This is a genomic window from Anaerosolibacter carboniphilus, from assembly GCF_014205875.1.
Classification (GTDB): domain Bacteria; phylum Bacillota; class Clostridia; order Peptostreptococcales; family Thermotaleaceae; genus Anaerosolibacter; species Anaerosolibacter carboniphilus.
Window position 1 is genome coordinate 115,343 of the sequence record NZ_JACHEN010000005.1, and the last position, 57,671, is coordinate 173,013.

Below are 57,671 nucleotides of genomic sequence, written 5' to 3' on the forward strand. Positions count from 1 at the left end.
CTACTATAATGCCTGAATTCTCATTTTTAGAAGCAACTTCTTGTCTTATTCTATATATTACCTTTTCTGCTCCCTTAATATCACTATCAAAAAGTAGCAATAGGAACTCATCTCCACCGTAGTGAATTCCAATATCCCCTTCCCTAATACACTGTTTAATGGACATACCAACCGTCTTAATTGCTCTATCGCCTTCACCATGACCACAAGTGTCATTTAGTTCCTTCAGATTATCTATATCAATCATTACAACTGTATAATTAGAAACCCGGGGGAATTTAATAGTTCCACTTTGGATATGTTCCCAATAGTTGCGGTTGTATAATCCCGTGAAGTAATCTTGATATATTAACTCTAGATGGAACTGTTTTTCCATAGTCACAGCGAAGAGTACAGTGTTTTCAAGATCTATCTTTTCTATCTTTAAGTTAAAGTCCTCTTTCTCTTTCACAATGATATTTTCACCATTCATACTGGCTTCAATATCAATATCCCTGATAATTTCTTCTGCCATTTTTCTATCTTCTATGCTGCAGTATATCATTTTACACTGCTCATTTAACATCACAAATATTGACTGAAGCCCCCTAAAATCCATTATCATCCCATCCATCCTCTATAAGAACAACCATGTGCTTTATTAGAACATTACTTGTTAAATTTTCATTTACAATCAAAATAAATGTTCTAATAAAACACAAAGGTGGCTTCATCTATGAAATTAATAACCGAAGGTGATACAAAAAATATAATCGGTCCTCGCCTAAAAACGGCTAGACAAAAGAATAAATTAACCCAGCAACAGTTGTCCATTAAACTTGAAACCATGGCTATTTATATTGATCGAGCAAGCATCTCAAAAATTGAACTTCAGAAAAGGATTGTAACAGATTATGAACTATTTGCTTTTTCACAACTCTTAAATGTCAGTGTACACTGGCTATTGGGTATAGAGAACTAATTGTTCTTTATTAGAATAATTATAGCACTGCTGGAAATTTCTGCAAATAATATCGATTAGATAGAAAGAGTATGGTAGGGCTTTATTCAGTCCTGTTCTTACTCTTTCTTAATTTTAAGTCATTCACATATTATAAGCCGTTTGAGGGTCCTACATTAGTCTTCTTTGATATTCTACAATTAGCACATCCAATTGCTCACTTTTTTTTAAAATATTCTCATATGGTTCTTCATGCCTCGCATATTGCTCTGATAGTTCTTTCTGCAGTCTTTTTATTTCATTTTCCAACACTTGAATTTCTTTTTTATCTGCTGCTTTCTTAATTGCTTGAATCACCTCCAATAATGATAATATCATTCTATCTCGCATTACATATTTTGTCAGGACCTACAAAATAAAAAGACTCTAATTTTTCTGTTTAGTGCTAGAAAATTTAAAGTCTTTTTATATACTTTCACGTTTAGTTACTAATATCTTATCTTAAATTAAATATACTTTTATTCAATTATTGCAGCGGTGGGAACGAATCCAAATGTCTTATAGCCATTGATCCTTTATTTGTCTCTATACCAATCATGGTAACTTCAAGTGAATCATTAAAGACAAATGGTACAAAACCTTCCACAATGCTTTGTGGTTTTATAGACGTTGGCAATCCTTTATCTCCTAGTGCCTTTTGCATATCTTCTTTACTTAAAGTTTCTTCAACAGTAATACCCTTACCGCTAATAGAACGGATAACAACTTGGTTTATAGAGATTTCTTCGTTAGAGGTGTTAGCCAAGCGAACTTTTGCAAGAGCAAGCATTCCCTTTTCAGGTTTAGAAAGTTTACCTATAGTATCATTGCCAGTGTACTGTATTCCAAGAACTTGAAACTTAGTGTACCCATTACCTACAATTTCTAAAGAAGCGTAAGTTACAGGTACGGGACCTTCTTTACCTTCAGGTGTAATACCTCCATCAGTCATATTACTTCTGTCACTAACAAGAGGTGTAACATCTGATATAGGCTTATCTTGGAGGCTGGATCTAATCCTAATTTCAGTTATAGTATCTTTTATATTAAACCTTAAGTAAACAGTTCTAGGGTCAGTAAAAGATACTTGTAAATCTTTCGTTTGATTTGGTTCTATAGAAATAGGAGCACCTGTCAACTTTGTTCCAGATATGTTTTCTCCTCCATTTGAATACACGATGTACTTTATGCTCTCGTCTGTTAAAGTGATAGTTTCACTACCTATATTTGCAAACTTAATGGTTGTGACATTGTTTTGAAATCCTATAATTTGAAATCTAAATCCATCTCCGTAGAAAGTTCCAATACGGCTTGGCCCAGCATTTCTTATCTCATTACCCAATGGAGTAATAGTTCTATGAGGCTCCAAGTCAAAGGGCAATGGCGTGTTTACAAATTTTAGAGGTTCGAACGTTTCAATAGTCTTTTCCACCTCTTTCGAAGCCTCCTTCGATTCTTGTTTATTATTTGTATTACTAGTATTATCCACTGATTTTTCTGAGTTTTCACTTACAGTTGTATCGGTTTTTTTATTTTGATTATCTACCTTTTGGGCACAGCCTGCGACTAGCAACAGTATCAAAATCAACAAAAACCAAGTAATGATTGTTCTTCTGTTTATTTTATACAGCAAAGTATCTCCTCCCTTTCCCCTTTTTGGATAAATCTTTTTTAGTAATATGATGTTCTATATTAGCACATCACAACTTCAACATTATATCATTGCTTTCAAAATATTGTAAATATATGGAGTATTAATTTTCCGAATCACTTTGATTCATTATAATACTTAAAACTTTTAGCACCTTACATGCTTGTACAATTTTTTCTTGGTTCTATCCAAATCTTCTAATCTAAATTTAGAGCATTGATACCAAAAAATCGTGTATACTAGCAATTGGCATTCTGCAAAATACACGATTTTTATATTTATTTTACTCTAATTTATTTATACTGCCTTTTCATTTTGTGCAGTAAACTTTGATAATTGATTGTAAAGAAGTTCAATAGAAATATCATCTGCTCTCATTTCTTTATTGTAGTTCTCAATATAATGATTTAACCGATCTACCTTTTGCACCACAAGTGGCGTATTTTCTAAGCCCTCGATGGTTGTCTTTTTATTCGCTATTACTACGACCCCTTCTACTGGTATTTTTATGTCTGGAAACTCTTTTGCTATGTAATCTTTTAGCACTCTATCGTGTCTATTGACTTGCTGCAGGGGATTTTCTATACCATAGGTGTTCTCGACATGAGTCAGGCTCCAGTCTCCATCTTTACTGATAGTAATTTTCCCCCCAGATTCACCACCATGGCTTTTCGTTTCCAAATGAAAAATGGCATAAGGGCTTAGAACGATATGGTCAAACTCCTGCCGCTCAATATGATGTGGTATTCTTACATTGTGTAGGACTTTATATGTATCAGATGGAAGCCATTTTAGGCTGTACTGCACTTCCCGTTCTCCTTCTTCACCGCTTTCTCTGATTTTCTGCTCTTTATGATTTTTTCTTTCTTCTTCATTTTCTAAAATTCTTATATTCCCTAAATTAAGCCCTTTGCTCATAAGTACATTCATCAATTGCCTTTTTAAATCTGAACTAATATTAGGCGATTGATTTACCATTTGAAATCCTGCCCTTAGACGATTCCATTCGGTTGGATGATTGGTTATTGATGTCCTTTTAACCAACTTAATAAAGTTCTCTACTTTCTCATTTGTTAAATTCTCTCCTAGCGAGTTAATTGCTAACTTAAGCCTTATTGAACTGATAAATTTGTATCCTTTAAAGACTAATACAGTCCCAATAATTATAAATGGTAGCCATGCTATTGCATAACGCAAAATCATTTTTTTCCTCCTTCCAGTCTCTTCAAAACCAATCCACTTTCTTAAGTGTTTTTATTTTTTCTTTAAAGTCAGTGTTAGATATTGAATCTTTAAAGTTAATTCGTCTCCTGATAGATTGGCTTCGTAAATGAGAGTATTACCTCCATTTGATGGCGTAATTTCAAGATGTGTTTCATCAACCCATTGGTATTTCATCCCTATTCCATTAATATTTGCCGTACTATCTTTTAAAAACTCTACTTCTGCACCTTGGTTAAAGAGCATTTGTACTACTTTAACAATCATAATGTTTCCAACATTAACTTGGTCTTTTTTGGCTTGTTCAATATCTTCATTGACTGTATCTACTGTCCACTTCCCAACAATTGGATTACTATCTGAACCACAACCGGTAAAAATAGCAGTAAAAAGAGTTAGAACAACTAATAATAGGACTATCTTTTTTGACATTTCTTCACCCCCTGATAATAAAATAATGTTCTAATAAAGCACATGTGCTTTATTAGAACATTATATCATTGCCGTATTTTACTGTAAATATGGCAAACGTACTGGTTTCTAACTGTATTACGAACCCATTACTTATACTTTCACTACCTTTCCTTCAAGACAAAATATCTTCTAATCTGAATGTTAGTTAGAACATCTTTTTTGTTCAATTCATCAAGATATGCAATAAATATATCTATCTACTTCTAATATCATTTATTAATCCAATTACCTCTTTTTCTATTTCCTGTTGATATTCCATTCGAATCCCAGCCCTTCTAAAAATCTTCCATAATAGAATCTCTTCTCCTTCACTCTCTAATATTTGTATGGCCCATTTAATACGCCTTGTTTGAAAATCCCTAATACTTTCCAAATACTGCTCCATATATTTTTTTGTTCTTGGAAGTTTATCAAGATGTTTTTCAAGTAGTGGTCGTAGGCCTACTTTACTACCTATAGAACTTATGGTAATTCTTGATGGTTTCTTATCTATGGATAACATCTCTTGTACCAATTTTTCTACTTGCTGAAGAATTTCTGAATCTCTCTGCTCCCAATCCACTCGTAGATTTACATTTCTATTTGACCTCAATTGAGGAGAATGTTGTTTTAACCATTCTCTATCATTCTTATACAACCAAGCACTTACTGCCTTATTATCTCGACATAATTCAGTTTTACTTTTTTCTGGATAAACTTTCTGTAGAGCCAACCATTTCATCCTATATAGTTCTTGCTTATTATGTAAAGTTGCCAAATCAACCACATTCTTATTGCTAACAATAATCGGCTCTTCCGCAACCTTCTTCCAATAAGTCTTTAAACCAAGTTTCTCTGCATACTTCTTAACTGTATTTGGATCTACTTGTAGATGTTTTGCTGTTTCACGTAAACTTAACCTTTCAGTAACTATGTCTTTAAGTCTTGCTTCCCATTCCTGACCAAAAGTAATCATTCTTGTTATCTTAAATTTGTCATCTTCCTCTCTATCAGGACCTGTCCTCATATAGGAAAATCCACAAGAACAAGAAAATATTCCAAGTGGACTTTTACTATCATTTCCATATTTTATTTTTATCTCCCCTATCGTCAATTCTCTATAATGTTCACTGGCAGAGTTTAAACAAGGCCACGGTCCATTCCCAAAGGGCTTATATTCTATCTTGTCGTTAAATAACTGTTCTGCAGAAATGCCTAAAAATCTCATCAAAAGGAGATGTCTTATAGGATGGGTAGATTTGTTTTTTCTCCTAAATATTTCAGTCAGCCAATTGTATTCACTGTTAATTACTATATATGATTGAAGGATTATCAACAGATTATCCCCATAATAATCCACAAAATCTGTTAATAATTCTTTTTGTTTCACATTTCCATTGCTATTAGCATAGCCCAATACCTTTAACTTGTTTATATATTGTTCTCTAAACCACTCTAAAGGTTTATTATGAAAATTATTACATAACAGAGAGAGAGCGTCTGCTGCCATATTAGTTAAGTGGTTAAAAGTACCATCCGAGCAAGTTAATGCTTCATTATTTAACTTACAGACATCAAATGAGGCAGGTTTATATTCGTGTTTATTAAATCCCCTTACATCAACTTCACTATCATGCAGCATTACTTTATGTTGTGGACACACGAATATACCGGGAATCTGGTGTACCCTATGCCAATACAATTCTCCATACTTTTTCATATCCTCTTTGTTACATTGAGGGCAAAACTTAAAATACTGATTAAAAGATATTGAACTCGCCATTAAGCCTATCTTGTTATAAATTCTACCTCCTTCCTCTTCTTTCATATAGTTTTTTATCTTTGCTGCTTCCGCCAGAGGTAAAAAGGCCGTATAGAATGGGTAAAGAGTGTATTTTTCAATTATTTCGTCTGAAGTATATTCAGTATTTATGGGCATATTCTTTATAATTCTATTAATATGTGACGGCAAATCCATTACAGATGTTATACTTGACTTTGAAAATATGTCTTCAAGGGTTGATTTTAAACTTATATTTCCACTTCTAATGTGATACCTTGCCAAAATACTATAAAGAACTTCATCATCATAAGGTACAGGGAAAAATGTCATCATATCATACCACACAAACTTAAGAAGTCATCGTTATAACTTTTAATAAGTCCAATATTTTTTAACGATTCATATGCAGAAACTCTATTGATACGGCCTTCCTCTACAATGTTTCTTATATCATTCTTATTTTCTTTATTATTTTTATTTGTTTTCTTGTTTTTCTTTTCGGAATCCGGAATCAGTTGTATCGCTCTAACTACAATTTCATTTAACTCCACTTCATTTTCATCTTTAAGTATCTTTTCTACTAATTTCTGTGCGTTATTGGGACTGATATTTAAATCAATAAGTTTTAGAATTGCCTCTTCTGCTTTATTGGTTTTAAATTCTTGTTCTTTCTTCCTTTGTGTTCTTTTAAGTGCTTCAATTTTCATTTCTAAATTAATAGTATGTCTTTCTCTTTCGATAAATCCTAAAAAGTCAGTATCAATTGTAGAAACATCTTCATATTGAGCAATTTTTTTGATATCTCCTGATTTTAACGCATCTAGCATAGGTTTAACTAACTTCAGATTTTCATGTGCCACCGCTTTAATCAAGTCAGAGGTTATTTCTTCCTTGCCAGTCATAATCGCACGCGTTTGACTCATAGCATATAATTTTACTGCTATATCCGTAATCCCCTGACTTTCCTCATAGAAAATATCAATAATCTCTTTATTTAAAGATGTCGTTTTTCTGGTCCACTGATAATCCCATATAGCGTTTAAAAGCAACTCCCAACTTTGATCTTTTTTTAATCTATCCCAGACCATGTCTCCTTGCCCACTTCCCCTTCGAGCCTGCCTAAATTCAGACTGCAACACTGATAGAGCCTTTGGTGTTCCAACAAGAATAGTAGATACCCCAAAAGTATTCACCAATTTAACGAAGAAATTTAACATATTATCTCCCCCTCCACTCCTTGCTCCGTTCAGGTGCTGAATCTCATCGATTATAAGTACACCTAAGCCGCAATTTTTCGCGATTTGTGCCATTACGGGTAGCATTGTATTTACAGATAATCTACTTTGCCCAAACTTCTTATAATAGTCCGTACCAAGTAAGGAATCTATTTTTAGGAAAAAGTCCACACATAGTCCTTTTAAAGACCCATCGTGAGGACAGTCTATTTTAAGCCAAGTTAATTGATACATACTAAACTTTGTTTCTTTATATTTGGAGTGGACAATAATTTGAGGATACATTGTTATAATCCTGTTAATCGCTGTTGTTTTTCCGATTCCGCTTATCCCAACAATACTTAAGCCTAATCCTGTGCTTCTGAAAAATTCATTATTATTTAAATCATAATTCATATTTTGTATAGCATCATAACCCTCTTGAAAAGTGCTTATATATTTTGGATCAAATGGATTTCTTGCTAAATATCCTTGTCGTATAATCCTAGAAATCCTGCTTTCTAAATCTAAATGAATCATTAGAGGCTGGAAGACCTGAAATAACCTTTGAACTATGTGAACTTTATATTGCTTATCTAACTCTCGTTCCTTATCATTGTATGGAGGATATATAGCAATTTTTTCTACTACCTCGTCCTGTGAAAAAATCGGAGGCAATGCTTCTATAAACGGGTTTCCAGAATACTCCGATATAACTTGCTCCGTATATTCTGCTTTTACTGCTTCTCCTCCATTTGCAAGCATTACCTTATTCATATATTTTCTTTAGAGCCTCCTTTTGTTTTTTTAACAATAGTGAAAGTCCATTATCATTATCATTTTCCTCTTCGACAGTCTGATTTATAGATACCACTCTAGAATCTTCCTTTACCTCACCTTTATCTAGTTCAAATGCTTCCTGTTCTCGCTGTAATACTTTTTCTAATCTACGATTTTCTCTTATGTTTTTTAACCTTTTTTTCTTACTACCTACATGATTTTCTTCTATTGATTGTTGTTGTGCTTCCTCAACAATATGTTCAATTTCAGAAATCAAATCTATCTTAGTCTGAATTTTTTGTTCTAGATATTTCTTGTTCTGCAGTTTTTCATACTCTAAAAGATAATTTACCTCATCAATTGTCTTATTCTTATATCGCTGCTGATTTTCTAATAAGAAACATTTTTCATAAGTTAGACCGTTATCATCTCTTATGTAAATGTAGTCCATTTGTCTTGGATCGAAACTAATAGATGATATTTTCCAAGTACCCTTATTGCGGGCCGTTTCAAACCACTTCTCCTTTAAGGCTTGTTTACAAGCATATAACATGCCGTTGAATCTTATACCCTGTGCAGTAATAGTAGCACTCCCTGTCGGCATTAAGTTTAATTTAACAATGTCTTCTGGGACATAGCGTAACTTTCCTGACCGATTAGCAATGCCCCAATTCCATAGTTTGATAGGAATTGGTTCTATATCATCCTCAATCATCATTTCTTCTCTATTGTAATTCTTTAAAAAATGGTGATTATTGTGGTGCAGTATACACTTAATAATAACTTGTGTAAACTGATAAATATCTAACTTTGCATCTAGCCTATAGTCTTTATCTCCACGCTCTCTTGTGTTAAAGTCTACTGTGCCGGGTAATATAGGTTTTGTTCTGGTATTTATCACCATAAAATGAGATTCAATAATACCTTTCCAATCCGGCCTATATGGGGGAGTATTTTGAACTCTAATATGAAAAGTATTTATTAAAGTTTCTATATTGCTTCCCTCTAACTCACCCCTATCAGCCAAAATTGTTTCAGGTAAATAATTGACAGGCCATTCTTCTTCATCTATCTCTATTCCATATTCCCTGCAAAACTCCACCTTACTAGTAGCAGCATTATTAAGAGCCATCATTGCTCCAGCCCAAGAAGGTCCCTCTAGGCCAATATAGATTCCTACAACCATTCTACTAAATGTATCAATAATACTATAAATTACTGGTCTCCCAATAATCCATTGACGATTTAAGCGACTTACAAGGTAAATATCGCCAACAGTTGCATCGATTTGATATAGTGATCCCGGTCCTAAAGCCTCTATTGTAGAATTCCCTAAAATTGCTCTATGTTTTTGCTCATAATGTTTTGCACTCTTTCGCATAGATATCTCTTTCTTTAAATTTCTTTCCTTTTCAAACCAGTATTTGAATTGAGTAAAAGTCGGGATATCTGAAATTGCATTAATTACGGGTATTTCCTTGTTATCTTCTATTTTAATTTCCTTACTAAAATACTCTTTCAGCATTAATTCATATGTTAAAGTTAAAGTCTTCTGAGAAGATGTGTAATAGTACCTATTAATTGCTGTTTTAAATATCTTTTTTATACCATCATCTATGTTTATTCCTTGACCAAACAGCAATGCATTTTTTCTAGGCCTTCCTCGTTTTGCCTCACCTACTTCTTTTTCTTTCCCCTTTCCTCCACACATATAATAGTCAGGCAATAGTGCCTGCTTCGTCTTACCTCTCTGCCAATACTTTTTTAAATACCTTAACACTGTGCTTTCGTGAACTTTCTTAGATTCACAAATCTGATATATCATTTTTCTTCTCTCAGAAGGATTAAAAATAGTAGGTTCTAACTTTACTATGTCTTCAATAATCTCCCAAGCCTTATTCCTTATAGTTACATGATTCTCTGGAATACTATACTCGCTGAGTGTCTTTATAAATGGGTCAGAGGTTTCTATAGATACTGTACCGTTCTTCATATTTTCCTCTATCTCGTTAAGTCTTTTAGGGTAAGGAAGGCCATTTGAGTAAATATCGATAAAATATCCAATGTCATTGTTCTTATCTAACCACAAGACTCTTTCAATAACACGCTTATTGTTATCTATTTCAAAACTAATAAGATTATTTACTACAATCATATGCACTTTCCTCCCTCTTTAATTTCTGATTATTTGCTCCAATAATAGGCTTTGGAGTATTAATATCTATAGAATTATTCATATCTATCTGAATCTGCTTTGAGGCAATTAGATATTTAAAAACAAACAAACCTGTACCTGCCTCATAGTTAAATTCATTATCAAAATTGGCTGTGATACTCCTTATCGAATGTGAACTATCTAGTAATCGCTCTTTTAGTATATTACTTAGGTCTGCAATATTTTCTTTAGTTAATCCCCTCTCATTGTATGAATATAAGGAAGAATGAACCCATTCAACATTCTTAGCAAACACAGCCGGAATTTCTTTTTGAGTAACGATTCCCCAATCAATTCCTTTATATTCCCAATATCTTTTCTCTATCTCCATTCTCTCCAATGTTTTTTTCTTTTCTAGTTCAGTATAGGACTTTACAGTTCTGGCTATATATTGTGGTTTACTATCATTATTATTTTTAATGGTGACTAAAAATGTAGTTGTAATAACATAAGGAGTTCCAGTTTCTTTGTCTTTAAACATATCAAAGTTTAAATCCTCTTTTTGTTTTATTGTTTCATCAATATCAATAAGCGGAAAATGCTCTCTAATATCTAATACGATATCCTGCCAGTCCAGTAAGTAAAAATACTTAGTTTGAATATCTGAAAAGAAATGGTGAATCCTATTACTTTTCCACGAAAAAACCCTCGTTGCCCTTCCTAAACTTGGATAGTCATTTATTTTCCACCATGGATTGTAGTCTACACCAGTTCCTTGTCCTCTACCCTCCTTTAAAAAACGCTTAAATTTTTCTTCATTCCAATTCAAATTATATTTCGCCATTTGCCACCTCTTCTTTTCTAGTTGGTGTGACTCGAGTCTAACGGGCCAATAGAAAAGATTCAAGAGTCTATTCAAACTTTTTTATGTTTTTAAGTAATGTTTTTTATCATTAGCAGGGTTTATTATTTGCAAGCAAACATTTTTATTCATTTTCAAACTTTATTATTTTTTATAATATTTTAATTTTATTTGACTCATTTATTTTTGTAACTATGGCAAAACATAAAAAAGTCTGCTTAAGGGACAGCAAGGCTCAAATCCGCAGAATGTCTATTGCCACACCGATTTTACATGTACTCCCAAAATAATAAAGTCTGCTCATGGAACCGCAAATTATGCTCACACAATCCCCAATTAAAGACAAAAATAAGAGTCAAAAAAGATAAAAAAGTCTGCTCAAACCGCATGGTTTTTGCAGGTCCATCTTAGATAAATTTCACCATTGCACATTCCATAATGCCTTGTCGGAGTTTATTGGCAGCCGACAGGCTAACGCCTTAAGAATGCCCCTTTATTTGAAAAAACATCTGTGCTATCATGTAGTAAACTAATTGGAAAGGTGTGATAATGCTATGTTTGAAAATCGTGAGGAGAAGGGCGATAGCCCTGCAATGACTTCCCTTGAATATGCTACTGATTCCTGCGGCTGGAATATAACTAAAGAAACTTCTTCTAATCTCTTTGAAGAAATGATTAAAAAAGTAAATATTGATGCTTCAACTCGCCCTGCTTCTTCCACTGAGGAAGGTTAAATTACAGCCGAAATGCAAACCTTATGTTCTAACCGTACATCTACCATTAACCCGCTTATCTACTGCATTACCACCGAAAATACCGTATATTAACACAACCTCTCCTATGACTAAAAATCACACACAAACTATTAAATTTTATAGAACTTGCCTCATTTTTAGTCATTGGTATCTTCATTAACGGAGGTTATTTCAGGACTTGGTTGAATCTATCTGCCCCCTACCATTGCCATGCGTAGGGTTATTGCAAGCCGATAGGCTATCGCCTTGGGAAAGAAAAAAGCGAGGCTATATCACCCCGCATTGCTGCAAACCCCCCCGGTTTATCTATTTACCTATTTATTCTTCTACTTTTTCTCTCCTCCCTCTGCCATTAACATGCCGTAGGCTTCGCCAACCCGCTTTGGATGGAGTGTCTGCATAAAAAAGCCGTGAATGTTCAGCAGCATTAACCTGCAAAACACCCACGACTTCCAATCAAACTTTTTTATTCTTAACCAATGTTTTTTATTTGTGAGCAGACTTTTTTATCTACATACAATAACCATCTCTGTAAGTAAATCAATCTCCATACCCATCATCAGTTTTTGTATTTTGGCGATGGCCAAATTCTCTGGTCTTGTTTCAGTGTTGTTCTTGAATTGGTATTTTTCCAATATAAATTCTATTTTATTTACTTTTATCTTTTTAATCTCTTCCTTGAGATCAATAAAATCCTCGCTATTTATTTGGTGATACACCATAAGTGCATTTTTTCTTTTCAAATCATATTTTTTTATCTTTCCTTCTTCTCTTGAGCAAACGCCTGTAGCCAGTTGTCCAGCAATAATAGGCATAAATTTTCCGTCAGCTGTTTCCATTTCTGCTATTTTATAAGTATACCTAGATCCATCTAAAAAGAATTTAAATAGAGAAGTGCTTGTATTCATATTGTTTATTTTAATAAATTTTCCAGATTTGTTATCTGTTTCAAATATCTTGTTCTTATCAAACTCTTCTCCTTCATCTTGATAGGGTTCAAAATGAACATTATCGAGATTGTACCTATCTGTTGTATAACAAACAAATCCTTTATTTCTAAACAAATTGAGTATCTTTTTCATCGTCTCATACATACTCCTTACTTAGATTTCACTAATAAAAATTTAATCTTAAAGATTGGTATCATTCAAATTTGCAGTATACATTTTCATATGAATAGTATTCTTCGTCTTCATATAGGTTTCCTTCATAAGAAATGTATTTTGGCGATAATCAAGATGCTGTTTTGTGGGAATTTTACTTATCAAAAATCAAACCGTTGTTTTTATAATTATATTCTACCGACTCTCGAATAAAGATTTTGTCAAACTATGTCGGACTAAGTATTTTTTTGCTTTTTAAGCTTTACATTAATGAACACTCACATTCCAAAGGACAGTTCTTGCTCGTTCCCTATAAAGATTATTGTATAACTTCGCCATATTTCAAATCTTATGTGTATTTCTAGCACTCAGCTCTAAAGATTTCTCCGTTACTTATCCTAGTATTCAATTATCAATATTTAAAATCTCTTCTAAACCTACCCCACAAAACCATTTCCGTCAGTTAATAGGAAGTTTATATAGTAACCACTAAGCTTTCAAAGCCATCATACAGCCTTTTCAATCTCCAGTCAGGACATCATTTGTATATATTGATATTTAACGTTATCATTTTAACATAAAAGAGGCACTTGGAATCCACTTCCAAATGCCTCTTAATGATCTTATTCTACCGTTACTGATTTTGCCAAATTCTTCGGCTTATCAACGTCGCAGCCTCTTGCTACGGCGATGTAATATGCCATCAATTGTAATGGAACCACACTTAGGATCGGTGTCAATTCATCCATGGTATCTGGGATATACAATACCACATCTGCTGTCTTTTCAATCTCCTTATTACCTTCCTTTGCAACACCTACTACATAAGCACCTCTTGCTCTTACCTCTTGGATGTTAGACAGCATCTTTTCATATAGATGATCTTGAGTAGCCAATGCTACAACCAATGTACCATCTTCAATCAATGCAATTGTACCATGTTTCAACTCTCCTGCAGCGATGGCGAAGGAGTTAATGTAGGAAATTTCCTTTAACTTTAGTGATCCTTCATGGGCTACGTTCACGTCAGCGCCTCTTCCCATGTAGAATACGCTCTCATTATTAAACTGGCCATCTGCCAAGTGTTGAATTGTATCCTTATTGTCTAATATCTTTTGAACCTTCTCTGGCATTTCCTTCAATGCAGCGATGATTTCTTCATATTTTGCTCTATCTAGGGTACCCTTTTCCATAGCCATGTGAAGTGCTACCAAGTACAATGCAACCAACTGTGTTGTATAGGCTTTTGTAGAAGCTACTGCAATCTCAGGTCCTGCCCATGTATAGAATACATCATCGGACTCTCTTGCCACCGAGCTTCCTACCACGTTTACAACGGATAATATTCTCGCACCTTTTCTCTTTGCTTCCCTCAATGCAGCCAATGTATCTAACGTTTCCCCTGATTGGGTAACTGCGATAAATAGTGTATTTTCATCGATAAATGGATCTCTGTATCTAAATTCAGATGCCACATCTACTTCCACTGGAATCTTTGCAAATTTCTCGATGGCATATCGGCCCACTAAGCCTGAATGATACGCTGTACCGCAAGCTACGATATAGACCTTGTTGATTTTCTCTAAATCTGCCTTTGTCAGCTTGATACCATCAAGGTTGATGTTGTTGTCTTTGTCTAATCTTCTTAGTAATGTTTCTGAGATGCCCTTTGGCTGCTCATTGATTTCCTTGATCATGAAATGTTCATAGCCTTCTTTTTCAGCAGCTTCCGCATCCCAAGTCACATGGAATACTTCTCTGTCCATCTGCTGGCCCAATTCATTGTAGATGGTCACACCCTCTTTTGTAAGCAATACGACTTCATCGTTTTCGATAAGGTGCATTTTTCTTGTATATTTTAATAAAGCTGGTATATCAGAAGCAATGAAATTTTCGCCTTCGCCAAGACCTACAATCAATGGACTGTCTTTTCTTACTGCCACGATTTTATCTGGCTCTTCCTTGCAAACTACGCCAAGTGCATAGGCTCCTTCCATCTTTTCGATGGTCTTAAATACCGCCTGAAGCAAATCACCTTCATAGAAATGATCAACCAGATGGGCGATTACCTCTGTATCTGTTTCAGATTTGAATACGATACCCTTTTCTTCGATTAACCATTCCTTGATCTTCATGTAATTTTCGATGATTCCATTGTGGATGACAGCGATGTTTCCAGCCACGTTTGTATGGGGGTGGGCGTTTCTATCGGATGGTTCTCCGTGGGTTGCCCATCTTGTATGGCCGATTCCTACCACACCGTTGATTGTTTCTTCCTGCAGATGATCTGCTAAAACACTCAATCTTCCTTTAAATTTTCTTACCTTGATTTCCCCGTCCGTATGAACAGCGATACCTGCTGAGTCATAACCTCTATATTCAAGTCTTGATAAACCTTCGATCAATACAGATGTTGCTTCTCTATCTCCAATATATCCAACGATACCACACATAATTATAGTCTCCTCTCGGTTTCTTATTATTTTTAATTTTTTTCGGAACGACGAGGGCGTCGTTCCCTACGATAATTTTCATGGAACGACAGAATTGTCGTTTGCTACCTCGGAACAGAAGTATCTATTCCCTGCATTCATTAATAAGTTTCTGTTTTAGAGCGCGAATTAATACAGATGTGTGAATAAGAATCATAATTTCTGCGGAACGACAGGGTCGTCGTTTCCTACAATGATTCACAGGGAATCGGTCCCCACAATCGTTATAGCAAACAGAAAAATATCTTCATCACATATCTGGTTTTCCTAAACTGTTCTAGATTTTAGGAATCACAAAAAGACCCACATCTTATGGGTTTTTTCGCCACCCGATCGTTGTTTGTGCCCGTAATCACTCACGGGTTTTGTCCGATCTTTCTCGGTGGTGGCTATACACCGCATGGCATCCGCCGAATTTTCGCTAAACCATGTCCTCGTCAACTTACATCCTATCTTCCGGTCTGGATCTAAGTTCTGGCGCTTCAGTACTATTTAATTTTCCATTCCATCTCTCACGATAGGCCTCACCCCTTTCAACATTCTGACGATTAAGTATAATACGAATTCTAGTTTTTGTCAACTTGGTAGAATATATCCTCTGATTTCCATTGTTTTAAGGATTTTATGAGCCCGGTTTCTCCGGGCTCATGTTCTATATTACACTTTATGCAAAAAACTCTATAGAATTGCCTATTACTGCAATCTTTCCTCTATTAATTTTGCCAATTCCAGTGCCAATTCCTTTAGCTGACTTTCATTCTTACCCTCAAGCATTACTCTCACCAGTGGCTCTGTTCCAGAAGGACGAATCAATACCCTGCCTTCACCGTCCATTAATTCCTCCAACTTAGTAATCTCCTTGGCAATCGCTACATCTTCCATGTATTTATTCTTCTTTGCATTGTTCACTTTGGCATTGATCAGTACCTGAGGATAGTTGGTCATCACACCTGCCAGCTTAGATAGGGATTGCTCCTTCTCCTTCATCACAGCCAACAGCTGCAATGCTGACAATAATCCATCCCCTGTGGTGTTGTGTTGTAAGAAGATGATATGACCAGATTGCTCACCACCTAGCATATAGCCTTCTTCCTTCATCTTCTCAAGAACATATCGGTCTCCTACATTGGTTTTCTCCGCTCTACAGCCACATTTTTTCAATGCGATGTCCAAGCCAATATTACTCATTACGGTAGCCACGATAGTATTTTGAGGCAGCAAACCCTTTTCTTTTAAACTACAGCCACAGATGGTCAGAATCTTATCTCCATCCACCAACTGGCCTTTTTCATCCACTGCAATCAATCGATCGGCATCTCCATCAAAGGCCAAACCTACATCAGCGCCCCAGTCCTGAACAAGCTTCTGTACATCCTCTGGATGCGTCGAGCCACAATTTAGATTGATGTTCAACCCATCAGGCTTATGATGGATGATTTTTAACTCTGCACCGAGGGCAGATAATATAGATGGTGCTGCCACATAGGCTGCTCCATTGGCACAGTCTACGACAATTTTCAGTCCTCTAAGATCTACCCCAATGGTACCCTTTAAAAAGCTTGAGTACTGCTTGATCGCATCATCTATTTCTACTTTTTTGCCTAGGTTTCCGCCAGTAGGGTGAAGATCAATGTGCCCCCCATTGTGGATGATTTCCTCAATCTGTTCTTCTACTTCATCTGGTAGTTTAAATCCGTCTTTATTGAAGAATTTGATACCGTTGTATTCCACCGGATTGTGGGATGCAGAAATCACGACGCCTGCATCAGCACCGTAGTGTCTTGTCAAGTAAGCAACCGCCGGTGTTGGTACAATCCCTACACACAAAGCATCGGAGCCTGTAGAAAGTATTCCTGCTACAAGAGCTGCTTCCAGCATGTCTCCCGATATTCTCGTATCTCTTCCGATAACAATCTTTGCTTTTTTCTTGCCACCTGTTAATATGTAGGCTCCTACCCGTCCTAGCTGATATGCTAATTCTGCAGTTAATTCCGTGTTGGCAATACCCCGTACTCCATCCGTTCCAAACAATTTGCCCATGCGCCTAGACTCCCTCCCATTTTCTCTATCTTTTCTATCTATCTAAATGTCAGTTTCTCATTTTGAAAATTTAATCCTATTCTTACGGAACGACGAGGGCGTCGTTCCCTACATCAGTAAATAGCACCATGAAAATTTAATCCTGTTCTTGCGGAACGACAGGGGCGTCGTTCCCTACCGTGCTATTATTTGTTGTGGATCGTTCCCATAGTTATAGAATACGAAAATCTTTCTCATTTTAGGTGAATCCAATCTATTTTATCATACTTTTGTATTTCATTCAAATTCATTGATCTTTAAACCATTGTTTAACTTTTGTCAAGATAAAAAAAGTAAGACTTGGGTCCTATATTTATTTCTTCTTTTCTTCTCTGAATCCTTCTAGTACTTTTTACTTTTCTATCTACTTTTTTCCAACAAAAAAATAAAACCACCGACAAAAGTCGATGGTTTTCACGGTTTATTCCTTTAAAAATGTCTTTGCCACAGCTTTCGCAGCTGTACCTAACTCCACATGATAGCCCAGACGATATAGGGCCATTTCCACAGCACCCATGACTGCGTACACATCCAGTTGGTCCACGGCACCCAGGTGGCCGATACGGAAAATCTTTCCTTGGAGCTGCTGTAAACCTCCGCCGATGACGACGCCATAGTCTTTATTGAGCAAACCGGCAAGCTCTTTGTATTGAATACCATCGGGCATGCCAATAGAAGTCACTGTATCTGATGCATATTCCTCCTCAGCAAACAAAGTGAGTCCCATGGCATGAACGGCCTTCCGCACAGCTTTGCCCATCAACCCATGTCTTTCCCATATTTTCTCTATTCCTTCTTCCTCTAGAATATCTAATGCTTCTTTCAAGCCAAATAGCAAGGTTGTGGCTGGTGTATAAGGGAATTGTCCTCCCTTCATTTTTTCCTGTACGGCTTTGTAGTCCCAGTACCATTTTGGTGATGTTGACTGTTCTACCAGCTTCCATGCTCTATCATTCAAGGCTACGATACCTAGTCCTGGCGGCAGCATTAACCCCTTCTGGGATGCTGTTATCACCACATCGATCCCCCAGCCATCCATCTCCAGTGGGAGACACGCCAAAGAACTGATGGCATCTACTACCAGTAGCGCTGGATGCTGACTCTCCTTCATCATTTTGGCGACGCCTTCTATATCATTGGTAATGGCTGATGTGGTTTCATTCTGAGGCAAACACACGGCCCTAATCTTCTTCTCTGTATCTTGCATGAGTAGATTTTTGATTTCATCGATCTGTACTGCTTCCCCCCACTCCTTGTTAATGCGCACAACATGGATGCCAAACTTTTCCCCGATGGCAGCCATCCGCTCACTGAACAATCCCTGAGAAACAGCCACGATGGTATCTCCAGGGGAAAGCAAGTTGACGATAGTCGACTCCAAAGCACCGCTTCCTGAACTTGGGAAAATCAAAATATCATTCTGGGTGCGAAATACCTTTTTCAACCCAGCGATACATTGTTCAATCAAAAGCTCAAATTCTGGTCCTCGATGATTGATCAAAGGCTTTGAAAGACTTCTTAATATCCGATCGGGCACATTGGTAGGTCCTGGTATTTGTAAATATTGTCTTCTTTCCATGATTACACCCCTTTATAAGTTTGAAATAATCTGTTCCACACTCCTGATCGTTTCCTTGATATGTCTCTCTTCGATGCCCCAATGGGTTACCATACGAAAAGAGGTTTTCGAAATTCGCTTGGCTTTGATGCCAGCATCCATTAACTTAGACAAGAAATCCTCTATGCTAATCGGCAGCGCTTCCACAGAACCCGTGACGATGTTGGTATGGATTCTTGTGGTATCTACCTTTAATCCTTCTATGGCAGATAAACCTTTTCCCAATAATTGTGCATGATGGTGATCTATTTCGATCTGAGGCATCATCGTTTTCAAAGCTACGATACCAGGCGCAGCCAAGAAACCTGCTTGTCTAAAACCTCCGCCTAGTCTTTGCTTGATCCATCGTGCCTTCTGGATAAAATCCTTGTTTCCAGCCAATATGGCTCCAAATGGCGATCCTAGCCCCTTGGTGAGGGCAAACATGACTGTATCTACATGTCTTGTAATTTCTTTTACAGATACCTTGGATGCCACCTCCGCATTGAAGATTCTTGCGCCATCCAGATGGACAGGAATATTGTATTTCCTCCCCAAAGCGCATACTTCATTTATATTTTCTACAGGCACCACAAAGCCTGCATTTAGATTGTTTGTATTCTCAATACAGATCAGGGATGTTTTCGCCCGTTGAATCCCTTCCTCCTGGATCAACTCTTCCATTTTCTCAATAGAATAGGTCCCCGTAGGTACTTCGATAGGTCTTGTCTGCACCTGAGACAAGGCAGCCAGAGCCCCCACTTCTAGGTTAAATATATGGGATGTATCTCCCACGATCACTTCTTCACCACGATTGGTCAATGCCATCACAGCGATTTGGTTTCCCAAGGTTCCTGATGTTACAAAGAGTGCATCCTCTTTTCCTAAGATATCTGCTGACAGGGTTTCCAGTTCTCTGACCGTAGGGTCCTCCCCCATGATGTCATCTCCCACCACTGCCCGAAACATAGCCTCCCTCATTTCCTGGGTAGGCTGGGTTACCGTATCAGAGCGCAGATCAATGTATTCCTTCATTGTATCACCCTTTCTTCTGCATTTAAAAATTCCATCCTTAGTATGTCTCATTGTATTATAAATGTTACCTATGCCCTTGCTTTAATGAAGCAAAAGCCATGCCAAACTCATGTAGATATATCCCTATCCTTCTTCAGAGCGACGGGTATGTCACTCCCTACAACGTTTCTAGAAGATAAGTAAATTTGTTTAAACAGGATAATAACAAAACAATAGCCTATTGTTTTCAAGTCAAATAGGCTATTGTGTTTCAATATGTAACAATTATCGTTTCATCGAGAAACATTGATATTATATTTTTTCATCTTTCTCCACAGCGTCGTTCTCGACGTTCCCAAAACCTCCGCTGCCTTCGATACATTTCCTCCATACTGTTGCAGTACCTGTTCTATGGTATTCTTCTCCACATTTGGTAGATGGACTTCCTGAACCAGCTTTTGGGGCTTTTTCCCTCTCCCCAAGAACCGCTCCTTAAGATCTTTCTCTTGAATGATGGTTTTCTGGGTCATCACTACCAATCGTTCTGCAAAGTTTTTGAGTTCCCTTACATTTCCCTTCCATGGATATTGGCACAGAACCTCTAGTGCATCCTTCTCTATGTGAATTTTCTCCTTGTCCATCCGTTGCCCATATTGCTGAAGAAAATGATTTAGCAGGAGGGGAATATCCTCCTGACGTTCCCGTAATGATGGCAAGAGGAGCCGCAGGACATTGAGACGATAGTACAAATCTTCTCGAAAATACCCCTCTTCCACCAGCTGTTCCAGGTTTCTATTGGTGGCAGCGATAATCCGTACATCTATGGGAATGACACGATTATCACCAATCCGCATCACTTGTTTTTCCTGAATCACCCGCAGCAATCGACCTTGGAGCCGCGGATGAATTTCCGAAATCTCATCTAAAAAAATGGTACCGCCGTGAGCCAGTTCAAAAATTCCCTTCTTTCCTTTACGGTCAGCCCCTGTGAAAGCACCTGGCGCATATCCAAAGAGTTCAGACTCCAGCAGACTTTCTGGCAGAGCTGCACAGTTCACTGCAACAAAGGGGTCATGGACTCTTCCGCTGGCGTTGTGAATGCTCTGGGCCACAATCTCTTTTCCCGTGCCCGTTTCTCCTTCGATCAACACAGTGGAATTGGTCTTGGCATACTCTTTGGCAATCTGGATGGATTCTGCCATGACATCACTAACCCCCAGCATGTCCTCAAAGGTATATCTGGCAAAATGCCCAGTTTTTACAGACTCTCTTCTAATTTTTTCCTCCATCCGCTGAATCTTCCCTGTATCTTGGAAAATAGCGATGGCGCCAATGGCCTCCTTCTCAATATGAATAGGAATCTTGGAGAAAATAAAAGGACTGCCCTGGATGTTCTTGATCACTTCGGTCTCCTCCACCCCTCGGGTCAGCGTATCCAACAGTTCCATCTGGGGAAATACTTCTTGGATGTTCTTTCCTATCAGATTCTTATTTTTCCTTTTCAGCAGATTCTCTGCCGATGGGTTGAGAATATTGATTTTTCCTTCTCGATCTACGGAAATGATGCCATCATAGGCATATTCTACTACCGTCCTGAATTTCTCACCCTTTTCTTTTTCTTCCCACATGGCAGCTGCCAATCGTTTTGCCTCCAAGATCGATCGAGCGATCACATCCTTGCCCGTATTGATCATGATGGTATGGACGCCATATTTTTTACCAAAATCAGCAACAATACCACCACCTATGATGGTGTCAAATCCCTGGGAGATCAACATGACTATTTTCTCTTCTACTTCTTCCCTGCTTTCTACCACACATTTCTCAATCTCATACTCCATGACTTCTTCATAGTTCTCAACGGCTGACATCATGTTTTGAAATGCAATCAATGCCATTTTAGAACCTATTTTCTCCCCTGCCTTCATAGCTCGAAGAATATCCATGGAGGTAATGGGTATCGTTACAATGGGTATCTCAATGCCAGACTTTCTTAACAGTTCATCTGTTCCTCCTCTGGCGACCAGCACCTCAAAAGGGCTATTCATCAAGTCCTTTATCAATCTTACACCCTCATCCATGGAGCCCTCCAAAAGGGTAACTCCGCCCTGGTTTTCTTCTATGGCTGCCCTTGCATCTTCTATTAAATCCTTTGGTACAATCATCCCAATCTTATACATTGCTGATCCTCCGCTACTTTATTCTCTATTCCTATTGTACCTTAATTTGGATAAAAATAAAGGTGGAAACCATGCTCCACCTTTATTTGATCATTATTATGCCTTTACTTTAGGCGTATTTGGATTTTTGCCGCCCAGTACTTTATATGCCTCAAAGGCCAAGATTACTGCCAAGATCAATAGCAAGATTGGGAATACAACCAAGATATAGTTTTTCGCTATCATGTTGGCTTTGATTAAGAAACCTAATGCTACGATCGTCACGATAAACATGAATGTCATCGGAATGGTGAACATACTGTAGTTCTTCCCTGTATTCTTCAGCCAAACTGCGATGGCAATCAAGGCAAGGGCTGCTAGCAATTGGTTTGCTGAACCAAATACAGGCCAAATTTTCTCATATCCACCAACTGCCAAAGCACCACCGATGATTACTGTAATGGTTGTGGAAACATAACGATTTGTTAATACGTTTTGCTTTTCTTTTGTTGGATCCTCAAAGAACTCTTGGAATATAAATCTTCCTAGTCTTGTAGCTGTATCTAAGCTTGTTAATGCAAATGCTGAAACTGCTAGCGCTACGAAAGATTTACCCACTGCATAAGGGATGCCGAATTTAGACATGAATACCCCTATCCCATCGGAGAATACATTTACAGGCCCACCGGCAGCCAATAGCTCACCCAATTTGTCCTTTGTTACATAAGCCGCTGTGATGATGGCTACTACAGCCAATACGCACTCGATCAACATACCGCCATAACCGATGAATTTCGCATCAGCTTCATTGTCCATCTGCTTAGAGGATGTACCTGATCCAACCAAGGCATGGAATCCAGAGATGGCACCACATGCAACCGTAACAAACAGCATTGGGAACAGGAATTGTCCATTGATGCTAAAGCCTGTGAATGCCGCCAATTCAATAGATGGTCTATAAAGGACCAATCCGATAATAGCGCCTAGAATCATAGCATATAACAAGAATGAATTCAAATAATCCCTAGGCTGTAATAAAATCCAAACCGGTGTAACAGAAGCTAAGAAAATATAAACCATCAGGATCATGATCCAGGTTGTTTTGTCTAAAGCAAGCGGGAACATATTTCCTAATACGATACATCCAAATAAAAGAGCAACACCGATAACACTACCTACGCTTAATGGTAACCCCCTTCTATACACTGCAAAACCAAATACGATTGCGAGAATCATGAATAGTACAGAAGCAGAAGCTGCCTGTGGTACACTGACAAAGGTATTGGCAACAATGTTGGTAAAAGCTGCCACAACAAGAAGCAGTGTTAACCAAGCAAATACAGCAAACAATTTTTTCCCTCGTCTTCCCATGTTGGCTTCAATGATTTCACCAATAGATTTTCCTTCATGTCGCACAGAAGCAAACAATGAACCAAAGTCCTGTACTCCTCCGAAGAAAATCCCACCGATTATGATCCAAAGCATAACAGGCACCCAACCAAATATAGCTGCCTGAATCGGTCCTGCAATAGGTCCCGCCCCCGCGATGGAGGCAAAGTGATGGCCTAACAATACAGGCGCTTTTGCAGGTACATAGTCCACACCGTCATTCTTTGTATGGGCAGGTGTTTTTCTTGTAGGATCTACGCCCCATTGCTTTGCTAGCCATGCCCCATAGGTCACATAGGCCACGCTAAAAATAATAATACTTACAACGATTAACCATAATGAGTTCATAAAACAATCCCCCTTTTCTTTTTTTACTGCCTATAATGTCTATAAATACTATGAAACCTTGTAAAACTGCTGCACCTCCCTTCCCTTTTTGTTGGTAATCACTTCGCCTTTATCGAGTACCACAAGAATCAATCGAATGTCTACCCATCCTTTAAATCCAAAGGCAAAGGATTTATGATATTTAAAATTTTGAAACTGCTTTCTCATTTCCTCACCAGGCTCTTTTTCCAGGATCACAATCCCTGTGATCACACTGGACATATGCTCTTCGTGGGGTGTAACATAATCCGTCACAGCATCCTTCAAGAAGTCTGTGAACTGGGTAAAGGATTCTTTTGAAATTGTGTCGCTGCTTTTGATAAAACAATACTCATTGTTTTCATAGGCATATATGGTAAGCTTTTTACTAGCGATATATCTCTCATTCCGAATAAAGGATCTGGCAAAAAGATCTAACTTCGTATTTCTGCACATTATATTTTTCTCTATGTCAAAATATCTCTCAAGACGGGTTTCTAAAAGATTCAAATACGCTTCAGTCCTCATCTGCATCCCCTCGTTTCTATCATTTGGCTAAACTTTCACAAAGCCTTAATTGAATTTTATTAATTTTCAGATAAATGAAAAAGCTTTTATGTTCCACTGGTATAAATTTATGTGTAAATGGTAAGAAAATGATGTTTATTTGTCTGTCAAAATACACTTCAACTTTTCTCTGGTTTACGCTATGATAAAGATACGAATAATACTTTAAAAGGAAAAGGTGATGCAATGATCGTACTAACCATGCTCCTGTCCATGGGGCTTACCCTCTTTCTCGTCAGCAGGAAAATAAATATGGGTTTATCCTTAGCCATTGGCGCTGTACTTTTAGCACTTTTGAATGGTAAAGATTTTCACTATCTCGTCCAATTGATTTTTCGTACCTTCAGTGAGTATGCCACACTCACCCTTGCCCTTACCATCGCTTTCATTACCATATTGGGGCATCTGATGGAAAAATACTTACTGCTGGATAGAATGATTGAAATATTAGAGCGAATGCTTGGGAGTGCAAAAGCTACAATACTGTTAGCTCCAGCTATCATCGGCACATTGTTGGTTACAGGTGGTGCCCTGATGTCGTGTCCAGTGGTAGGAAGCCTTGGCAAACGCCTGGAGCTGCCTGGTGATAAGATGGCCTCTATCAACCTAATTTTCAGGCACGCTTTGTATTTTGTATTCCCGCTGTCCACCACCATCCTGTTGGCTACCCAATTGGGAGGCTTCAGTGTATGGGATTTTATAAAGCTTCAATTCCCCATGGCTGTGGTCATGTATGTGGCAGGATATCTTTTGTATTTGAAAGGTAGTCCTGAACCCAAGATTGAAGCCATGGCCTGGCGAGATTACTTCAAATCTGTTCTGCTATTTTTCTATTATAGTTCTCCGATTCTCGTCAGCCTTCTGGGTGTGGTTGCCTTTCAACTCTCTTTCCATGTTTCCCTAGTGTTTGGCATCCTACTGAGTATCGGTATCCATCTTCTTGATGAGAGGACAAATCCAAAATACCATGTAGAAGAAAGCCTGTGGTTGACCCTCTATAAAGGGATCAAGCCTTCTATGGTCGTTGTCATCCTGGGTATCATGATCTTTAAGAATGTCGTAAATGATTTGGATGGCATCTATACCTACTTGAACAGTCTATTGGCAAAAGGAATACCTGTGGAGCTGATTATCTTTATCGCCTGTGCTGCCATTTCATTTCCATTGGGTTCTACCCAGCCGGGAATCGCAATTTTGTTTCCCATGATCTTACCGCTGGCCCCTGACGCCCATACAAAATTGCTCTATGCCATGTTTGTTTATACCACATCCTTTATGTTCTACTACATATCGCCCATCCATCTTTGTCAGGTGTTAACCTTAGAGTTCTTTGAGGTAAAGATGAAGGATTTGTATAAAAATTACACCTATATCCTGCCTGCCACCTATGGTACGATGATTCTTGTATACTTCTTAGCAAGATAGGCTAACAGAAAATAAAAAATCCCTCATCTCCAGAGCACACTCTTTTGTACTCTAGGGACGAGGGATATCTTCGCGTTACCACCCTAATTTACAATCCATTCGCATGAATTGCCTCTTTAGGTTAGAAGCATCCTTCTAACCTTAGCCCTATAACGGTGGCCTTGCTGTCGGAGACAACATTCCGGCTTCGTCTACTCGGCATACCTTTCGACGCAGCAGTTCGGGAGTGAGTATTCTATACCCTTTCGACGCCAATTCTCAGCACCATTGACTCTCTGTAGTCTAAAGAATGGTATTTTTCTCTCCGTCATTACTTTAGTGTATCTATTTTTCGAATATTAAAATTTATTTTACTATTCATATTGATGCATGTCAACAGTATAAATAATATTTTTTGAAAATTTTAAACTATATACAAGATACAAAAAACTCAATAAAAAAATGACGCGTTAAACGCGTCATTTTTTTATTGAGCTTGGTTTGTATCCGGTGCTTCTGCTGTCTCTTCTAGATTTGCTTGTTCTGTAGGCTCTGTATTTTCTTGATCTGTAATTTCTTCAGTAGGTTCTACACCTTCTTGATCTGTAGTCTCTTCAGTAGGCTCTACACCCTCTTGCTCTGATGCTGCTATATTGATTGTAAAGTTCAACACTGTTGTATTTCCTGCCTTATCAACTACTGTCAATACATATTCTCCATTTGTATTGATTTCTGTACCTAGTGCATATCCTTCAACAGCTTCTCCATCTTTTGTCAATTCTACCTTATCGATATCTTGATCATCTGAGTTAGGCGTAACTGCTTCTTCGTACACTCCCTGATCCTCAACCCCTTCGATGACAGGAGCGACTTTATCTTCTTCAACGTCCTCTTCTTTCAACAGATTGTTCAATACCACTAGAGTTTCGGCACGGGTAATGGATTTTGTTGGCATAAAGCTGCCATCTGGATAACCATTCATGTATCCAGCTGCTGCTACTGCACCCACCGCGCCTTTACTCCATGCTGGAATACTTGCTTTATCTATAAATCTGTCAATACCGCTGTTGTTATTCTCTGTATCTAATTCTAGAATATTTGCTAGGATGATTGCTGCTTCTTGTCTACTGATTGGGTTGTTCGGTCTCATTGTTTGGTCTTCATATCCACTGATATATCCCGCAGCCTTTGCCTTCTTGATGTCATTAAAGAACCAATCTGTTTCTTTCACATCCTCAAAGTATACAGCTTCTGTAACTGTTGCATTTTCTGTATTTTCTGTCACAGTCGCTGATTCATCTCCATAAACCTCATCTGTAACTGTTGTCGCCAACGCATTGTTCACCAAAGTAACGAATTCTGCCCTTGTGATTTGGTTATCTGGCTTGATGCTGCCATCCTCGTAACCTCTGATCAATCCCTTTTCTTTCCAGCTATTAATTTTCTCTGCAGCCCAGTGATTTGCATAGTCATTGTTCTCAGCAAAAGCTGCACCTGTCGGGCTTAATGCCACTACAGCGATCAATAGTGCTGTTAGACCTTTATAAAATCTTTTCATCTATTCATCTCCTTTTCTATGGATTCTACAGTAACACCTTCCTCAAAGGAGATTATACCCTCTCTAGGTATCGAAGTAAATGATCAGATTATGTAAACCACTCCAGTTATAGTCAAAACACCATTTATTCGCTTTCAGCAAAAGTTCTATTGGCAGATTATTAATTTTCTGTAGGGACGGACGCCTCTGTCCGTCCGTTTTTATAGTCTAAAACGTTGACGGGTGGACAGGGGCGACCACCCCTACATTCACTAATATTTGTATTGAGTTTTGTAACTATCCACATAGGATTTCAACAATTCAACAATTCCTAGCGAAAAACAATGACGCGTATTGCTACGCGTCATCTGTAAAATCTATTGAATTATGCTCTAACCGCTGCTGCACCTTTTTCAAGGGCATCCTTATTCATCGGAATCAAATGCTCCTTGGATGGTCCGAAAACCTTCTTTAAAGCTGCAATGATAGAATCTACTTCTACAGTTTTTGTTAACTCAAGGAATGCACCTAGCATTACCATGTTGGCTACTTTGGCATTTCCTAAGTCGTTGGCGATTTCATTAGCCGGTACGAAGTATGCTTTCACATCATCTCTAGAAGGCTTCTTCTCAATCAATGAGCTGTTGATTAACAATATTCCGTCTTTCACAAGATCTTTTTCAAACTTGATCAAGGAAGGTAAATTCATTACGATGGCAGTGGTTGCATCTGTAATGATGGGAGATCCTACTGGCTTATCAGATACAACTACGCTACAGTTTGCGGTACCACCACGCATTTCTGGTCCGTAGGATGGAAGCCATGATACATTCTTACCTTCGATCATACCTGCGTACGTAAGAAGCTGTCCCATGGACATAACGCCCTGACCACCAAATCCAGCACAGATTACTTGTTGTGTTGCCATATTACTTCGCCTCCTCTGGTGTACGGAAATTTCCTAATGGATAGTATGGCATCATGTTCTCTTGTAACCAAGTTAGAGATTCCGTTGGCGTTAATCCCCAGTTTGTTGGACAAGTTGAAAGAACTTCAACGATTCCAAAACCTTTTCCTTCTAACTGTACTTCGAATGCCTTTTTAATCGCTTTCTTTGTTTTTCTGATATTTGCAGGCGTATCTACAGACACTCTCTCTACATACACAGCACCTGTGATGGTCGCCATCATTTCAGATACTCTTAGAGGCATTCCTGAATGAGCAGCATCTCTACCATATGGAGAAGTGGTGGCTTTTTGTCCAATCAATGTAGTCGGCGCCATTTGTCCTCCAGTCATACCATAAATGGCATTGTTCACGAAGATCGTTGTAATCTTTTCTCCTCTGTGGGCCACATGGATGATTTCAGCTGTACCGATGGAAGCTAAGTCTCCGTCACCTTGATATGTGAATACTACTTTATCTGGATGTACTCTTTTGATTCCCGTTGCTACAGCAGGTGCACGACCATGGGCTGCTTCGTGCATATCACAATTAAAGTAATCATATGCAAGTACAGAACATCCAACAGGAGCAACCCCGATGGCATCTCCCAATACGCCTAGTTCTTCTAATACCTCACCGACTAATCTATGGATTACACCATGGGTACATCCCGGACAATAGTGGAAAGGTTTTTCAGTCAAGCCATTTGTTCTTTGGAATACTACTGCCATTATCTTGCACCCCCTAAGATTTCTTTTACTTTATTTGCAATGGCATCTGGCGTTGGAATCATACCACCACTTCTGCCGTAGAAGTGAACAGGCAATCTACCATTGCTGGCAATTTTCACGTCATCGATCATTTGCCCCATGCTCATCTCAACGGAAAGGAATGCTTTTGCAGTTGCTGGAATTTCTTCAAATGCTTTCAACGGGAACGGCCATAATGTGATTGGTCTGATTAGCCCCACATTGATGCCCTCTTCCTTTAATGCTGCAATGGCATTCTTTACGATTCTTGAAGTCGTACCGTAAGCGACCATGATTACTTCAGCATTTTCCATATTATAAGCTTCATATCTTACTTCATTTTCTTCCATGGCATTATATTTTGCTTTTAGCTTAATATTGTGCTTTTCCAATTCAGCTGGATCTAAGGCTAAGGAGTTAATGATGTTAGGCTTTCTTGCACCCTTCGTTCCTGTCGTCGCCCAATCCTTTTCTGGAAGCTCTCTCTTTTTAGGCTCATTGAATTCGATTGGCTCCATCATCTGGCCGATCATACCATCTCCTATGACCATAACAGGATTTCTATAGTAGTCAGCAAGATCAAAAGCTTCCATCGTACAATCTACAGCTTCTTGAAGGGTAGCTGGAGCAAAAACCAATAGTCTGTAGTCTCCGTTACCGCCACCTCTTGTAGATTGGAAATAGTCAGCTTGAGATGGCTGAATTCCACCAAGTCCTGGACCCCCTCTAGAGATATTTACAATAACACAAGGAAGTTCAGCCCCTGCAATATAGGAGATCCCTTCTTGCTTTAATGCAATTCCTGGAGAAGATGAAGAGGTCATTACTCTTGCACCAGCACCTGCGGCACCATATACCATATTGATGGCAGAAACTTCACTTTCCGCCTGCACAAAACATCCACCCACTTTGTGTAGCTCTCTTGACATGAATTCTGGCAACTCATTTTGTGGTGTTATAGGATAACCGAAGAAATATTTACATCCAGCTTTGATTGCTGCTGCACCAATTGCTTCGTTACCTTTCATTAATATCTTCGCCATATCGTTTCCCTCCCTATTTCTCCATTTCTCTTTCTACAGAAATAACCACGTCTGGACAGATTGTGGCACAGTTTCCACATCCAATACATTTGTCCATTTCCTTCACTGTCGCTGGATGATATCCTTTGATGTTTATTCTTGTTCTATCCATTTCAATAATGTTTACGGGACAAACTGTTGTACACAATTCGCAACCTTTACATAGATCTTCATTAAATGCAACTTTACCTCTAGCTTTTGCCATAGTGTTCAACCCTCCTTGTAGATTTACTACACTTTTCTCTTTCACACTTTTACTATAATCCCCCAGGTTCGAGGGGCAGTCACCTGTTATAGGGCCTCATTTCTTTCCTACATCCAATCCTCACGCATAAACATCTTGATGGGGAAGATCTCTCCCTCAATCTCAGATGGAAGGTGTCGGGCAACCTCTTCCAGCGTACTCACGTATCGAATTGGTATATTCAGTTGTTCTGAAACCTTTCTTACAAGTTCCTGTCCCTTCAACACCTCTTCAACTGTTGTCTCTCTTAGCAAGTGGGTGTTGTTGATTAACCCTGTAACAGGGGCTCTTGCAACGCTTTCAATGGATCTTAAATGCTGTATAGCACCCTCCACGTCCTGGGTTTCTGGCCGATTGGCATTTAAAACACAGAACATGTCGTAGTTCCCTGGTTTAAAATAGCTATGGTACCTGCCTAGGGCTCTAGCCCCCATAGAATCTCCGCCTACATCCAATACTACCTGGTAGGATTCATCCTGCAGCGGTCCTAAAACGGAAGATGCGATGGCAGGTAAATCAGATCCCATGGATCTATCAATCGCACTTCCTATAAAGTGAATACCATATTTCTCTAACATACTCTGTCTTTCCCTACTTCGAAAGTAAGGATTTACAATATCTAAATCAGCCATGGCCACTTTCTTTCCTAGCTGAGCCAGCTTCACTGCATAGTTTACAGCAAATTCAGTCTTGCCACTGCCATAATGGCCAATGATGATTCGGATTCGTTTGTCATCTAACATCTATATCACCCTTTGGTATGGTTGTCAGTTGTCGGTTGCCAGTTATCGGTTAACTTCTAAAACCCTCATTTTCACCTTATACACCTACCCTAACAACGGTCAACTGTGAACCGTTAACCGTCAACTGCTTTACGCGTAGATCCGTGCTTCTTCTTCGCCTCTTAACACCCTTAATCCACCTTCTGCTAAGGCGATCATCTCATCTTCTCCTGGATATACAATGACTTGTGAGATGAATTCTACTCTGTCTTTGATCCATTTTACAAAGTCCTTATCATAAGCAATACCACCTGTAATCACAATGGCATCCACTTTACCGCTTAGTACAGCAGCGCAGCTGCCAATTTCCTTGGCCACTTGGTAAGCCATGGCTTGGTAAACCAACTCAGCTTCCTTATTGCCTTCTTCTATCATTTTTCCAACTTCTCTCGCATCGTTGGTTCCTAAGTAGGCAACCAATCCGCCATTACCTTTGATCTTTTTCTTGATATCATCTAATGTATACTTGCCAGAGAAACACATTTTTGCTAAATCACCTACTGGAAGTCCCCCTGTTCTCTCTGGTGAGAATGGACCTTCTCCATCCAATGCATTGTTTACATCGATTACCCTACCTTCTTGATGGGCACCTACGGAGATTCCACCACCTAAATGGGCTACGATAACATTTACTTCATGATAGCTTTTGCCCATTTCCTTGGCTGCTCTTCTTGCCACAGCCTTTTGGTTCAATGCATGGAAAATGCTTTTTCTTGCTAGTTCCGGCATTCCTGAAATTCTAGCCACATCATCCATCTCATCCACCACCACTGGGTCAACGATGAAGGCTGGAATATTTAATTGCTTTGCGATTTCATTGGCAATAATACCACCCAAGTTCGAAGCATGCTCTCCTAGCACGCCTACCTTTAAATCCTCTAACATGTTTTCTGTTACCTTATAAGTACCACCCTGAATTGGCTTCAAAAGCCCGCCTCTTCCAACTACAGCACTTAGTTTTGTCAAATTAATGCCATTTTCATTCAAAGTTTCAAGAATAACATTCTTTCTAAACTCATATTGATCAAATATTTTATCGAACTTGTTGATTTCTTCTGCTGGGTGTCTTAAGGTTGTTTCCAATACTGGCTTTTCATTATCAAAAATCGCTATTTTTGTAGATGTTGATCCTGGATTGATGGTAAGAATTCTATATACTTCTGACATTGGGTTATTCCTCACTTTCTTATTTTCCAGCCTTTGCTGCCATGAGTACAGCTAATGCGATTGAGTTTAATTTTGCGATGTCACTGTCTGCTCTGGATGTCAATACAATAGGAGCCTTTGCCCCAACGATAACACCAGCATTCTTTGTATTGGCGAAGAACACCATAGACTTGTACAGTACGTTTCCTGCTTCGATATTTGGTACCAACAGAATGTCTGCCTTTCCAGCTACTGGATGGCTAATTCCTTTATGGGCAGCGGCTTCTTCTGAAACTGCGTTGTCTAATCCGAAAGGTCCGCCAACAATACATCCTGAAATTTCGCCATTTTTATTCATCTCTTCCAGCTGTCCTGCATCTACCGTAGCAGGCATCTTTGGATCTACTTTTTCTTTGGCACAGACAACAGCCACCTTTGGCTCGTCGATATCTAAGGCATGGGCAACTTGTACGGCATTTTCAATGATCTGCTTTTTCGCTTTTAGATCTGGTGTGATATTCATGGCCGCATCGGTTACGAGGATCAATCGATCATAGCCTGGCACATCGAATACGGCTGTATGGCTAAGTACATTTCCTGTTCTCAAGCCGATTTCGGGATCTAGAACAGCCTTCAATATAACGGATGTATCCACCAATCCCTTCATGACCATGTGGGCCCTTCCCGTTGAAACCAACTCCACAGCTTTTCTGGAAGCCTCATTGGTATCCTTGATATCAATGATTTCATACTGTTCAATCTTGATAAAGTTCTTAGCTGCAATCTCTTCAATCTTTTCCTGATCTCCTACCAAAATGGCATCGGCAATTCCCATGGTCTTTGCTTCGTTCACTGCCAACAGCACCTCTAGATCTTGAGCTACTGCCACCGCCAAGGTCTTGGGACCTCTTTCCTTGGCATATTTTAATATATCATCAAAATGTTTAATCATTTATTTCACCTCTTGCTCATAGATTTTGGCTTTATCTTGCCCACTAAAGACTCTATTCACACCTTCATTTAGAGCGATCATCTCATCTTCTCCTGGCTGAATGATCACTGGCGCAATGAAGGATACTCTCTCTGTTATATAGGAAGTCAGCATTTTCGAGTAGGCGATTCCCCCCGTCAACACGACTGCATCTACCTTTCCTTCTAATACGGTAGCCATCGCACCAATTTCCTTGGCGATCTGATAGCCCATAGCATCATAGATCAGCTTTGCTTTTTCATTTCCATCGGCGATCATCTTTTCTACGTCCCTTGCATCATTGGTACCTAGATAAGCTACAAGACCACCTTTTCCACTGATCTTTTTCTTTATCTCTGCCAAAGTATATTTTCCTGAGAAGCATAGCTTTGCCAAATCACCAACAGGAAGGCTTCCTGTTCTCTCTGGAGAAAATGGTCCCATTTCATTGGCATTATTCGCATCTACCATCTTTCCTTTTCTTAAAGGTACAATAGAAATGCCTCCGCCCAAATGAGCCATTACCATATTTAAATCATTTACATCCTTGTTCATTTCTTTTGCTACCCTGTAGGCCACAGCCTTTATATTTAAAGCATGCACCAGTGAACGTCTTTTGATTTCAGGCATTCCAGAAATTCTTGCCACGTCATCAAATTCATCTACTGCTACTGGATCTACAATATACGCTTCAATACCTTCTAAGTATGCGATACTCTTGGCAATGATACCGCCCAAATTTGACGCGTGCTCTCCTTGAACACCAATCTTTAAATCTTCGATCAGGGCATCCGTCACCACATAAGTACCACTTGGCATTGGCTTTAAAAGTCCGCCTCTGCCCACCACAGCTTTTAATTGTGCTGTTTCATATCCTTCATCCTTCATCCATTGAAGGATAATATTTCTACGATATTCATATTGATCTGTAATCTTTTCGAACTTTTCCAGTTCCTCTGGGAAATGGCTTAAATTCTTCTGGATAACGTTTTCTTCCCCTTTGAAGATGGCAACTTTCGTGGATGTTGAACCTGGATTAATCACCAAAACATACTCTCTTAACATTTGTCTGATCACCCCGCATTAGATTTACCGAACTCTTAATATGCAACTTGCATGCCAAATTCCTTCAATTGTCGTTTTTCATTTCTTCATCATTTTTATCTATTGATTTTAACCAATTTCGTTTTCTTTCAACAAAAATTTTGCCCCTTTTTTCAAAATTCTATTTTATTTTCTAAAAGAACTATTGCAAGATTTTGCACGCAAAAAATTGCACACCTGTTTTGATGTGCAAGATTTTGCAATAATTTTCATCGACTATTCTTCGATGTCATACTTTTTTAATTTATAATATAGATTCCGGATGGATAGTCCCAATTGGGCAGCTGTTTTATTTTTATTGTTGTCATTCTGCTTTAACACTTCTCGAATATGCCGCTCTTCAGCCTCATCGATAACTTCCTGTAGTTTCCTATGCACCAGCATGGCTCCTCTTTCAGCTGTCTCAATCTTGGGCTGGTTTCTATACATCTTGATTTCAAAACTGGGCAAATGCTTGGATCTGATCATGATCTCATTGAACTTCATATTGATCATGGCGCGGCCAATAAAGTTTTCTAGCTCCCGTATATTCCCCGGCCAATCATAGTTCATCAAGATCTCTAGGGCCTTTGGGGAGATATCCTGTACAAATCTGCCATATTCTTGATTGTATTTTTTTATTAATCGCCCCACCAAAAGGCCAATATCCTGCTTTCGGAACCGCAGGGGTGGGATCAAAATAGGAATTACATTTAATCGATAATACAAATCTTCCCGGAACTTACCATCCCTTACTGCTTTTTCAAGGTCCAGATTGGTGGCAGCGATCACCCTTACATCGATGGTCACTGGCTTACTTCCGCCAACCCTTACCAGCTCCTTTTCCTGCAACACTCTCAAAAGCTTTGCTTGCGTATTCAGACTGATTTCCCCGATTTCGTCGAGGAAGATGGTGCCACCGTTGGCCTGTTCGAAGAGGCCTAACTTACCACCCTTTCTGGCACCGGTAAACGCACCCTCCTCATATCCAAAAAGCTCGCTTTCTAGAAGGCTCTCACTAATCGCTGCGCAATTTACCCTGACAAACTGGCCGTATTTCCGATTGCTGGCACTGTGGATGGCATGGGCAAACAATTCTTTCCCGGTACCACTCTCTCCTCTAAGAATGACCGTTGCCGGCGTGATGGCTGCCTTTTTTGCCTTTTCGATGGCTGACTTGATCTGCCCATCTTCTCCCAATATATCATCAAAGGTATACTTAGATTCCAGGTTTCTTATAATCTGCTTAGCCTGGTTCAGTTCGTTGGTCAGTCTTTTGATTTCTGTTATATCGTGGAGTACGGCTACGCTTCCCCGAAGTTCTCCGTCTACAATCATCGGTGCTGCATCGGCCACAACTTCCTTTCGCCAAGGTCCCACCTTCAAACGGGCATTCTTGATGGGTTCTCTGGTCTTGATCACCTGGAGATGGATGCTCTCCCCTTCTGCAATATCTACAGTACACAGCTTCCCTAAAATATCTTTCTCAGGCAGCCCAGTGAGTTTTGTATAGGCAGGATTGATCATCACGCCAATTCCCTGATCGTCCACTACGGATATGGCATCTTGAGTAGAGTGGAAAATTGCTTGGAGCATGCTTTGCATTTCCTTCAGATTCGTGATCTGCTCTGCCAACTCTAAAACCTCTGAAATATCTCTGAAAACTGCTACTGCTCCGATAATCTCTCCATTGTCATCCTTCACAGGCATTCGATTGGTAATGATGATGATATCTCCCAAAGCCTGCTTTTTATTCAGCTCCGATTCTCCTGTTTCTAATATATAGGGCAATCTTGTATTGGGAACAACATCGGTAATATGTTTACCCAGTATCTTTTCCCCTTCCAATTTGTTTAATCGCTTGGCAGCACGATTGAATAAGGTAATAATCCCTCTTTTGTCAACGGCGATCATGGCATCATGGGTTGAGTCCAATATGACTTCCAATTCTCTTTCCATTGGTTCCCTTCTCCCTCTCTAAAAAAGTCTGGATATCATCCAGACTTTTTAATTTCTTTTGTCATCTATTGATTTGTATCTTTATCCATTTTGATCATTATCTCGATTTTTTCAGGAATCACAGAAATACTTTTGAATGTTTTATCGGTTTTCGGTGTGACTCTTACGCTATGTCTTCCTTCACCAATATCCTTTGCATTGATATGGAGTTGAATATTGCTCTTGTCAAGACCATTGATCACACTTTCCGGCCCTTCTACCCTTACCGTAATGTTTTCAATCCCATCTTCAAAGGTCGCTTTATACTTCTCATCCAGATTGTCAATAAGGATGCTCTCTTTTTCGTATGAGATTTCCCTTACTTCTATTTTTTCTACAGCAATGCTCACCACAGGGGTTTTATCCGATAGATAAAGGGATATGCCTGTTGGAAGGATTAACTCTACCGGACGTTCCACCGCCCCAACCAATCCATCCACGTTGACGGGCTTTGTCTTTATCTCATTGATCCCTTTTACCAAATCTCTGGGGCCTTTGATGCTCACAACCTCAGGTTTTATTGAAATGTTTGAAACATCATATCCATCTATCGTATTGCCTACTAGCTCCAAAGCAATCTTAACTTCCTTCACACTGTAAAGAGGTAAATTTACGTCTACATATTTGGTTTTTACCTCGACGCCATTGACTGCCTTACCATCCTCATCCACAGCCTTTAGTGGTACTTTTCCAGTAAAATCATCGGTCTTATTATCAAAATTCACTTCCCCAATAACCTTTTCTACCTTTCTTACGAAGGATTCTGGTCCTTCTACGATAACTTCCTTCAAGGCTACCTCTGCCTCGGCAGGATCAAAGCCTTCTGGAGGAACGCCAGTGGTTATAATTTCCACAGGCTTCTGTCGCTTCACAATTTCATCCAGACTCACTTTTAATTCGTTTGGGTAAATATCATAGTTAATGCTGGCGGGTGCATTCACCTTCAGGGGTACGCTGTTAACTCCCTTTTCAAAGCCCCTTAGATCAGCACTAATCGTTATATCCTGGGGGCGAATCGTATACACATCATTTCTTCTGCCGTTAATCTTAACGTTCACTGTAAAGTCCTCTTGGCCAATCACCGTCAATCCCGATTGCCGTAAGGTCTCCACATTTAGCAGCTGCACCTTTACCCCGGTAAACTCCTTCACCATTTCTGGATTTACTTCACCCATGACATAAAGCCACATCACTAGGGCAAAAATGATTGATATGATTTTCGGCGTTGTATTTCTGCTGAAAAACCTGCTTTTCTCTATAATATTCTTAATGAAATCATTCATTTTTCTGCCTCCATTTCCAATTAAATAAAGGCTTCTCATTTTCTGGTTTATAAGCATTTTTTAGAATTCTCTTTAAGGTCTTTCCATCTAAAAATCTTGTGAGCTTTCCATCAATGGCTACGGATATAGCTCCTGTTTCCTCAGAGACCATGACAGCCACCGCATCGGAGCGTTCCGTAATTCCAATACCAGCCCGATGTCTCGTTCCCAGTTCCTTACTTAAGTTCGGGTTCTCTGTTAAGGGTAACACACAGCCCGCTGCCATGATTTTGTCTGCTCGAATGACAACGGCACCATCATGAAGGGGTGTATTGGGAATAAAGATGTTGATCAGTAATCCCGTGGATATTTCTCCCTTGATTGGGGTTCCCGTTTCTATAACATCCCCAATTCCTGTCTCCCGCTCAAATATAATCAATGCACCTATTTTTTGCCTAGATAAGGATACGGCGGCCTCTACTATTTCACTCAGCTTTTGATTTAACTCTTCGTCGGCAATCTCAACGATGGATTTGGTCAGAAATTTACTTCTCCCAATATACTCCAACGCCCTTCGCAATTCTGGCTGAAATACAATCAATAGGGCAATCATTCCTAACGTAATTGTTTTATCCAATATCCAGTTGGTAACGTAAAGTCGTGCCCACTGACTGAGCCTGGTTGCAATCAATAGCACAAGAATTCCCTTAATGAGCTGCTCCGCTCTGGTTTCTCGAATCAACATGAATAGCTTATAGAAAACATAGGCCACGATGGCCATGTCTATAACATCCCTTATTCCTATATCTAAGATCATTTCTAAGACCTGTTCCACACCAAACACCTCTCGAAGTTTTAATCATATTTGAGTACATGACATACCATAAGGCTTTCTAATATCATTTTATTATATATGGCGAAATCCCTTCAAGTAGACCATGGTATTTTTTATAAAAATACATTGGATCATTTGTTTATTTTATAGCTCTCAAAATCTATTGTACCTGATTTTTCATAGAATTTGTGATTATAGAAAAGATTATTTTATTGTAATATTTGGTGCAAATCTATTTTTTTCCTTAAAAAGCTGTTTCATGTCCGATATAGCAGGCGATGCCAGCATCTAAAAATGTATCTTGTATATACTCAAGCTTTTCCATTGATGTAGGTTCTACATCTGTATAAGCATAGTTTTTCCCCATTTGTCTCCATTTAGAATCTCCCATTCGATGAAAGGGAAGAATATTGATTTCTATAAGTCCTATTTCCTTCATGAAACGAACAATTTCTTCTATATGCCCCTTGTCATCATTATATCCTTCGATTACAGGCATTCTTAATACAAGTCTTCCCTGCCAATCTGCCTTTGTCAACGCCCTAATGTTCTCCAAAATGGTGTCATTGTATACCCCTGTTTTTTCTTTGTGCTTATCTCGGTCCATGTGTTTCACATCTATGAAAGCAAAATCAATATACGCCATTACTTTCAGGAAAGTCTCTTTTGGGCCATAGGCTGTGGTTTCTATTGCCGTATGGATGTAGGCATCCTTACACAATTTTAACAAGCTTATCAAGAAATCCTTCTGAGCCAGGGGTTCTCCACCGCTAAAGGTAACCCCACCCTGGACTCCCCAGAACTGTCGGTCCCTTTGGAAAATTTTCATTAATTCCTCTGAGGTATAATATCGTCCACATACTTTTAAAGCCTCTAGATAACAGACTTCAACGCATTCGAAACTATGGCAGGCAGCACAAATGGCACGATCAAACACCAGTCCTTTTTCTTCATCCATACGGACAGCGTCTTTCTGACAAGCTACTCCACAGCGAAAGCATCCCTTAGGATTTTTACACTTACTCCTTACAAACATGAGGTTTTGTTTCATCGACCAACTTTCTGGATTGGCACACCACTGACACGATAAGGGACAACCACTAAAAAAGCATACCGTTCTACATCCGGGTCCATCATGAACAGAGTATCCTTGAATGTCAAATAAAAGTCCCTTCATTTCTGCATCCATTCCATCGCCTCCTGTTGTTATGATTTACTTCTCGAAATCCTATAGAAAATCCTCTTTTTTCAAGATGAATTATATATAACCTATACTATAGTAAGGGTGATCATTGATCGGAGGTCACTGAAAAAGTTTCAATTAGAGGAAAGTCCTCGAGCCTGTCATTCTGAGCCCAGCGAAGAATCTAGTATTTAAAGGCTTTAGAGATTCTTCATTTCACTACGTTTCATTCAGAATGACAAAAGCTTAGACTTTTTCAGCGGTGTTCATTGATCACCCGTCATGCCAGAAATCTGGCGAACACTGTTCGCCCCTACTATTCTGTTGTAGGGAACGACGCCCTCGTCGTTCCGAAAAAAATCATAAAACGATGGGCAAACACCCATCGTTTTATCATTCTTCTATTATTTATTGCTATGATATCCCTCACAGGTTACAGCCAACAATTCTCCATAGGTCCAGCTATTTTTCTCCAAACCTGCACACGTGCCAATTCGATCCTTGTTCTCGTCGATAAAATGGCTGCAGTTTTTACACTTTGGTATTGACACCAATTGTTCACAAGTCTCCGTATCCGTAAAAATCATGGTATTCGACTTCCTACAAATTCCTTTGGCAGCATCTACCGCCGCAAAATTTCTGCAATCGTCATGCTTCAGATTCTTCTTCTCCATATTCTACACCCCTTCGTATTCCGTTCTAGCGATTACTTCATCCTGAATTGGTCTTCCGATTTCACACCAGTATTGGGTAAACCCTGCTACCCTCACCATTAGATCCCTGTAGTTCTCAGGTTTTTGTTGGGCATCCTTTAGCACCTTAGAATCTACGATGTTGTACTGGATATGGAAGCCTCCCTTCCTCAAGTAGGCCCTCGTTAGATCCAATAGCTTTCGAGAACCTTCAAAACCAGCTACTGCACTTGGATGAATCTTCATATTCATTTGGGAGTTCTGAGACTTGGCATGATCCCAAACGGTAGCTGAGTTGAAGAGGGCATATGGACCATATTTATCGGTTCCAGGATATGCCGATACGGAACCATCAGCATAAGTAGTACCTGATAAACGTCCATCTGGTGAAGCAAGGGTTGCTCTTCCTTGGGCGCCATGGGTAGATACGGAAATCTGACATGGATACATCTTCTTTCCAAAGAGAGATTCAAAGTCATGGGTCATTTCGCAGAACCAATCTTCATACGCCTTTAAAATACTGTCTGCATAAGGATCATCATTCCCATATTTCGGTGCCTTTACACAATCGTTGTATATGTCGTCAAACGCTGTCGTTCCCTCTAATTTTACTTGATCCTTCATGGAATAACTGCCTGTTTCCTCCGCATTTTGGAATCCAAAATTATTCAGCATAGCCTCTTTTAAGGCTTCTAAGGTATATTTCTTTTCTTCATAGACCAGCTTTTTGATGGCAGCCAGCGAGTTCACCATGTTGGCTGTTCCGCAGCTCTCAATATTGTAGGTAGCATTATAGCGATATCCCATGTTGCCGATATGCAGTCCCTTATCCAGACAATCTGGCTTCATGAAGGAATTGATCACAGACATGTTATTTTTACGCCATACGTCGTGCTGAATATTATTTGTCTTTGCCAAACAGTCACAAGTAATGCGGTAATAGTCTTGGAAAGTCTCCCACAACTCCTCATAGGATTTCAATGCCTTATTATGGGGTGGATACACCTGAATGTTCGTTCTATGATCATAACCATTGGTTAAAACCAACTCCAGTATTTTTGGATTGGCGATAAAGTGTACCCCTACACTGGTTGGCTGTCCTGCCCCTCCTGGTATACTGTAGGTTTTGCCATTTAGGGTCAATTCCTTCCAGCAGCACGGAGAAGTTTCAAGACAGCCTCCAATAGCAATAGACCTTGCTTCTTTTAAATCCATCCCCTCTTCACCGTATTGGCCCATGAGGAATTGAACACCGATCTGATTGTTCATCCATGCTGGATAACCTACCCCTGTTTTGTTACACTCAATACCCTTCAGTAAGAATTCCTCTGGCAGCTTTTCATCGTATAAAATGGATAAAGTCGGCTGAGTGGATTCACATGTCATACCTGCTTCGAGAATCAACATCTCCAATCGATTGGCAGCGCTGTTTCCTTCCTTTGTCAAACCACCTAAACTCAGATTGTTAAAGGTATTTCCTGAAAGAACACCTCCTACGACCCCAGTGGAAGCAAAACAGTCGATACAAGTCATTTTTACACGGTAGAGCTCTAATAATTCTAAGACTTCCTCTTCTGTTATCTTACCAGCCTCCATATCCTGTTCAAACCAAGGATATAGCACCTGACCTACCCTTCCTGGGGATAGTCCAGAAATGGCATCCTCATTCAGCACAGCAATATGTAAAGTATAGATCATTTGCAGCGCTTCTCTAAAAGTTCTAGGCTGATGATGGGCAATCCATTTCAGACAGTCGGCAATCTCTTCATATTCTTTCTTTTGTTTATCTTCTTCCGTTTCTTTTGATAGTCTTTCTGCTTCCTTGGCATAGTTCAATATCCAATTCTGCATCCCTTCCACCACAAGCTTCACAGCTTCATAGAAATACAGTCGATCCATACCAGTAATGCCATCGCCTCCAGCATTTCCAGCCACTGCTTGCTTACATTCCTCCGCCATCTCTATGATCTGATCAAAACCATACTGCAAAGGATAATAATAGTTAATGACTTCTCTTCCCTGGGGTAATGTGTAGCCAGAATCAAACATACAGATTAATGTCTTCATGATATTTTCTTTAATTTGATAATTCGGCACCATCTGCTCATATTTATGTCCAAGGTCTTCCACCGATTTACCTACCCATTCTCTGGAAAGCTTCGTCAGCACAGGAATCTCTTCCTGTCTCATACCAAATTTCCCTGCGATGGAGACAACTTTACCAAAGCTTTGGGTAACATTTCCTCCTCCAGTACCAAATTTACTCAACTCATCAGCACTGGCACTTCCTCTGTTCAAAGCTTCTTGATATAGTTCGTCTTCCTTTGCTACGAAGAAACCCTCTGAAAGCCAAGGCATTGGGAAAGAACCACGATAGTAGTTTGTTTTCTGCATCACCAATTTTTCTTTAGGATAAATGGTAGGTGTCAAGTGGGAAAAGGCACATTTCAATGCCTCCGCCCTCCGGATCACGGAGATTTCTCCATCCAATTCATTCCATTTTCTCGTATACCAGTAAGGAAATTCTACATTGGAAGTGGACAACGTATCGTAGTAGATATCTCTTAGATATTTCGTCCGCTCCTTTGGTTCCTTTTTTACCTCTCTTTGCGTCATGCCACCTTCTTTGTGATTTTTTCCTGGCAACCCCTTCTGCGAAAGAATTTCCATTATTTTTTCGCCATTTCTCATTTTATGTCCCCCTTTTGTTGCTTACATGCATTTATTTTTACTAGATGCGGAATTTCTTCACCATTTCATTCAGCTGCTCTGCACTTCTAGTATTTTCATCGAACATTTCTTTGATTTCCGCTGTCTTATCCACTAGCCCCCCGATGTTCTCACTGATATTGGTCGTTCCTGATGCTCCTTCGTTGACAGAAATAGCAATTTCACTAATGGTAGTAGCAATCTGATCCACCATGCTATTGATATCCTGAGATGCTCGATCAAATTCTCCCATCACCATCGATATTTTCTGAGCATCTGCATTGTACTGTTCTCCTGTTTTTAACAGGAATTCATAGTTGTTTTGTACATCCTTGTCTACAAAAGACAGCAAACTATTGGAACTATTTGTTAGATCCCTCACAGCCAGGGTTACTTGTTCTATGATCCCCTTGATATTTACAGCAGTTTTCGAAGACTCTTCTGCAAGCTTTCTTACCTCTTCAGCCACAACCGCAAAACCTTTTCCTGCATCTCCTGCCCGAGCAGCCTCAATGGCAGCATTCAATGCCAGAAGATTGGTTTGTTCTGATATGGCCATGATAGCCCCTGTCAACTCTTCTATTTTTTCAACTACTTTTGATTTCTCAATAGCAGCCTCTAAATCATATTTTGTTGTATTCAATATCTTCTCTGTATTCTCCTTCAATTTTACAGCAGTTTCTTTTAATTCCTCTGCCCGTTTGTTCATCTCTACGGTATCTTTTGTACTCTCCTGAGATTTCTTCGCCATGATGGATATCGCTGCGCTCACTTCCTCTGTTGAAGCAGTAATCTCCTGGGTTGATGCTGCAGATTCCTCCATTCCGGCTGAAATTTCTTCAATCGTAGCTGAGATATTCTCTACTACCCCTTGAAGTTCATGGAAGGCCATCCCTGTCTTTTCAGAGGTTTCCTTAGCTGCCGTCCCCTGTTGCACCACATTGGCAATAATTTCTTTTAAGCTGCCTATCATTATTTGAAAACTGGTGTTTAATTTTCCAATCTCATCCCTTGACTTGATGTTCTCAATCTTGACGCTCAAGTTCCCCTTTGCCACATCATCCACATGAAGAGATAATTTTTTCAATGGATTGGCCAAGGATTTGCTCACGAAGTAGGCCACAGCGCTTGCCCCCACCAAGCATAATGCAACGATCAGCAGTAGGTCACGGCGAATTGCATTGATAGGTGCTTGATAATCATTGACGCTAATCGCTGTTGCGATAAACCATCCCTTTTCTCCATGCTGGGTAAAGGCAACCAGCTTTTCTACCCCGTCCATCGTATATATTGTAGCGCCATCTTTCTGGCTTTTCATTTCTGCAAAAGCTTTTTGAAGGGTTTCCTCACCCTGTGCAAAATCAAATTTAAAAACGTTTTCTTTGTTTTCATGGGCAATGACCAAGCCATCCTTATTTAATATGTAATAGTTGAATTTTTCCCCTTCATTTCGCTGAATTAGCATTTCTGTGATCTTATTGAATTCCATGGCCATATTAAATACTCCGATTAATTGGTTGTTTTCATCGAAGACGGGCGTTCCCAGAACCAATACAGGTCTTCCCGATACGGGTGAGAGGATAACATCATCAAAGCACTGCTTTTTTGTTGAAAGAACTTCCTTATAATAGTTATAGCTATTGATATCCACACCAACAGAGACCCCACCAATTCCGTCAGCAGTAATCAGCCCCGCATTGTCTACGAAAAAGATGTTTTCAAACATACCTTCGCTCTGATCGAATATTGCTTTCAGGTAACTTCCCAATAAGGCCCTGTGGTTTTCAATCTCCCCTGGATTCGCATTTCCGCTCTGTATATCCTTTAACAGATCTATGGCTTCCAAGTCTTTTGATAAGATAAAGGACTCTTCCTTTACATTCTTTAATAGTTGATCCAATAGTTTCTTTTTTTCAGTAGCTAAAGTCTGCATCGAACTTGCCGACTGCGTATCTAAAGCATTGGTAAACTTGTTCAGTCCCATATAATTGGAGATAGAAAGTGGAATAATGACTAGTGCTAGGAAAAAAATAATCAATTTAGAAAAAATATTGAAATTTCTTTTCATGTATATTCGCTCCTTTTGATATATTAGAGTAAAGCATCGTTTCTCTTTTTCTTAAGCTCTTGTCACTACCCTCCTCCGCTTGATTGACATTAAATAAAGGCACCTGAATTTCAGGTGCCTTTGAATATCCCCATATAAACAAAAGCGGATATCGCTTCCTCGGCAACCTGGCAATCATAGAAGTAGACTTCCTTAGACCCATGGCTTTGCGTCCTTATCTTTCAATAAGTTTGCCTTTTATCGACACTAATGGTTCTCTTTTTAAAAAAATTTTAATATCATTTAAATAACAAATTTACCAAACTATTGTAACACATACAATAATAGTTTAACATTCCGTGAAACTATTGTCAATTTTCTTCGAATTTTGTCAAATGCGATTACATATTTCCATTTTTTCATCCCATGTATTTTCATAAACCCAAAAGTGAGCAATTGTATCTGAAAGCAAGCTTATCATTCAAAAAAATATATAGTATTTGATCATCCGTAGGATGATTACATGTTTCTTCTTTATTTGTGGAAAAATACTTTAAAGACCAAGAAAGGGTGAAATGGAATGGATGAGAAAAGGAAAAACAAAATAAAAAATGATAAGCTTCCTGGGAAGGACGATTTAATCGTTGACTTGGCAAAAGATCAGCTAGAAGAAAAAATGCAAGCCAGCGCCATGGATATCAATCTGTTTTGTAAGGATGGTTATGTTCACATGTATGGCATGGTAGACGTCCTTGCTGAAAAGAAAATGGCTGAAAGTGTTGTAAAGTCCATAGATGGTGTAAGAAAGATCGAAAATAAGATTACCGTTGCCATGGACAGCAATATCACTGATAAACATATGGAAAAAGAAGTGCTCAATCGTCTCATGAATGGCCAGCGCAGTGAGGATCTGGTCGGTGTAAGCGTGAAGGTAGAAGATGGGGTAGCAAACCTTATCGGTAACACAAAAACTCTGATGGACGCCCATACCGCCATGTCCGTTGCTTCGGAAGTCCGAGGTATTAAGGATGTGGTCAATAATATCGAAGTTTCTGATGATGTTGCCTATGATGATGCCACATTGAATAGTCGCGTCACTCAGGCACTTAGCACCACCGCCTTAAACTACCCTGACATTATTCATACGGTGGTTCACGGACGCGTAACCTTGAATGGTTTTGTAAACAGCCGTCATGAGATGGAAATGGCCAAAGAAATTGCCATGGGGGTAGAAGGTGTTCGAAAAGTTGTCAATCGTCTCAAAGTAAGAAGGGAAAATGAAGATAAAGAAGAGATTTAAGCGATTGCTTAAATCTCTTCTTTGTTATAATTTCTTAATATCGAAGAGCTGGCTCAACATGTACCAGGTGGCAGGGAAGGGCAGATTGAGAATCCAATAGAAAGCACCCATTAATTGATACTCCTTTAGCAGCTGATATTTATAGTAGTGACTTAGAGCATCCTCAAACCATACCATATGGGTCTTTCCTTGGCTGTCTACATAGTTTAGATAGGGCTGTTTCACATCGTTGTCAAATCCAATACTACCACCATAGGTTCTTGCTATATCCCATACCATAGGAAGAGTTACAGTTCTTGCTAAGTTTTCGGGGGTATCAGGCAGCTCCCAGTCATAGCCGTAAAGGGTCAACCCTAACTGAATTTTATTTCTAGGGATATTGTTATTCAATGCGTAGTCCAAGGCTCGCTTCACATATTCTAAAGGTGCCGTGGCCCTGGGTGGACCGGATTGCCATCCCCATTCATAGGTCATGATGGCAGCTATATCGATCATTGGTCCTAGGGCATTATAATCAAAGAAGCCCACCCATTCCCTTTCAGCCCATTCTTCCCACTTGGCAGGCATATTCAAGATCAGGATCTTATTATTTCTATGCAAGGTATCGGAAAGAATACGAATGAAATCGGTGAATATTCCACGATCTTCTGGATATAAGTTTTCTATGTCAATAATGATTCCTATAAGATTATACTGCTGTAACAGTGCCATAATATTGTTTATTAAATTGGAGCGAAGGGTCTCACTAGATAATACAGTTCTTCCCAATTCACTGCTAAAATTTCCACGAACAATGTTGGTTAAAACAGGTAACACCGCAACATTTTTGTTTCTGGCTGCCTCCAGGATCTCATTATCGATGGTGCCTATCACTTCTCCGGTCTCCGTAAAAGGAAATTCGAAGATGCCAAGATAGGTAAGATAATCCCCCAATACATTGATAATATATGTCTTATCTTGTACAGCCGTAGGGTTATAATAGCCTAATATCTCCACGGTTGTCTTTTCCGCAGCAGGGGTTTCTCTCTGTACGCTGACAAGTAAACGTTGACCAGGATAAAGGATATAGGGGTAAGACAAATTATTCCATACAATAAGATTGTTTATAGAAGTATTAAATCTTTGGGCAATACTCCATAGATAATCACCAGCTTTTACAATATATACCTCCCCTTGAACGGGTATTTGGATCCTTTGTCCAACGGTCAAAGGATATGGAGGACGTATGTTGTTGATACGAGCAATTTCCAGATAGTCCACTCCAAATCGCTGGCCAATAGCCCAGAGGGTATCACCAGGTCTTACGGTAAAATCCATGATATTTATTTTTTCATCTGTAGGTATGACAAGATTCATACCGATAATTAGACTTTGCTGCGGATTTATTCCATTGACCCAGGTAATGGCCTCTATGGATACACCAAATCTTTGGGCAATTTTCCATAGGCTATCACCTGACTGTACAGTATAAATCTCCATTCCATCCCCTCCACATTTCTTAGGCTTATACCTAAGACATTTTCCCTATTGTATTCTATTTTAAAATGTCCTTGATATGACTGTTTTCCACCAAAAAAAGGAAAATACCCTGACCCATCATGATGGGTCAGGGTATTTTATGCCCTATTATATCCTCAATTGTTGAAAATAAATATAAGTTCGATGCCGTAGAGGCGCCCATTGGGCGTCAGAGAATAGTTCATTGTCAACAAAAACGGACGTGAAATGCACGCCCCTACGATTATAACACATCGTTCATTTATTACGTCATCGCTGTAGAATCCTTCAATGGATTCCCTTCTTTACTCCTGTACACTCAGATTCATAAAATTGAAGGTCTCCACATCAAACAATCCCATATCTGTCAATTTGATGGACGGAATCACAGGCAAGGCTAAAAATGATAGTGTCATGAATGGATCTACATTTTTATTGACCCCTAGGCTGCGGGCAACCTCCATCATCTCTTTCAATTGAATGTCTACAGTCTCAATGGTCTGATCAGAAATTAGGCCAGCAATGGGCAAAGACAATGTCTTCAGTACCTTTCCTTCTGAGCAGATTGTAATGCCTCCGCCGCATCTTTCAATCTCTTCAATGGCGGCCATGATATCATCATCATTGTCACCAATGACCACGAGATTATGGGAATCATGGGCCACAGTAGACGCGATGGCACCGTTTTTCAGTTTGAAATCCTCTACTAGGGCCAAACCTATATTTCCTGTTCCCCTATGACGTTCGATCACAGCCATCTTTAAAATATCCAAGCGATTGTGGAATTTAAATTTTCCATCCTCTGTTTCAATTTTCCGCACAACCTTTTCCGTCAACAGGCTATGGGGTAAGATCTTAATGACATTGGCAATATCCGACGCCATATGAATTTCCAATTTTTCTCTATTTACCTTGCTGATATTGACGGTATTCAATACGGCAGGATTTTGATGGGCCTCTACCTGGAACAGTGCCTTCCCATTTCGGGCCACCAGTTTCCCCTCTTTGTATACCTCTACCACATTGAACTGCTGCAAATCTTCTACCACAATCAAATCCGCTTTGTACCCCGGCGCGATGGCGCCCATCCCCTTGAGGCCATAGCATTCCGCTGCATTTAACGTGGCAAGTCTTATGGCTGAAATAGGATGGAATCCATTTTTTATGGCCGTTCGTATATTGTTATCGATATGTCCGTGTACCAAAATATCCTCAGGATGACGGTCATCTGTACAAAACAAGCATCTTCTTAAATTTTCCTTTGTAACGCCCCGAATTAATTCTTCCAGGTTCCTTGCCGCGGAGCCCTCTCGGATTTGTATATACATACCCAGTCGCAAACGATCTTTCATTTCCTCTAACGTTGAACACTCATGCTCCGTTTTTGTACCTGCCATGACATAGGCATTGAGGGCCTGATCAGCGATGGCAGGTCCATGTCCATCGATGAGCTTGTTCCCTGCAATTTGAATTTTATCTAATACCATCTGCTCACCATTGATAACAGCTGGATAATCCATCAATTCTCCCAGTCCCAATACCCTTGGGTGACCCATAAGTTCTTTCAACTTTTCGGCATCCAGTACAGCACCAGAGTTTTCAAAAGATGTGGCGGGGACGCATGAAGGTAGCATGATAAATACGTTCAATGGAAGTTCCTGACTCTCCTCTAATATATATCGAATGCCTTCCAATCCACAAACATTGGCAATTTCATGGGGATCTGCAATAATGGTGGTGGTTCCTCTAGGCACGATGGCCCTGGCAAATTGACCTGGCGTCACCATGGAGGATTCGATATGGACATGCCCATCGATTAAACCTGGCGCCACATACCTTCCCATCAAATCTATTTCTTCTTCCCCTTCGTAGCTTCCGATTCCTACAATCGTTTCCCCTGAGATGGCAATATCTCCTTGAAAAACTTCCTCGGTAAATACATTAATAATCTGACAGTTTTTCAACACCAAAGGCGCTTTTTTTCTCCCCGCAGCCATATCAATCCTGTCTTTTAAATCATGTATCATGTTTTTCCTCCTTTTGAGCCTCTTTTATAGCTATTAATACCCTCTCTGGGGTTACGGGAATCTCATAAAACCGGATACCAATGGCATCATAAATTGCATTCAAGATGGCAGGTGCAGCAGGAATCATGACAGGTTCTCCAATCCCTTTGGCACCAAAGGGCCCTGTGGATGAGAGATCTTCGATGATAAATTTCTCCAGCTCTGGCACATCCAATGCAGTGGGAATCAAATAATTGGCAAATCGACTATGCCTAATTTCTCCATTGGACAAACCTAGATCTTCCATCAAACCATACCCCAATCCCATGGCAAAACCTCCATCGATTTGTCCTTCGATGAGTTCTGGATTAATGGCCTTTCCCACATCTTGAGCACAGACGCCCCTAATCACTTGAATCTCTCCTGTTTCTGTATCTACCTCAACCTCTACGCCATAACAGCAGAAGGTATAAGGCCAATAGGGTGCCCCTTCCCCTGTCTCCTCATCCATCTTCACCGTTTGGGCTGTAAAGGTTTCTTCCACAAGAAGGGTCCCTTCTCCTGCTAGATCCTTAAAGTGTACTCTTTTCTTCGGATAATCCTTCAAATAAATCCAGTGATCCTCTAGCGCTAAATCATGGATTGAATTGAGTTGGAGATGCTTTTGGGCCCGTTCAACCAACATTTGCCGTAGGGATTCTGCTGCCTTTTTTACAGCATTCCCTGAATTATAGGTCTGTCGGCTGGCGGCAGCTGTCCCCGCATCCGGTGTTTGCGAAGTATCTTCGCAAACGAAGTGGATGTCATAGGTCTCTACGCCCAATATTTCGGCAGCCATTTGGCAAAAGATCGTTTTTGCGCCCTGACCAACCTCTGTTGCACCAATATAGATGATAATGCTTCCATCCTTGCTTACCTCTGCCCTGGCTGTGGATACATCGGGAAATCCGTTGCCGTAGCCCGTCCCATAGTGGACAGATGCAATACCCCGTCCTCTCTTTTTCATCCAATCACCTCAATTCCTGAAACATGCGATCCCTCACAGTCTCAATGCACTGGGCAAGGGGTACGCTTTCGTGAAGAATCTGTCCATTGGCCGTTTCACTGCCTACACGGAGGCAATTCATCAATCTGAATTGTATCGGATCCATTCCCAATTCCCTCGCAAGGATATCCATCTGCTGCTCTGACCCGATGGGTGTTTGCGTGGCACCGAACCCTCGCATGGCGCCACAGAAGGGATTATTGGTGTAAACAGCATAACTATCTACCTTCACATGGGGAATCTCATAGGGCCCTGGCGCATGGACGCCCGCCTTCCGCATAACATTGATGGCCCAGGATGCATAGGCTCCTGTGTCTCCTACGAGGATAGCTTCCATAGCCAAAAGCTTTCCATCCTTCGTAGCACCTGTCTTATATTTCATGTTGATAGGATGTCGTTTGGAATGGGCATAAAAGGACTCTTCTCGTCCATAGACCACCTTCACCGGTTTCCCTGTCAGATATGCAGCAAGGGCCAAATGAATTTGCATGGTAATGTCTTCTCGTCCTCCAAACGCACCACCCACAGCCGGGTTGATAATTTTCACCTTTTCTGTAGAGAGACCCAAGGCCTCTGCCACTTCCAATTGATCAAAATGGGGATACTGGGTTGCTGCCAATACCACTACATTTCCGGCATCATCCATATGGGCAATCCCAGCCTCGGGTTGTAAAAATGCATGGTCCACCATGGAGGTTTTGTACTCTCGTTCCACAATCACATGGCACATTTTAAACGCCTCATCTACATTCCCTTTCCTACACTTGTAGTGATACACGATGTTGCTGTCCCCATGGACTTTAGGCGCCTTTTCATCCATAGCTTCTACAGGATCAAACACGCCAGGAATTTCTTTATAAATCACTTTTATCTTTCCAAGGGCTTCCTTTGCAATTTTTTCACTGGTGCCAATAACAAAGGCCATAGGGTCTCCAATCCGTCTCACCTTTTCCCTGCAAAACACATCATGATCTTTAAACAGGACCCCATGATGGTTATGTCCTGTCACATCTTTTGCAGTTAAAATTCTTATGACCCCTGGCACTCTTGCTGCTTCCTCTGTATCAATTTCTATGAAAGCATGGGGTTTTGTAGATCGAAGAGTTGCACCATACAGCATCCCCTCCATGAAAATATCCTGAGGATATAAGGCAGTCCCCTTGACCTTTGCCTTCCCATCTATTCTAAGAATTCTATGCCCTACCACTTGAAGAGGTTTCATCTTTCTGCCCCTCCTTTATATAAGATGATGCCAATACAATGGCATCAATAATCTTATTATACCCTGTACAACGGCATAAATTTCCTGAGATTCCCTCTCGGATCTGCTGACGATCAGGATCTTGACTCTCATCCAACAAAGCTTTCGCTGACAATACCATTCCAGGCGTACAAAAGCCACACTGTACTGCCCCCACATCTAAAAACGCCTGTTGTATAGGATGAAGCTCCCCATCTTTTGAGATACCTTCGATGGTGGTAATCCTGCTGCCATCGGCTTGAAAGGCCATCACCAAGCAAGAATTCACTGTTTTTCCATCCATAATAATGGTGCAGGCACCACATTCTCCTTCACCGCAGCCTTCCTTGGTGCCTGTTAGCATCAGCTTTTCTCGAAGCAGATCGATGAGCCGTAAGTCTTCCTCTACCTCTACATGATATTCTTGATTGTTAACCATTAAATGAATAGAAATCATGGGATTTTGCCTCCTTCGCTGCCCTTTTTAACGCCTTGTCGAATAATCCTTGTATTGCTTCACATTTAAAAGCTGCTGAACGCCTGCTACCAAGCCGTAGTCTTGCAATATGGGAGAGTTCCTGAATACCCATTTCTATCAATGGCTCATCAAGCGTCTCCCCCATGAGAAGACGCTCAATTCCCTCTTCCCGCTGGGGATAACGTCCCATGGCTCCCGTGGCAATCCTAACCTCTCTGATTTTATCTCCTTCTTCAAGGGAGATAAAGACAGCGCAGGACAATCTGGCAATAGCCAATGCCCTTCGCAAACCTAGTTTTTCAAAGGAAATAGATTCACCCTTCTGAGGTTTTCTAAATCTTATAGTGTGCAATAATTCATCGGCTTCTAAGGCAATCTTCCCCTTATCCATATAAAGGTCCTTCAATGCTGTGGTCCTCGTCTTTTTGCTGCTTTTTATCGTTACTTGGGCATCCAAGGCCAAAAGGGGTGGTACCGAATCTGCCGCTGGAGAACCGTTGCATATATTCCCTCCGATGGTTCCTGCATTTCTGATCTGGGGAGAACCAACGGATTTGCACGCTTCCCACAATCCTTTGCATATGGCCTTCATTTCCTGATGATTTACAATATCTGAAAATCGCGTCCCTGCCCCTATGGAAATCTCTTGCTCTCCGATCTCGATAAAACGAAGCTCCTTTAGATGTGAAATATCGATTAAGGTATTCTTCCCGTATTGGTGGTGCCTGATCTCAATCATTAGATCCGTACCTCCCGCAATCAACTGTCCATTATTTCCCTGTTGGCTTAATACCTCCAAGGCCTCCCCCAGAGTTGATGGTCTAATACATTTTGTAATCATCACATCCTCATTCCCTTCCTATTCAAAGATTCCCACAATATACAAGCCTTTATGAAATCCCTGCCCTCTCCATCTGCTGTAAAATAACTCGATTTACATCTTTTCTGATACTTTTTTCATCCATTGTGGTAAGTATTCGATCCTTCAAGACGATCCTGCCATCAATAATCGTTGTTCTTACATCTTGAGCTATGGCTGAATATACCAGCTGAGATACGATATCTACACCATCATTGGGCGCCGTATGGATATCACCTAAATCCAAGATTGCCAGATCCGCTTTCTTTCCTTCCTCAATACTGCCGATTTCATGTTCTAATCCCATGGCCTTGGCACCTCCCAGGGTTGCCAGCTCAAATACTTTGTGGGCAGGCATCACCGTTGGCTGGAACAATCTCGCTTTTTGGATAAGTGCTGCGCTCCGCATTTCTTTAAACATATCCAAATTGTTATTACAAGGAGCACCATCTGCTCCAATGGATATATTTGCACCCATGTCCAGCAGTTCCGGTATTTTAGCAATTCCTGAAGCTAATTTTAGGTTAGAATTTGGGCAGTGGGCGATCTTTGTCCCTGTAGCTGCCAATATTTTCATTTCCTCATCATCTAGCCATATACAGTGGGCAAGAATAAGGTTCTCACCTGTTAACCCTAATTTATGCAAATAGATAATGTTCCTCATACCTCGATCCTTTTCCACCAAGGCGATCTCTCCTTGGTTTTCCGATGCATGGGTATGAATCATAACACCATACTCCCGTGCCAAATCACGAACCCTCAACAGCAACTCCTCGGTACAGGAAACTACAAATCTTGGTGCAAAAGCATACTGAATTCTGCCATTATCCTTTCCGTGCCAAGCCTTCAATAGTCTCTCACTCTCTCTTATAGAATGATCTGTGCTCTCCATTAGACTAGCAGGGACACCTTTTCCATAGTCCATCATGCATTTTCCGATATGAGCTCTCATGCCAGATGAAAGCAATGCTTCTAGGGCAGCTTCTGTGTGATTTACCGTCTCCATATCGATGATGGCTGTGGTTCCGCCCTTTATCAATTCTGCTATGCCCAGCTTTGCAGAAACATGATTGGATTCTTCTGTATGGCTGCCCTCCAAAGGCCATATTTTTTTCTTCAACCAATCCATAAGCTCCAAATCATCGGCCTGCCCTCTGAATAAGGTCTGTGTCAAGTGCACATGGGTCTGAATCAACCCCGGTATCACAACCATTCCATGGGCATCTATCCGCTCATCAGCTTCTATCTCCATATGTTCTCCTATGGCTTCGATTCGATCCCCCCGAATGAAAATATCCGCTTCTTTGATTTCTCTTCCTTTGTTCATGGTAACCACTGTACCATTTTGAATAAGTAGCGTTTTTGCCGTCATCTTACTTCCTCCCCCTTTTGTCCATATAGCGATCTATCATAAATGGATCCCATCTATCCATACATCATAGATCTCCATATTATATTGTTCCCCTATCCCTTGACTGGGATAGGGGAACTGAATAACCTATTACATCACAAACTTTGCAATAAATAATATCGCTAAAATGTACATTGGCAACGAAAGATCCTTCGTTCTGCCGGTTAAGACCTTAAGGAAGACATATGCTAAGATACCGAAAACAATTCCTTCTGCGATACTGTAAGTTAAAGGCATCATGATAATCGTCAAAAATGCTGGGATAGCTTCTGTATAGTCATTCAGATTGATCTTCATAACTGGTGACATCATAAATAATCCTACAAGAATAAGAGCAGGTGCTGTTGCTGCACTGGGTACAATGGTCAATAATGGAGAGAAAAGCAGCGCGATGAGGAACAATATACCAGTTGTTAAAGAGGTTAATCCTGTGCGTCCGCCTTCTGCAACGCCAGCAGCACTCTCTACATAGGTCGTTACGGTGCTTGTTCCTATGAGGGAACCAAAGGTAGTTCCCAATGCATCTGCCAGGAGAGCCTTCTTTGCCCTTGGCAGTTTCCCGTTTTTGTCCAGCATATCCGCCTTGGATGAAACCCCAACCAGCGTACCAACTGTATCAAAGATATCTACAAATAAAAATGTAAACATAACCACAAACATATCTAGACTCAATAACTTACTAAAATCCAACTGAAATGCGATTGGAGATAAGGATGGTGGCGCACTGATCAAACCTGCCGGTGCTTGGGTAACACCTAACGGAATACCTATAATCGTTGTAGCAATAATACCGATTAATAAGGCGCCTTTCACATTCTTTGCTAACAGAATTCCCGTGATCACAATACCAATGAGCGCTAACAATGCAGCAGGGCTTGTTACATCGCCTAAGGTTACTTTCGTTGCCTCATTGGCTGCAACGATTCCTGCATTGGATAATCCGATGAAAGCGATAAAGAGACCAATACCTACACTCACTGCATTTTTCAATGTCATCGGCATACAATCGATAATAGCTTCCCGGACATTGAAGAATGAAAGCAAAATAAAAACAATCCCTTCAAGAAAAACTGCGGTTAATGCAAACTGCCATGAATATTTCATTCCGAGGACCACTGTAAATGCAAAAAATGCATTTAATCCCATACCAGGTGCCAATGCAAAAGGATAGTTCGCATAAAATGCCATGATTAAAGTTGCAAAAGCGGATGCTAAACATGTAGCTGTAAATAAAGCGCCCTTATCCATACCTGTGGCACTTAAAATGTCAGGATTTACAATGATAATATAGGCCATCGTCATAAATGTTGTAATCCCGGCCATCACTTCTGTTTTTACATTTGTCTTGTGTTCATTGAGTTTAAAGGTTCTTTGTAGAAAACCCTGTGGCTCAGTTTTTGCATGTGTACTCATTCCTTGACCCCCTTTAATATTTTAATTTTTTTGGAATGAACGCTGCCTCTGTTTCCCTCCTCTCTTTTCAATATTTGCCTATGCTGTCTAGGGGAATTGAGAATAGGCCCTTCATATGCTGTCAGAGTAAATATCATTCACCAATGGATTCTACGATATATATCCATCAGTAAATGCTAAACCCATTGCATAAAACCAACTATTATTGCTTCACTGCCGGTAAAACAGTAAAATTATTCACATCAATCAATCCCTTGTCCGTAATCTTCCATTTGGGGCTCGTGGATAAAGCCAGGAAAGACAGATGCATGAAAGGTGCATGGACTTTTCCACCCAGTTCGCTTTTTACAGAATGCTCTAAGGCGGCTATTTTCTCACTTACCTCATGACCAGACAATTCATCGGTAATTAAGCCACCTACTGGGAGCCTCATGTCATTCATCACGCGACCATTCTTTGTAACGGCAATCCCTCCACCCATCTCAATGACATGATTCACAGCTGCAGTCATATCTTTTAAATTCGTTCCAACCACGATGATATTATGGGTATCATGGGCTACGCTTTCTGCAAAGGCCCCTGTTTTCAGTCCAAAACCTTGTACAAAGGCCTTTCCAATATTTCCATTCCTGCCATACCTTTCTACACAAGCAATGTACAAAATATCTCGATGGATATCTGGCTGTACCAATCCTTTTTGTACGTTCAATTCAAACTCTAGGCATTCAGATAGATTTTGATCAGGGATCAGCTCGATACAGCGTATGGTAGCCTTTGTACCATCTGCTTCAATGGCTAAATCCTCTTCAGATATGGGCTTTCGTTTCACTGACTGTTTTACAGCATCTGGATAAGTATACTGAGGAATATCCAAAAGCAGTTTCCCTTGTATAGCCGCTAATCTTCCCTCCAAAAAGACACCTTCAACAGTCATATTGGTAAGATCATTAATGATGACAATATCGGCCAGCTTTGCTGGTGCCAAACAACCCCTATCCTCAAGGCCAAAATAAGTGGCAGGATTGATGGTTACCATTTGTATGACTTCGATGGGGTCTACACCCTGGGCGATGGTCCTTCTTACAATTTCGTTCATATGTCCAAGCTTTTCCAAATCTTCTGCCACCATATCATC

The 57,671-nt window shown here is 39.9% G+C and carries 46 protein-coding genes, 1 riboswitch and 1 other annotated feature (2 of these 48 running past the window's edge); of the genes, 4 read left to right on the plus strand and 42 right to left on the minus strand.

The features are described from left to right. A protein-coding gene (locus HNQ80_RS05775) for a GGDEF domain-containing protein (RefSeq protein ID WP_207726875.1) crosses the window boundary here: on the minus strand, positions 1–598 show its 5' portion. 158 nt of this gene lie to the left of the window's left edge; 598 of the gene's 756 nt are visible here — the first part of the coding sequence; it begins with the start codon at positions 596–598; the stop codon falls past the left edge of the window. A 117-nt stretch (positions 599–715) separates the two neighbouring features. Between HNQ80_RS05775 and HNQ80_RS05780 the strand changes: the two genes are divergently transcribed. Then, entirely contained in the window at positions 716–961 is a 246-nt protein-coding gene (locus tag HNQ80_RS05780) for a helix-turn-helix domain-containing protein (protein ID WP_184309081.1), read from the plus strand. Between the two features lie 150 nt (positions 962–1,111). Here HNQ80_RS05780 and HNQ80_RS05785 read toward each other — a convergent pair whose 3' ends face one another. From HNQ80_RS05785 to HNQ80_RS05820, 8 genes are all read right to left on the minus strand, one after another. Then, positions 1,112–1,330 carry a Spo0E family sporulation regulatory protein-aspartic acid phosphatase gene (locus HNQ80_RS05785; RefSeq protein ID WP_207726876.1) on the minus strand — a complete coding sequence of 73 codons (219 nt, stop codon included), beginning with the start codon at positions 1,328–1,330 and terminating at the stop codon, positions 1,112–1,114. Between the two features lie 136 nt (positions 1,331–1,466). Then, a complete protein-coding gene (locus HNQ80_RS05790) occupies positions 1,467–2,612 on the minus strand; it encodes a hypothetical protein (protein WP_184309085.1) in 1,146 nt (381 codons plus the stop codon). A 315-nt stretch (positions 2,613–2,927) separates the two neighbouring features. Continuing rightward, positions 2,928–3,833 carry a nuclease-related domain-containing protein gene (locus HNQ80_RS05795; protein ID WP_184309087.1) on the minus strand — a complete coding sequence of 302 codons (906 nt, stop codon included), beginning with the start codon at positions 3,831–3,833 and terminating at the stop codon, positions 2,928–2,930. Positions 3,834–3,884: 51 nt separating this feature from the next. Continuing rightward, positions 3,885–4,283, minus strand: coding sequence for a hypothetical protein (locus tag HNQ80_RS05800; protein WP_184309089.1), 399 nt, complete (start codon positions 4,281–4,283; stop codon positions 3,885–3,887). A gap of 235 nt (positions 4,284–4,518) precedes the next feature. After that, positions 4,519–6,420: a TnsD family Tn7-like transposition protein gene (locus tag HNQ80_RS05805; RefSeq protein ID WP_184309091.1), complete on the minus strand. Its 1,902-nt coding sequence runs from the start codon at positions 6,418–6,420 to the stop codon at positions 4,519–4,521. Then, positions 6,417–8,078: an ATP-binding protein gene (locus HNQ80_RS05810; RefSeq protein WP_184309093.1), complete on the minus strand. Its 1,662-nt coding sequence runs from the start codon at positions 8,076–8,078 to the stop codon at positions 6,417–6,419. The genes HNQ80_RS05805 and HNQ80_RS05810 overlap by 4 nt, the downstream gene beginning before the upstream one ends. Then, positions 8,071–10,236: a Mu transposase C-terminal domain-containing protein gene (locus tag HNQ80_RS05815; protein ID WP_184309094.1), complete on the minus strand. Its 2,166-nt coding sequence runs from the start codon at positions 10,234–10,236 to the stop codon at positions 8,071–8,073. Before HNQ80_RS05815 ends, HNQ80_RS05810 begins: the two co-directional genes overlap by 8 nt. Beyond that, entirely contained in the window at positions 10,220–11,080 is an 861-nt protein-coding gene (locus HNQ80_RS05820) for a TnsA endonuclease C-terminal domain-containing protein (protein ID WP_184309096.1), read from the minus strand. The genes HNQ80_RS05815 and HNQ80_RS05820 overlap by 17 nt, the downstream gene beginning before the upstream one ends. 572 nt (positions 11,081–11,652) lie before the next feature. On the opposite strand from HNQ80_RS05820, the gene HNQ80_RS05825 reads away from it, so the two are divergent. Further along, complete coding sequence (locus HNQ80_RS05825; RefSeq protein WP_184309018.1) at positions 11,653–11,832, plus strand: hypothetical protein; 180 nt, start codon at positions 11,653–11,655, stop codon at positions 11,830–11,832. Between the two features lie 527 nt (positions 11,833–12,359). Here HNQ80_RS05825 and HNQ80_RS05830 read toward each other — a convergent pair. The 8 genes from HNQ80_RS05830 to HNQ80_RS05865 all read right to left on the minus strand — a co-directional run bounded on the left by HNQ80_RS05830 (position 12,360) and on the right by HNQ80_RS05865 (position 24,580). After that, positions 12,360–12,935, minus strand: coding sequence for a hypothetical protein (locus tag HNQ80_RS05830; RefSeq protein WP_184309098.1), 576 nt, complete (start codon positions 12,933–12,935; stop codon positions 12,360–12,362). A 644-nt stretch (positions 12,936–13,579) separates the two neighbouring features. Continuing rightward, positions 13,580–15,409, minus strand: coding sequence for a glutamine--fructose-6-phosphate transaminase (isomerizing) (glmS, locus tag HNQ80_RS05835; RefSeq protein ID WP_184309100.1), 1,830 nt, complete (start codon positions 15,407–15,409; stop codon positions 13,580–13,582). A 732-nt stretch (positions 15,410–16,141) separates the two neighbouring features. Beyond that, on the minus strand, positions 16,142–17,488 hold the full coding sequence (glmM, locus tag HNQ80_RS05840) for a phosphoglucosamine mutase (protein WP_184309102.1): 1,347 nt from the start codon (positions 17,486–17,488) through the stop codon (positions 16,142–16,144). Between the two features lie 460 nt (positions 17,489–17,948). Next, on the minus strand, positions 17,949–19,106 hold the full coding sequence (locus tag HNQ80_RS05845) for a pyridoxal-phosphate-dependent aminotransferase family protein (protein WP_184309104.1): 1,158 nt from the start codon (positions 19,104–19,106) through the stop codon (positions 17,949–17,951). 12 nt (positions 19,107–19,118) lie between these two features. Further along, on the minus strand, positions 19,119–20,159 hold the full coding sequence (locus HNQ80_RS05850) for a threonine aldolase family protein (protein ID WP_184309105.1): 1,041 nt from the start codon (positions 20,157–20,159) through the stop codon (positions 19,119–19,121). A 272-nt stretch (positions 20,160–20,431) separates the two neighbouring features. Beyond that, the gene (locus HNQ80_RS05855) at positions 20,432–22,318 is read right to left on the minus strand and encodes a sigma 54-interacting transcriptional regulator (RefSeq protein ID WP_184309108.1); all 1,887 of its coding nucleotides are present in this window, start codon (positions 22,316–22,318) and stop codon (positions 20,432–20,434) included. A 96-nt stretch (positions 22,319–22,414) separates the two neighbouring features. After that, entirely contained in the window at positions 22,415–24,034 is a 1,620-nt protein-coding gene (locus HNQ80_RS05860; RefSeq protein WP_184309110.1) for a carbon starvation CstA family protein, read from the minus strand. Between the two features lie 48 nt (positions 24,035–24,082). Beyond that, a complete protein-coding gene (locus tag HNQ80_RS05865) occupies positions 24,083–24,580 on the minus strand; it encodes a hypothetical protein (protein WP_184309112.1) in 498 nt (165 codons plus the stop codon). Positions 24,581–24,805: 225 nt separating this feature from the next. On the opposite strand from HNQ80_RS05865, the gene HNQ80_RS05870 reads away from it, so the two are divergent. Further along, on the plus strand, positions 24,806–26,044 hold the full coding sequence (locus HNQ80_RS05870) for a DUF401 family protein (protein ID WP_184309114.1): 1,239 nt from the start codon (positions 24,806–24,808) through the stop codon (positions 26,042–26,044). A gap of 50 nt (positions 26,045–26,094) precedes the next feature. Then, positions 26,095–26,364, minus strand: a binding site (T-box leader). A gap of 146 nt (positions 26,365–26,510) precedes the next feature. Here HNQ80_RS05870 and HNQ80_RS05875 read toward each other — a convergent pair. The 16 genes from HNQ80_RS05875 to HNQ80_RS05950 form a co-directional block, all read right to left on the minus strand. Beyond that, a complete protein-coding gene (locus HNQ80_RS05875) occupies positions 26,511–27,581 on the minus strand; it encodes an S-layer homology domain-containing protein (protein ID WP_184309116.1) in 1,071 nt (356 codons plus the stop codon). 364 nt (positions 27,582–27,945) lie between these two features. Continuing rightward, positions 27,946–28,488, minus strand: coding sequence for a 2-oxoacid:acceptor oxidoreductase family protein (locus tag HNQ80_RS05880; RefSeq protein ID WP_184309118.1), 543 nt, complete (start codon positions 28,486–28,488; stop codon positions 27,946–27,948). A 1-nt stretch (position 28,489) separates the two neighbouring features. After that, the gene (locus tag HNQ80_RS05885) at positions 28,490–29,236 is read right to left on the minus strand and encodes a thiamine pyrophosphate-dependent enzyme (protein ID WP_184309121.1); all 747 of its coding nucleotides are present in this window, start codon (positions 29,234–29,236) and stop codon (positions 28,490–28,492) included. After that, positions 29,236–30,297, minus strand: coding sequence for a 3-methyl-2-oxobutanoate dehydrogenase subunit VorB (locus HNQ80_RS05890; protein WP_184309123.1), 1,062 nt, complete (start codon positions 30,295–30,297; stop codon positions 29,236–29,238). Before HNQ80_RS05890 ends, HNQ80_RS05885 begins: the two co-directional genes overlap by 1 nt. Positions 30,298–30,310: 13 nt before the next feature. Next, complete coding sequence (locus HNQ80_RS05895) at positions 30,311–30,631, minus strand: 4Fe-4S dicluster domain-containing protein (protein WP_330602770.1); 321 nt, start codon at positions 30,629–30,631, stop codon at positions 30,311–30,313. A 17-nt stretch (positions 30,632–30,648) separates the two neighbouring features. Then, positions 30,649–31,323 (minus strand): nucleotide-binding protein, encoded by a 675-nt coding sequence (locus HNQ80_RS05900; RefSeq protein WP_184309127.1) that lies wholly within the window; start codon positions 31,321–31,323, stop codon positions 30,649–30,651. 129 nt (positions 31,324–31,452) lie between these two features. Next, positions 31,453–32,529, minus strand: a complete 1,077-nt coding sequence (gene buk / locus HNQ80_RS05905; protein ID WP_184309129.1) for a butyrate kinase — start codon at positions 32,527–32,529, stop codon at positions 31,453–31,455. Between the two features lie 19 nt (positions 32,530–32,548). After that, a complete protein-coding gene (ptb, locus tag HNQ80_RS05910) occupies positions 32,549–33,460 on the minus strand; it encodes a phosphate butyryltransferase (RefSeq protein ID WP_184309131.1) in 912 nt (303 codons plus the stop codon). Continuing rightward, positions 33,461–34,543 carry a butyrate kinase gene (buk, locus tag HNQ80_RS05915; protein WP_184309133.1) on the minus strand — a complete coding sequence of 361 codons (1,083 nt, stop codon included), beginning with the start codon at positions 34,541–34,543 and terminating at the stop codon, positions 33,461–33,463. Between the two features lie 255 nt (positions 34,544–34,798). Then, a complete protein-coding gene (locus HNQ80_RS05920) occupies positions 34,799–36,520 on the minus strand; it encodes a sigma-54 interaction domain-containing protein (protein WP_184309135.1) in 1,722 nt (573 codons plus the stop codon). Between the two features lie 65 nt (positions 36,521–36,585). Further along, the gene (locus tag HNQ80_RS05925) at positions 36,586–37,842 is read right to left on the minus strand and encodes a CdaR family protein (RefSeq protein WP_184309137.1); all 1,257 of its coding nucleotides are present in this window, start codon (positions 37,840–37,842) and stop codon (positions 36,586–36,588) included. Beyond that, complete coding sequence (gene cdaA / locus HNQ80_RS05930) at positions 37,835–38,638, minus strand: diadenylate cyclase CdaA (RefSeq protein ID WP_184309206.1); 804 nt, start codon at positions 38,636–38,638, stop codon at positions 37,835–37,837. Before cdaA ends, HNQ80_RS05925 begins: the two co-directional genes overlap by 8 nt. A gap of 262 nt (positions 38,639–38,900) precedes the next feature. Then, on the minus strand, positions 38,901–39,845 hold the full coding sequence (gene hpdA, locus HNQ80_RS05935) for a 4-hydroxyphenylacetate decarboxylase activase (protein ID WP_184309139.1): 945 nt from the start codon (positions 39,843–39,845) through the stop codon (positions 38,901–38,903). Positions 39,846–40,243: 398 nt separating this feature from the next. After that, entirely contained in the window at positions 40,244–40,513 is a 270-nt protein-coding gene (hpdC, locus tag HNQ80_RS05940) for a 4-hydroxyphenylacetate decarboxylase small subunit (protein WP_184309141.1), read from the minus strand. A 3-nt stretch (positions 40,514–40,516) separates the two neighbouring features. Continuing rightward, positions 40,517–43,222, minus strand: coding sequence for a 4-hydroxyphenylacetate decarboxylase large subunit (gene hpdB, locus HNQ80_RS05945; RefSeq protein WP_184309143.1), 2,706 nt, complete (start codon positions 43,220–43,222; stop codon positions 40,517–40,519). A gap of 40 nt (positions 43,223–43,262) precedes the next feature. Continuing rightward, positions 43,263–45,308, minus strand: a complete 2,046-nt coding sequence (locus tag HNQ80_RS05950) for a methyl-accepting chemotaxis protein (protein ID WP_184309144.1) — start codon at positions 45,306–45,308, stop codon at positions 43,263–43,265. A gap of 158 nt (positions 45,309–45,466) precedes the next feature. Next, positions 45,467–45,553: riboswitch (cyclic di-GMP riboswitch) on the minus strand. A 314-nt stretch (positions 45,554–45,867) separates the two neighbouring features. Here HNQ80_RS05950 and HNQ80_RS05955 point away from each other — a divergent pair. Next, positions 45,868–46,587: a BON domain-containing protein gene (locus HNQ80_RS05955; RefSeq protein WP_184309146.1), complete on the plus strand. Its 720-nt coding sequence runs from the start codon at positions 45,868–45,870 to the stop codon at positions 46,585–46,587. A gap of 24 nt (positions 46,588–46,611) precedes the next feature. Here the strand turns inward: HNQ80_RS05955 and HNQ80_RS05960 are convergent, their stop codons facing one another. From HNQ80_RS05960 to ade (HNQ80_RS06000), 9 genes are all read right to left on the minus strand, one after another. After that, positions 46,612–48,066: a LysM peptidoglycan-binding domain-containing protein gene (locus tag HNQ80_RS05960; protein ID WP_184309148.1), complete on the minus strand. Its 1,455-nt coding sequence runs from the start codon at positions 48,064–48,066 to the stop codon at positions 46,612–46,614. Positions 48,067–48,389: 323 nt separating this feature from the next. Next, entirely contained in the window at positions 48,390–50,111 is a 1,722-nt protein-coding gene (gene ade, locus HNQ80_RS05965; RefSeq protein ID WP_207726877.1) for an adenine deaminase, read from the minus strand. Next, positions 50,101–51,096, minus strand: coding sequence for a xanthine dehydrogenase family protein molybdopterin-binding subunit (locus HNQ80_RS26230; protein ID WP_184309150.1), 996 nt, complete (start codon positions 51,094–51,096; stop codon positions 50,101–50,103). Before HNQ80_RS26230 ends, ade (HNQ80_RS05965) begins: the two co-directional genes overlap by 11 nt. 4 nt (positions 51,097–51,100) lie before the next feature. Further along, positions 51,101–52,357 (minus strand): xanthine dehydrogenase family protein molybdopterin-binding subunit, encoded by a 1,257-nt coding sequence (locus tag HNQ80_RS26235; protein WP_184309152.1) that lies wholly within the window; start codon positions 52,355–52,357, stop codon positions 51,101–51,103. Next, positions 52,329–52,832 carry a (2Fe-2S)-binding protein gene (locus HNQ80_RS05980; RefSeq protein WP_184309154.1) on the minus strand — a complete coding sequence of 168 codons (504 nt, stop codon included), beginning with the start codon at positions 52,830–52,832 and terminating at the stop codon, positions 52,329–52,331. The genes HNQ80_RS26235 and HNQ80_RS05980 overlap by 29 nt, the downstream gene beginning before the upstream one ends. Further along, a complete protein-coding gene (locus tag HNQ80_RS05985; protein ID WP_184309156.1) occupies positions 52,807–53,694 on the minus strand; it encodes an FAD binding domain-containing protein in 888 nt (295 codons plus the stop codon). Before HNQ80_RS05985 ends, HNQ80_RS05980 begins: the two co-directional genes overlap by 26 nt. Positions 53,695–53,743: 49 nt before the next feature. After that, complete coding sequence (locus tag HNQ80_RS05990) at positions 53,744–55,084, minus strand: 5'-deoxyadenosine deaminase (RefSeq protein WP_184309158.1); 1,341 nt, start codon at positions 55,082–55,084, stop codon at positions 53,744–53,746. 129 nt (positions 55,085–55,213) lie between these two features. Beyond that, the gene (locus HNQ80_RS05995) at positions 55,214–56,536 is read right to left on the minus strand and encodes an NCS2 family permease (RefSeq protein ID WP_184309160.1); all 1,323 of its coding nucleotides are present in this window, start codon (positions 56,534–56,536) and stop codon (positions 55,214–55,216) included. Positions 56,537–56,738: 202 nt separating this feature from the next. Then, on the minus strand, positions 56,739–57,671 hold the 3' portion of the coding sequence (gene ade, locus HNQ80_RS06000) for an adenine deaminase (RefSeq protein ID WP_184309162.1). 882 nt of this gene lie beyond the right edge of the window; 933 of the gene's 1,815 nt are visible here — the last part of the coding sequence; the start codon falls outside the window, past its right edge; its stop codon occupies positions 56,739–56,741.

Bases quoted from the DNA above. Each gene is read 5' to 3' on its own strand.
- HNQ80_RS05780 (WP_184309081.1), top strand. From the start codon at position 716: ATGAAATTAATAACCGAAGGTGATACAAAAAATATAATCGGTCCTCGC.
- HNQ80_RS05785 (WP_207726876.1), bottom strand. From the start codon at position 1,330: ATGCGAGATAGAATGATATTATCATTATTGGAGGTGATTCAAGCAATT.
- HNQ80_RS05795 (WP_184309087.1), bottom strand. From the start codon at position 3,833: ATGATTTTGCGTTATGCAATAGCATGGCTACCATTTATAATTATTGGG.
- HNQ80_RS05800 (WP_184309089.1), bottom strand. From the start codon at position 4,283: ATGTCAAAAAAGATAGTCCTATTATTAGTTGTTCTAACTCTTTTTACT.
- HNQ80_RS05805 (WP_184309091.1), bottom strand. From the start codon at position 6,420: ATGATGACATTTTTCCCTGTACCTTATGATGATGAAGTTCTTTATAGT.
- HNQ80_RS05810 (WP_184309093.1), bottom strand. From the start codon at position 8,078: ATGAATAAGGTAATGCTTGCAAATGGAGGAGAAGCAGTAAAAGCAGAA.
- HNQ80_RS05815 (WP_184309094.1), bottom strand. From the start codon at position 10,236: ATGATTGTAGTAAATAATCTTATTAGTTTTGAAATAGATAACAATAAG.
- HNQ80_RS05820 (WP_184309096.1), bottom strand. From the start codon at position 11,080: ATGGCGAAATATAATTTGAATTGGAATGAAGAAAAATTTAAGCGTTTT.
- HNQ80_RS05825 (WP_184309018.1), top strand. From the start codon at position 11,653: ATGTTTGAAAATCGTGAGGAGAAGGGCGATAGCCCTGCAATGACTTCC.
- HNQ80_RS05830 (WP_184309098.1), bottom strand. From the start codon at position 12,935: ATGAAAAAGATACTCAATTTGTTTAGAAATAAAGGATTTGTTTGTTAT.
- glmS (WP_184309100.1), bottom strand. From the start codon at position 15,409: ATGTGTGGTATCGTTGGATATATTGGAGATAGAGAAGCAACATCTGTA.
- glmM (WP_184309102.1), bottom strand. From the start codon at position 17,488: ATGGGCAAATTGTTTGGAACGGATGGAGTACGGGGTATTGCCAACACG.
- HNQ80_RS05845 (WP_184309104.1), bottom strand. From the start codon at position 19,106: ATGGAAAGAAGACAATATTTACAAATACCAGGACCTACCAATGTGCCC.
- HNQ80_RS05850 (WP_184309105.1), bottom strand. From the start codon at position 20,159: ATGAAGGAATACATTGATCTGCGCTCTGATACGGTAACCCAGCCTACC.
- HNQ80_RS05855 (WP_184309108.1), bottom strand. From the start codon at position 22,318: ATGTATAAGATTGGGATGATTGTACCAAAGGATTTAATAGAAGATGCA.
- HNQ80_RS05860 (WP_184309110.1), bottom strand. From the start codon at position 24,034: ATGAACTCATTATGGTTAATCGTTGTAAGTATTATTATTTTTAGCGTG.
- HNQ80_RS05865 (WP_184309112.1), bottom strand. From the start codon at position 24,580: ATGAGGACTGAAGCGTATTTGAATCTTTTAGAAACCCGTCTTGAGAGA.
- HNQ80_RS05870 (WP_184309114.1), top strand. From the start codon at position 24,806: ATGATCGTACTAACCATGCTCCTGTCCATGGGGCTTACCCTCTTTCTC.
- HNQ80_RS05875 (WP_184309116.1), bottom strand. From the start codon at position 27,581: ATGAAAAGATTTTATAAAGGTCTAACAGCACTATTGATCGCTGTAGTG.
- HNQ80_RS05880 (WP_184309118.1), bottom strand. From the start codon at position 28,488: ATGGCAACACAACAAGTAATCTGTGCTGGATTTGGTGGTCAGGGCGTT.
- HNQ80_RS05885 (WP_184309121.1), bottom strand. From the start codon at position 29,236: ATGGCAGTAGTATTCCAAAGAACAAATGGCTTGACTGAAAAACCTTTC.
- HNQ80_RS05890 (WP_184309123.1), bottom strand. From the start codon at position 30,297: ATGGCGAAGATATTAATGAAAGGTAACGAAGCAATTGGTGCAGCAGCA.
- HNQ80_RS05900 (WP_184309127.1), bottom strand. From the start codon at position 31,323: ATGTTAGATGACAAACGAATCCGAATCATCATTGGCCATTATGGCAGT.
- buk (WP_184309129.1), bottom strand. From the start codon at position 32,529: ATGTCAGAAGTATATAGAATTCTTACCATCAATCCAGGATCAACATCT.
- ptb (WP_184309131.1), bottom strand. From the start codon at position 33,460: ATGATTAAACATTTTGATGATATATTAAAATATGCCAAGGAAAGAGGT.
- buk (WP_184309133.1), bottom strand. From the start codon at position 34,543: ATGTTAAGAGAGTATGTTTTGGTGATTAATCCAGGTTCAACATCCACG.
- HNQ80_RS05920 (WP_184309135.1), bottom strand. From the start codon at position 36,520: ATGGAAAGAGAATTGGAAGTCATATTGGACTCAACCCATGATGCCATG.
- HNQ80_RS05925 (WP_184309137.1), bottom strand. From the start codon at position 37,842: ATGAATGATTTCATTAAGAATATTATAGAGAAAAGCAGGTTTTTCAGC.
- cdaA (WP_184309206.1), bottom strand. From the start codon at position 38,638: ATGATCTTAGATATAGGAATAAGGGATGTTATAGACATGGCCATCGTG.
- hpdA (WP_184309139.1), bottom strand. From the start codon at position 39,845: ATGGATGCAGAAATGAAGGGACTTTTATTTGACATTCAAGGATACTCT.
- hpdC (WP_184309141.1), bottom strand. From the start codon at position 40,513: ATGGAGAAGAAGAATCTGAAGCATGACGATTGCAGAAATTTTGCGGCG.
- hpdB (WP_184309143.1), bottom strand. From the start codon at position 43,222: ATGAGAAATGGCGAAAAAATAATGGAAATTCTTTCGCAGAAGGGGTTG.
- HNQ80_RS05950 (WP_184309144.1), bottom strand. From the start codon at position 45,308: ATGAAAAGAAATTTCAATATTTTTTCTAAATTGATTATTTTTTTCCTA.
- HNQ80_RS05955 (WP_184309146.1), top strand. From the start codon at position 45,868: ATGGATGAGAAAAGGAAAAACAAAATAAAAAATGATAAGCTTCCTGGG.
- HNQ80_RS05960 (WP_184309148.1), bottom strand. From the start codon at position 48,066: ATGGAGATTTATACTGTACAGTCAGGTGATAGCCTATGGAAAATTGCC.
- ade (WP_207726877.1), bottom strand. From the start codon at position 50,111: ATGATACATGATTTAAAAGACAGGATTGATATGGCTGCGGGGAGAAAA.
- HNQ80_RS26230 (WP_184309150.1), bottom strand. From the start codon at position 51,096: ATGAAAAAGAGAGGACGGGGTATTGCATCTGTCCACTATGGGACGGGC.
- HNQ80_RS26235 (WP_184309152.1), bottom strand. From the start codon at position 52,357: ATGAAACCTCTTCAAGTGGTAGGGCATAGAATTCTTAGAATAGATGGG.
- HNQ80_RS05980 (WP_184309154.1), bottom strand. From the start codon at position 52,832: ATGATTTCTATTCATTTAATGGTTAACAATCAAGAATATCATGTAGAG.
- HNQ80_RS05985 (WP_184309156.1), bottom strand. From the start codon at position 53,694: ATGATTACAAAATGTATTAGACCATCAACTCTGGGGGAGGCCTTGGAG.
- HNQ80_RS05990 (WP_184309158.1), bottom strand. From the start codon at position 55,084: ATGACGGCAAAAACGCTACTTATTCAAAATGGTACAGTGGTTACCATG.
- HNQ80_RS05995 (WP_184309160.1), bottom strand. From the start codon at position 56,536: ATGAGTACACATGCAAAAACTGAGCCACAGGGTTTTCTACAAAGAACC.